The 57,671-nt window shown below is 64.0% G+C and carries 53 protein-coding genes (1 of these 53 running past the window's edge); 13 read left to right on the forward strand and 40 right to left on the reverse strand.

The genetic code is table 11. The features are described from left to right. Positions 1–107: 107 nt before the first annotated feature. The 3 genes from CXY75_RS06505 to hisD all read right to left on the reverse strand — a co-directional run bounded on the left by CXY75_RS06505 (position 108) and on the right by hisD (position 3,108). A complete protein-coding gene (locus CXY75_RS06505; RefSeq protein ID WP_104082026.1) occupies positions 108–1,142 on the reverse strand; it encodes a quinone-dependent dihydroorotate dehydrogenase in 1,035 nt (344 codons plus the stop codon). A gap of 5 nt (positions 1,143–1,147) precedes the next feature. Then, positions 1,148–1,705: a transcriptional regulator NrdR gene (gene nrdR / locus CXY75_RS06510; RefSeq protein ID WP_199182393.1), complete on the reverse strand. Its 558-nt coding sequence runs from the start codon at positions 1,703–1,705 to the stop codon at positions 1,148–1,150. 92 nt (positions 1,706–1,797) lie between these two features. Further along, positions 1,798–3,108, reverse strand: a complete 1,311-nt coding sequence (hisD, locus tag CXY75_RS06515) for a histidinol dehydrogenase (protein ID WP_104082027.1) — start codon at positions 3,106–3,108, stop codon at positions 1,798–1,800. A gap of 121 nt (positions 3,109–3,229) precedes the next feature. Here hisD and CXY75_RS06520 point away from each other — a divergent pair, with 121 nt between their 5' ends. Continuing rightward, complete coding sequence (locus CXY75_RS06520) at positions 3,230–3,784, forward strand: flavin reductase family protein (protein ID WP_104082028.1); 555 nt, start codon at positions 3,230–3,232, stop codon at positions 3,782–3,784. Between the two features lie 82 nt (positions 3,785–3,866). Here CXY75_RS06520 and CXY75_RS06525 read toward each other — a convergent pair whose 3' ends face one another. From CXY75_RS06525 to CXY75_RS06630, 22 genes are all read right to left on the reverse strand, one after another. Next, a complete protein-coding gene (locus CXY75_RS06525) occupies positions 3,867–4,664 on the reverse strand; it encodes a 1-acyl-sn-glycerol-3-phosphate acyltransferase (protein ID WP_104082029.1) in 798 nt (265 codons plus the stop codon). A 42-nt stretch (positions 4,665–4,706) separates the two neighbouring features. Continuing rightward, the gene (dnaE, locus tag CXY75_RS06530; protein ID WP_233201789.1) at positions 4,707–8,174 is read right to left on the reverse strand and encodes a DNA polymerase III subunit alpha; all 3,468 of its coding nucleotides are present in this window, start codon (positions 8,172–8,174) and stop codon (positions 4,707–4,709) included. Between the two features lie 157 nt (positions 8,175–8,331). Next, positions 8,332–9,282, reverse strand: coding sequence for an RluA family pseudouridine synthase (locus CXY75_RS06535; protein WP_233201775.1), 951 nt, complete (start codon positions 9,280–9,282; stop codon positions 8,332–8,334). Further along, entirely contained in the window at positions 9,279–9,947 is a 669-nt protein-coding gene (lspA, locus tag CXY75_RS06540; RefSeq protein ID WP_104082031.1) for a signal peptidase II, read from the reverse strand. Before lspA ends, CXY75_RS06535 begins: the two co-directional genes overlap by 4 nt. Further along, positions 9,937–10,578 carry a DivIVA domain-containing protein gene (locus CXY75_RS06545; RefSeq protein WP_104082032.1) on the reverse strand — a complete coding sequence of 214 codons (642 nt, stop codon included), beginning with the start codon at positions 10,576–10,578 and terminating at the stop codon, positions 9,937–9,939. The genes lspA and CXY75_RS06545 overlap by 11 nt, the downstream gene beginning before the upstream one ends. A gap of 143 nt (positions 10,579–10,721) precedes the next feature. Then, complete coding sequence (locus tag CXY75_RS06550) at positions 10,722–11,015, reverse strand: YggT family protein (RefSeq protein WP_233201776.1); 294 nt, start codon at positions 11,013–11,015, stop codon at positions 10,722–10,724. Positions 11,016–11,023: 8 nt separating this feature from the next. Continuing rightward, positions 11,024–11,566 carry a cell division protein SepF gene (locus tag CXY75_RS06555; protein ID WP_104082033.1) on the reverse strand — a complete coding sequence of 181 codons (543 nt, stop codon included), beginning with the start codon at positions 11,564–11,566 and terminating at the stop codon, positions 11,024–11,026. Between the two features lie 32 nt (positions 11,567–11,598). Continuing rightward, entirely contained in the window at positions 11,599–12,291 is a 693-nt protein-coding gene (locus CXY75_RS06560) for a YggS family pyridoxal phosphate-dependent enzyme (RefSeq protein WP_369826690.1), read from the reverse strand. A gap of 78 nt (positions 12,292–12,369) precedes the next feature. After that, a complete protein-coding gene (gene ftsZ / locus CXY75_RS06565; RefSeq protein ID WP_104082035.1) occupies positions 12,370–13,575 on the reverse strand; it encodes a cell division protein FtsZ in 1,206 nt (401 codons plus the stop codon). A 150-nt stretch (positions 13,576–13,725) separates the two neighbouring features. Then, the gene (locus tag CXY75_RS06570) at positions 13,726–14,952 is read right to left on the reverse strand and encodes an FtsQ-type POTRA domain-containing protein (protein WP_104082036.1); all 1,227 of its coding nucleotides are present in this window, start codon (positions 14,950–14,952) and stop codon (positions 13,726–13,728) included. A gap of 7 nt (positions 14,953–14,959) precedes the next feature. After that, positions 14,960–16,369: a UDP-N-acetylmuramate--L-alanine ligase gene (gene murC / locus CXY75_RS06575; RefSeq protein ID WP_104082037.1), complete on the reverse strand. Its 1,410-nt coding sequence runs from the start codon at positions 16,367–16,369 to the stop codon at positions 14,960–14,962. Positions 16,370–16,483: 114 nt separating this feature from the next. Beyond that, positions 16,484–17,557: a glycosyltransferase gene (locus CXY75_RS06580; RefSeq protein WP_104082038.1), complete on the reverse strand. Its 1,074-nt coding sequence runs from the start codon at positions 17,555–17,557 to the stop codon at positions 16,484–16,486. Continuing rightward, positions 17,554–18,807 carry a putative lipid II flippase FtsW gene (ftsW, locus tag CXY75_RS06585; protein ID WP_104082039.1) on the reverse strand — a complete coding sequence of 418 codons (1,254 nt, stop codon included), beginning with the start codon at positions 18,805–18,807 and terminating at the stop codon, positions 17,554–17,556. The genes CXY75_RS06580 and ftsW overlap by 4 nt, the downstream gene beginning before the upstream one ends. A 5-nt stretch (positions 18,808–18,812) precedes the next feature. Continuing rightward, complete coding sequence (murD, locus tag CXY75_RS06590) at positions 18,813–20,354, reverse strand: UDP-N-acetylmuramoyl-L-alanine--D-glutamate ligase (protein ID WP_104082040.1); 1,542 nt, start codon at positions 20,352–20,354, stop codon at positions 18,813–18,815. Further along, a complete protein-coding gene (gene mraY / locus CXY75_RS06595) occupies positions 20,354–21,445 on the reverse strand; it encodes a phospho-N-acetylmuramoyl-pentapeptide-transferase (protein WP_104082041.1) in 1,092 nt (363 codons plus the stop codon). The genes murD and mraY overlap by 1 nt, the downstream gene beginning before the upstream one ends. Then, complete coding sequence (gene murF, locus CXY75_RS06600; protein WP_104082042.1) at positions 21,442–22,866, reverse strand: UDP-N-acetylmuramoyl-tripeptide--D-alanyl-D-alanine ligase; 1,425 nt, start codon at positions 22,864–22,866, stop codon at positions 21,442–21,444. The genes mraY and murF overlap by 4 nt, the downstream gene beginning before the upstream one ends. After that, positions 22,867–24,411, reverse strand: a complete 1,545-nt coding sequence (locus tag CXY75_RS06605; protein ID WP_104082043.1) for a Mur ligase family protein — start codon at positions 24,409–24,411, stop codon at positions 22,867–22,869. Positions 24,412–24,426: 15 nt separating this feature from the next. Continuing rightward, positions 24,427–26,247 carry a penicillin-binding protein 2 gene (locus CXY75_RS06610; RefSeq protein WP_104082044.1) on the reverse strand — a complete coding sequence of 607 codons (1,821 nt, stop codon included), beginning with the start codon at positions 26,245–26,247 and terminating at the stop codon, positions 24,427–24,429. Between the two features lie 27 nt (positions 26,248–26,274). Then, the gene (locus CXY75_RS06615) at positions 26,275–26,841 is read right to left on the reverse strand and encodes a hypothetical protein (protein ID WP_104082045.1); all 567 of its coding nucleotides are present in this window, start codon (positions 26,839–26,841) and stop codon (positions 26,275–26,277) included. Further along, positions 26,838–27,809: a 16S rRNA (cytosine(1402)-N(4))-methyltransferase RsmH gene (gene rsmH, locus CXY75_RS06620; RefSeq protein ID WP_104082155.1), complete on the reverse strand. Its 972-nt coding sequence runs from the start codon at positions 27,807–27,809 to the stop codon at positions 26,838–26,840. Before rsmH ends, CXY75_RS06615 begins: the two co-directional genes overlap by 4 nt. A 99-nt stretch (positions 27,810–27,908) precedes the next feature. After that, complete coding sequence (mraZ, locus tag CXY75_RS06625) at positions 27,909–28,340, reverse strand: division/cell wall cluster transcriptional repressor MraZ (protein WP_104082046.1); 432 nt, start codon at positions 28,338–28,340, stop codon at positions 27,909–27,911. A 344-nt stretch (positions 28,341–28,684) separates the two neighbouring features. After that, positions 28,685–29,062: a DUF3040 domain-containing protein gene (locus CXY75_RS06630; protein ID WP_104082047.1), complete on the reverse strand. Its 378-nt coding sequence runs from the start codon at positions 29,060–29,062 to the stop codon at positions 28,685–28,687. 123 nt (positions 29,063–29,185) lie between these two features. Between CXY75_RS06630 and CXY75_RS06635 the strand changes: the two genes are divergently transcribed. After that, complete coding sequence (locus tag CXY75_RS06635) at positions 29,186–30,352, forward strand: polyprenyl synthetase family protein (RefSeq protein ID WP_104082048.1); 1,167 nt, start codon at positions 29,186–29,188, stop codon at positions 30,350–30,352. A gap of 62 nt (positions 30,353–30,414) precedes the next feature. Here the strand turns inward: CXY75_RS06635 and CXY75_RS06640 are convergent, their stop codons facing one another. Beyond that, a complete protein-coding gene (locus tag CXY75_RS06640; RefSeq protein WP_104082049.1) occupies positions 30,415–30,756 on the reverse strand; it encodes an Rv2175c family DNA-binding protein in 342 nt (113 codons plus the stop codon). Between the two features lie 201 nt (positions 30,757–30,957). Here CXY75_RS06640 and CXY75_RS06645 point away from each other — a divergent pair, with 201 nt between their 5' ends. Together CXY75_RS06645 and pknB are read left to right on the forward strand one after the other, a co-directional pair. Then, the gene (locus CXY75_RS06645; RefSeq protein ID WP_233201777.1) at positions 30,958–32,283 is read left to right on the forward strand and encodes a LysM peptidoglycan-binding domain-containing protein; all 1,326 of its coding nucleotides are present in this window, start codon (positions 30,958–30,960) and stop codon (positions 32,281–32,283) included. Positions 32,284–32,371: 88 nt separating this feature from the next. Further along, the gene (pknB, locus tag CXY75_RS06650; RefSeq protein ID WP_104082050.1) at positions 32,372–34,354 is read left to right on the forward strand and encodes a Stk1 family PASTA domain-containing Ser/Thr kinase; all 1,983 of its coding nucleotides are present in this window, start codon (positions 32,372–32,374) and stop codon (positions 34,352–34,354) included. A gap of 1,014 nt (positions 34,355–35,368) precedes the next feature. Here the strand turns inward: pknB and CXY75_RS06655 are convergent. From CXY75_RS06655 to CXY75_RS06665, 3 genes are all read right to left on the reverse strand, one after another. Continuing rightward, on the reverse strand, positions 35,369–36,739 hold the full coding sequence (locus CXY75_RS06655; RefSeq protein ID WP_104082051.1) for a class II 3-deoxy-7-phosphoheptulonate synthase: 1,371 nt from the start codon (positions 36,737–36,739) through the stop codon (positions 35,369–35,371). A gap of 99 nt (positions 36,740–36,838) precedes the next feature. Continuing rightward, positions 36,839–37,528, reverse strand: coding sequence for a 1-acyl-sn-glycerol-3-phosphate acyltransferase (locus CXY75_RS06660; protein WP_104082052.1), 690 nt, complete (start codon positions 37,526–37,528; stop codon positions 36,839–36,841). An 81-nt stretch (positions 37,529–37,609) separates the two neighbouring features. Continuing rightward, positions 37,610–38,554, reverse strand: coding sequence for an ROK family glucokinase (locus CXY75_RS06665; protein WP_104082053.1), 945 nt, complete (start codon positions 38,552–38,554; stop codon positions 37,610–37,612). Positions 38,555–38,725: 171 nt separating this feature from the next. Between CXY75_RS06665 and CXY75_RS06670 the strand changes: the two genes are divergently transcribed. Beyond that, positions 38,726–40,558 (forward strand): long-chain fatty acid--CoA ligase, encoded by a 1,833-nt coding sequence (locus CXY75_RS06670; RefSeq protein ID WP_104082054.1) that lies wholly within the window; start codon positions 38,726–38,728, stop codon positions 40,556–40,558. Positions 40,559–40,748: 190 nt separating this feature from the next. On the opposite strand, the gene CXY75_RS06675 is transcribed toward CXY75_RS06670, so the two are convergent. The 3 genes from CXY75_RS06675 to CXY75_RS06685 form a co-directional block, all read right to left on the reverse strand. Further along, entirely contained in the window at positions 40,749–41,240 is a 492-nt protein-coding gene (locus tag CXY75_RS06675; protein WP_104082055.1) for a peptide deformylase, read from the reverse strand. A gap of 61 nt (positions 41,241–41,301) precedes the next feature. Beyond that, complete coding sequence (locus CXY75_RS06680; protein ID WP_233201778.1) at positions 41,302–42,645, reverse strand: MinD/ParA family protein; 1,344 nt, start codon at positions 42,643–42,645, stop codon at positions 41,302–41,304. Positions 42,646–42,680: 35 nt separating this feature from the next. Further along, positions 42,681–46,085 (reverse strand): pyruvate carboxylase, encoded by a 3,405-nt coding sequence (locus CXY75_RS06685; protein WP_104082056.1) that lies wholly within the window; start codon positions 46,083–46,085, stop codon positions 42,681–42,683. A 76-nt stretch (positions 46,086–46,161) separates the two neighbouring features. On the opposite strand from CXY75_RS06685, the gene CXY75_RS06690 reads away from it, so the two are divergent. Next, positions 46,162–46,974, forward strand: a complete 813-nt coding sequence (locus CXY75_RS06690; protein ID WP_104082057.1) for a ParA family protein — start codon at positions 46,162–46,164, stop codon at positions 46,972–46,974. A gap of 245 nt (positions 46,975–47,219) precedes the next feature. On the opposite strand, the gene CXY75_RS06695 is transcribed toward CXY75_RS06690, so the two are convergent. From CXY75_RS06695 to CXY75_RS06725, 7 genes are all read right to left on the reverse strand, one after another. After that, positions 47,220–47,771, reverse strand: coding sequence for a MerR family transcriptional regulator (locus tag CXY75_RS06695; RefSeq protein ID WP_104082058.1), 552 nt, complete (start codon positions 47,769–47,771; stop codon positions 47,220–47,222). A 310-nt stretch (positions 47,772–48,081) separates the two neighbouring features. Further along, positions 48,082–48,774: a MerR family transcriptional regulator gene (locus CXY75_RS06700; RefSeq protein ID WP_104082059.1), complete on the reverse strand. Its 693-nt coding sequence runs from the start codon at positions 48,772–48,774 to the stop codon at positions 48,082–48,084. 35 nt (positions 48,775–48,809) lie between these two features. Beyond that, positions 48,810–49,244, reverse strand: coding sequence for an FHA domain-containing protein (locus tag CXY75_RS06705; RefSeq protein ID WP_104082158.1), 435 nt, complete (start codon positions 49,242–49,244; stop codon positions 48,810–48,812). 175 nt (positions 49,245–49,419) lie between these two features. Then, entirely contained in the window at positions 49,420–50,037 is a 618-nt protein-coding gene (locus CXY75_RS06710) for a CDP-alcohol phosphatidyltransferase family protein (protein WP_233201779.1), read from the reverse strand. A gap of 97 nt (positions 50,038–50,134) precedes the next feature. Beyond that, the gene (locus CXY75_RS06715) at positions 50,135–50,695 is read right to left on the reverse strand and encodes an NUDIX hydrolase (protein ID WP_104082060.1); all 561 of its coding nucleotides are present in this window, start codon (positions 50,693–50,695) and stop codon (positions 50,135–50,137) included. Between the two features lie 58 nt (positions 50,696–50,753). Continuing rightward, positions 50,754–51,308, reverse strand: a complete 555-nt coding sequence (locus CXY75_RS06720) for an adenine phosphoribosyltransferase (protein WP_104082061.1) — start codon at positions 51,306–51,308, stop codon at positions 50,754–50,756. Between the two features lie 9 nt (positions 51,309–51,317). After that, positions 51,318–51,902 carry a MarR family winged helix-turn-helix transcriptional regulator gene (locus CXY75_RS06725; protein WP_104082062.1) on the reverse strand — a complete coding sequence of 195 codons (585 nt, stop codon included), beginning with the start codon at positions 51,900–51,902 and terminating at the stop codon, positions 51,318–51,320. A 121-nt stretch (positions 51,903–52,023) separates the two neighbouring features. On the opposite strand from CXY75_RS06725, the gene CXY75_RS06730 reads away from it, so the two are divergent. The 7 genes from CXY75_RS06730 to CXY75_RS06760 all read left to right on the forward strand — a co-directional run bounded on the left by CXY75_RS06730 (position 52,024) and on the right by CXY75_RS06760 (position 57,584). Beyond that, on the forward strand, positions 52,024–53,070 hold the full coding sequence (locus CXY75_RS06730; RefSeq protein ID WP_158251143.1) for a polyprenyl synthetase family protein: 1,047 nt from the start codon (positions 52,024–52,026) through the stop codon (positions 53,068–53,070). Positions 53,071–53,084: 14 nt separating this feature from the next. Then, positions 53,085–53,993 (forward strand): phytoene/squalene synthase family protein, encoded by a 909-nt coding sequence (locus tag CXY75_RS06735; protein WP_104082161.1) that lies wholly within the window; start codon positions 53,085–53,087, stop codon positions 53,991–53,993. Continuing rightward, positions 53,990–55,615, forward strand: a complete 1,626-nt coding sequence (gene crtI, locus CXY75_RS06740) for a phytoene desaturase family protein (protein ID WP_199182394.1) — start codon at positions 53,990–53,992, stop codon at positions 55,613–55,615. The genes CXY75_RS06735 and crtI overlap by 4 nt, the downstream gene beginning before the upstream one ends. Continuing rightward, entirely contained in the window at positions 55,612–55,920 is a 309-nt protein-coding gene (locus tag CXY75_RS06745) for a lycopene cyclase domain-containing protein (RefSeq protein ID WP_199182395.1), read from the forward strand. Before crtI ends, CXY75_RS06745 begins: the two co-directional genes overlap by 4 nt. Then, positions 55,917–56,237, forward strand: a complete 321-nt coding sequence (locus tag CXY75_RS06750; RefSeq protein WP_199182396.1) for a lycopene cyclase domain-containing protein — start codon at positions 55,917–55,919, stop codon at positions 56,235–56,237. The genes CXY75_RS06745 and CXY75_RS06750 overlap by 4 nt, the downstream gene beginning before the upstream one ends. Then, positions 56,230–57,129: a prenyltransferase gene (locus CXY75_RS06755; RefSeq protein ID WP_104082065.1), complete on the forward strand. Its 900-nt coding sequence runs from the start codon at positions 56,230–56,232 to the stop codon at positions 57,127–57,129. The genes CXY75_RS06750 and CXY75_RS06755 overlap by 8 nt, the downstream gene beginning before the upstream one ends. A gap of 77 nt (positions 57,130–57,206) precedes the next feature. Continuing rightward, positions 57,207–57,584, forward strand: a complete 378-nt coding sequence (locus CXY75_RS06760; RefSeq protein WP_104082066.1) for an RNA-binding S4 domain-containing protein — start codon at positions 57,207–57,209, stop codon at positions 57,582–57,584. Positions 57,585–57,595: 11 nt separating this feature from the next. Here the strand turns inward: CXY75_RS06760 and csrA are convergent, their stop codons facing one another. Continuing rightward, positions 57,596–57,671, reverse strand: the final stretch of a protein-coding gene (gene csrA / locus CXY75_RS06765) for a carbon storage regulator CsrA (RefSeq protein WP_104082067.1). It continues 314 nt past the right edge of the window; 76 of the gene's 390 nt are visible here — the last part of the coding sequence; the start codon falls outside the window, past its right edge; it ends in the stop codon at positions 57,596–57,598.

Below are 57,671 nucleotides of genomic sequence, written 5' to 3' on the forward strand. Positions count from 1 at the left end.
AGACCCGCAGACCCGCACGCAAGGCTCGTGCACGGGCAACGCGTCACGCGTCACGCGTCACGCGTCACGCGTCACGAGCACAGCGGCCGGTTCGATCGGCGGTAGTGTCAGCGAGCAGCGAGCAAGCGGTCGAGGCCGCGGTTGATCTGGCGCGCCCAGAGCGGACCGCGGTAGAGGAACGCTGTGTAGCCCTGCACGAGCGTTGCTCCGGCCGCGAGGCGCTCGGCGACCTGCGCTGCAGTCTCCACTCCGCCGACAGAGATCACACACCACGAAGCCGGCACGACGGCGCGAATCTGATGCAAAACGGCCAGTGAGCGGGCGTGCAGTGGGGCGCCCGACAGGCCGCCGGCTCCGGCCGCGGCGATAGTGGCGGCATCCGTTTTCAGGCCGGTACGGGCGATTGTGGTGTTGGTGGCGATGATGCCGTCGAGACCGAGCTCCACGGCGAGGGTGGCGATGCGGGCGACCTCGGCGTCGTCGAGGTCGGGTGCGATCTTCACGAGCAGGGGGGTGCGGCCAGCTGCGGTTTTCACGGCGGACAACAAGGGTGCCAGCTGGTCCAGTTCTTGCAGGCCGCGCAGGCCGGGGGTGTTCGGCGAGCTCACGTTGACGACGAGGTAGTCCGCGAGGGCCGCCAGCGTGCTGGCGCTTTGCAGGTAGTCGGCGGTGGCGTTCTCAAGCTCGGTGACGCGACTCTTGCCGATATTGATGCCGAGTACTGGGCGCCCGGCAACGGCGCGCACCCGCCTCAGCCGGGCGACGGCGGCCGCGGCACCGTGATTGTTGAAGCCCATGCGGTTGATCACTGCGCGGTCGGCGACGAGCCGAAACAGTCGCGGTGTCGGGTTGCCCGGCTGCGCGATGGCGGTGAGAGTGCCGACCTCGACGTGCCCGAATCCGAGCTGGCCGAGTCCGATCACGGCCTCGCCGTCCTTGTCGAAGCCAGCTGCCACGCCAAACGGTGAGTCGAAGTGCAGGCCGAGGGTGTCGACGCCGAGGTCGGTGCGGGGACGGGTGAAGCGGTGCACGAGGCGGCCGATTCCCAGTGTCGGCAGGTGGCGAATGACGGTGAACGCCAGGTGGTGGGCGCGCTCGGGGTCGATGCGGGTGAGCACGAGTCTGAAGAAGAGCGGATACATCGTGCTTACGCCCTAGGGTTTGTCGTGGACTCCACCGGGGCCGAGGACGTGACACCCGGGGCAGCGACGCCGCCGGCAGCATCCGCTTGTTGCGCGCGCTTGCTCGCCTGCGCGGCCGTGTGCTCGGTGCGCAGCTGGGCGATGGCGCTCTCGAAGTCGTCGAGGGAATCGAAGCCCTGGTACACGCTCGCAAAGCGCAGGTAGGCGACCTCATCGAGATCGCGCAGCGGCGGCAGGATGGCCAGGCCGATGTCGTTGGCGTCGACTTGAGCAGCCCCGGTCTGCCGGATGGTCTCTTCGACCTTTTGCGCCAGCATGGCCAGGTCGGAATCGGTGACCGGCCTGCCCTGGCATGCCTTGCGCACGCCGGTGACGATCTTCTCGCGGCTGAACGGCTCAACCACGCCGCTGCGCTTGATGATGTTGAGGCTTGCCGTCTCGGTGGTGCTGAATCGCCGTCCACATTCGGGGCACTGGCGACGTCGGCGAATCGAGAGACCGTCGTCGCTCGTGCGCGAGTCGATGACTCGGGAATCAGGGTGGCGACAGAACGGGCAAAACATTATGCTTCCAGCCTAGCGGTCCCGCCTCCCCTACCGTTCCGCGAGAGCGGGTGAACGGATGCTTCGGGTGGGCTGAACCCGCTCACGGGGACTCACCGGGAAGCGAACCGTGCGGTCACGGCGTCGCCGTGCGCTGGCAGGGCCTCGGCGTTCGACAAAGCCGCAATGTGCCCGGCCACTGCCGAAAGCGCGGCGCGGTCGTACCGCACCACCTGCTGCGGCCGCAGAAACGTGTACGCACCGAGACCGGAGGAGAATCGGGACTGGCCGCCGGTGGGCAACACGTGGTTGGAACCGGCGACATAATCGCCGAGGCTCACCGGCGAATACGGGCCGAGAAAGATGGCCCCGGCGTTCTCGATCGTTTCGAGCACGGCATCGGGATCGACAGAGTGAATCTCGAGGTGTTCCGGCCCAAAGGCGTTGCTGAACGCGGCAGCGACCTGCAGGTTATCAACGAGCACAATCGCCGATTGGCGCCCACCCAGCGCTGCGGTGACCCGCTCGCTGTGGGTAGTGGATGCCGCCAGCACGGCTAGGCGGTCCGCCACGGCATCGGCGAGTTCGGGCGAGTCGGTCACGAGCACGGCCGCGGCGAGTTCGTCGTGCTCGGCTTGGCTGACCAGGTCGGCGGCGACGAGGAACGGGTCGGCGGCAGTATCCGCTATCACGAGGATATCGGTGGGTCCGGCTTCGGAATCGATGCCGGCCTGGCCTCGAATGAGGCGCTTGGCGGCGGCGACGTAGACGTTGCCGGGACCGGTGACAATCTGCACGGGTTCGAGGCCGATGTCTTCGACACCATAGGCGAGGGCGCCAATCGCACCGGCGCCGCCCATGGCGTAGATCTCATCGACGCCGAGCAGTCCGGCGGCGGCGAGAATGGTCGGGTGCACCCGGCCATCGAAGTGGCTCTGCGGCGGCGAGGCGAGGGCGATCGAGCGTACTCCGGCGACCTGCGCCGGCACCACGTTCATGACGACGCTCGAGGGGTAGACGGCTTTGCCGCCGGGAACGTAGAGGCCCACCCGGTTCACCGGCTGCCAGCGCTGCGTGATCGTGGCACCGGCTTCGATCGTGGTGGTCACGTGCGGTGGAACCTGGGCTGCGCTAGCCAGGCGTACTCGGCGAATGGTCTCGGTGATGGCCGTGCGCACGTCGGGGTCGAGGGCGGCCACCGCGTCGGCAATGTGGCTGGCTGGAACGCGCACGTGGGCAGGGCGCACCCGGTCGAGGCGCTCGGCCTGATCGAGCAGGGCCACCTCGCCGCGCGCACGCACATCGGCGATGAGCTCGGCGGCAATATCGGCAGCGACGGCGACGCTGGTGAGCGCGCGGGGTACTGCGGCGAGGAGTGCGGCCGGGGTCGGCTCGGTACCGCGAAGGTCAATAGTCTGAATCATCGTCACTCAGCCTATCTGGGAACACTGCGTGCCAACCGGCGCCGCCGCTCAGACTACCGAACAGGGCATAAGAGTCAGTGCGCGGGAATAGGCTGATGGTGAAACAGATTGTTGGTTAAGTATGCAAAACAACGTTGAACCCTCCGCGAGTACTCTCCCCGGCGGTCCGCCGCTCGCGGCCGACGTCAAGGCACCGGACGACCTGGCCGCCTTCAAACACGCGTTCCGTCGCCACGCCGCCGGTGTGGCCGCGATCACCACGCTGGCCCCCGACGGAAGCCCGGTCGGATTCACCGCGACTTCACTGGCATCGCTCTCGGCCGTGCCACCACTCGCGACGTTCAACATGGCTCGGTCGGCCAGTTCGTGGGCCGGGATTGCCGTGGCCGATCGCGTGGTCATCCACATGCTCGGTGCCCAGAATCGTGCCATCGCCGAGAAACTGGCCGGCCCACACAACGAACGGTTCGTCGGTGATCACTGGCAGCCCGGGCCGTATGGTCTTCCCGTGTTGACCGGGGTGACCAGCTGGATGATTGGCCGCATCATCGAACGGGTGTCGGTGCATAACAACGCCGTCGTGGTCGTGCAGATCGAGGGCGGCGGCATGGGCTCCGACGATGAGGCCCTGCTCTATCACGAGCGCACCTACCGGGTGCCGGGCGCGGCCGCCTAGGGCAGCCTGAGGCACAACAGGGCAGCGTCGCCCGACCATCCCGCAGCAAACGGTCGCCAGCCTCACATGGCGCCCAAACTGGTCACGCGCGGAGCTTCTTCTGGGCAGCTAGCTTCTTGGCGGCCTTGCGGCGGCGCCGTTCGGCTTCGACCACAGCCGCTTCGCCCGGCGTCGGCGCAGACCCGCCGAGATGCGCTGGCTGCCACCACTGGCCGAGACCGGGCACCGGGTACTCCGCCTGCACCGCGTCAACGAGGCTCTGCAAGGTGTCATGCAGTCGCAGAGTGGATGCCGCGCCGCCGTCAACATCGCTGCCAGCGGCATCCGCTGCCAGCGCCTGACCGAAGCGGATGCTCACCGGCACGCCGCGTCGCTCTCTGAGTGTCGCGCGATGGTTCTTGGTCATCAGCCGATGCCCACCCCACACCGCGACCGGAATGATCGGCACGTTCGCGGCCAGGGCCATGCGCACCGCGCCGGTCTTCAGTTCCCGCACCGTGAACGAGGCGTTGACGCCGCCCTCCGGGAAAACGCCGAGCAGCTCGCCGTCGCGCAGCGCGACCACGGCCTGGGCGTAGGCCTCGCCGCCGCTGTCCATATCGACGGAAATGTGATTCATGCCGCGCAGGAGGCGCCCGATCAGCGGCTGGTCGAAGGCGCCCTTCTTGGCCATGAAGCGAATGTGCCGGCGATTGTGCAGCCAGGTGACCCACTCCACTAAAGCGAAATCGAGGTAGCCAAAATGGGTGATCGCCAGCACGGCGCCGCCGGTGGCCGGCAGCCGCTCCAGCCCGGTCGTGGTCGGGCGCACCCGAAGCAGGCCGAACAGGGCACGTCCGGCGCCGATAGCGGTCGAGTAAATCGGCTCTCGCTTGTTCATGATGCCAGCCTAGGACGGCATCGTGTCAGTGCGCGACGTGGATCAGGTCAAGCAGTTTGGCCCGAGGATGCTCTTGAGCTCTCCAAACAGGTCAGCGCTCACCTTCACCCGATGCGGCAACTCGAACACGCGCGCCAGATCACCCTTGACCAGCTTGAGCCGCACCTCGGCGTCGCCGGCGTGGCGCTTCAGAATCTCACCGAGCGCACTGACGGTGTCGGTCGTCGCACGGGCCTCCCCCACCGTGATTGCGACCATGCTCTGGTCTGAACCCTGCCCGAGCTCGGGCTGGAACACGCTGAAGGCGTGCAGGTTCATACCGTCGTCGCGCAGGCTCACCCGGCCACGCACGACTACCACCGAGTCGCTGATCAGCTCCGGCGCGAACTCAAGATACGCCTTGCCCATGAACATTGCGGTGATCTCACCGCCGAAGTCTTCGACCTGGATCATGCCGTATTGGTTGCCCGACTTCTTGGCAATGCGATGCTGCACGCTCGTGATCAAGCCGGCCACGGTGACCGTGTCACCGTCCTCGGTCGACTCCGAGGCGATCAGGTCGGCGATCGAGGTGCTGGCGTGCTTGGCGAGCGGAATCTCCAACCCGGCCAGCGGATGGTCAGATACGTAGAGTCCCAGCATGTCGCGTTCGTAGGCAAGCTTCTCCTTCTTGCTCCACTCCGGCCGGTCGGGCACCTGCTCGGTATCCTGCGGCTCGTCGAACAGACTGTCGAAGTCGAACCCGATATTGCCGTTACTCTCTTCACGCTTAATCTTGACGGCCGACTCAACGGCCGACTCATGAATCTCCACCATGCCGCGCCGGGTCGCCCCCAGCGAGTCGAAGGCGCCGGCCTTGACCAGCGACTCAATCGTGCGCTTGTTAGCTACCGGCAGCGGCACCTTGCGCAGAAAATCGTGGAACGATTCGAAGCGCCCCTTCTCCTCGCGGGCGCCGCGAATGGCCTCAACCACGTTGAACCCGACGTTGCGCACAGCACCCAGACCGAAACGGATGTCGGTTCCCACCGCCGCAAAGAAACCGATCGACTCGTTCACATCCGGCGCCAGCACCTGAATGCCCATGCGGCGGCACTCGTTGAGGTACAGCGCGAGCTTGTCGCGGGAGTCGCCGACGCTGGTCAGCAGGGCCGCCATGTACTCGGCCGGGTAGACGGCCTTGAGGTACGCCGTCCAGTAGGAAAGCACGCCATACGCGGCGGAGTGCGCCTTATTGAAGGCGTAGTCGGAGAACGGCAGCAGGATATTCCAGACCGTTGTCACGGCATCCATTGAATAGCCGCGGTCCTGCATGCCCTTCGAAAAGCCCTCGAACTGTTTGTCCAGCTCGGATTTCTTCTTTTTACCCATGGCACGGCGTAGCAGGTCAGCTTCTCCGAGCGTGAAGCCGGCAAGCACCTGCGCGATCGACATGACCTGCTCCTGATACACGATCAAGCCGTAGGTGTTGCCGATCACGTCTTTCAGGGGCTCCTCGAGCTCCTTGTGAATCGGGATGATTTCCTGCTGCCCGGTTTTGCGCAGTGCATAGTTAGTGTGCGAGTTGGCACCCATGGGCCCCGGACGATACAGGGCGATGACAGCCGAGATATCTTCGAAGTTGTCGGGCTTCATCAGCCGCAGCAGGGCTCGCATCGGCCCGCCGTCGAGCTGGAACACGCCCAGGGTGTCGCCGCGGGCGAGCAGTTCGTAGGCGGCGGGGTCTTCGAGCCCGAGATCCTCGAGTACGGGGCGGTGCCCGCGGTTCACGGCAATATTGTCGAGGGTGTCATCGATGATGGTGAGGTTGCGCAGCCCCAAAAAGTCCATCTTGATCAGGCCGAGCGCTTCGGAAGCCGGGTAGTCGAATTGCGTAACGACCTGGCCATCCGCTTCACGCTTCATGATTGGAATAATGTCGATCAGGGGGTCGCTCGACATGATCACGCCGGCGGCGTGCACGCCCCACTGACGCTTGAGGTTTTCCAGACCGAGCGCGGTATCGAAAACGGTGCGGGCTTCGGGATCGCTCTCGATCACGGCGCGAAAGTCGGCAGCTTCACGGTAGCGCGGGTGGTCCTTGTCGAACATGCCCGTCAGGGGCACATCCTTGCCCATAATGGCCGGCGGCATGGCCTTGGTGAGCTTGTCACCCATTCCGAATGGAAAGCCGAGCACGCGGGAGGCGTCTTTCAGGGCCTGCTTGGCCTTGATCGTGCCGTAGGTGACGATCTGCGCTACGCGCTCCTCGCCGTACTTCTCGGTGACGTATTTGATGACCTCACCGCGGCGACGCTCGTCGAAGTCGACGTCGAAGTCGGGCATGGAGACACGATCGGGGTTCAAAAACCGTTCGAAGATGAGGCCATGCACGAGCGGGTCGAGGTCGGTGATGCCCATGGCATAGGCAACCATGGAGCCGGCGCCCGAACCACGCCCTGGACCGACGCGGATGCCGTGCTGCTTGGACCACATGATGAAGTCGGCGACGACGAGAAAGTAGCCGGGGAAGCCCATCTGCACGATGATGCCGATTTCGTAGTCTGCACGCTTGCGTACCTCGTCGGGGATGCCCTTCGGATAGCGTTTGGCCAGCCCGATCTCGTTCTCTTTAATGAACCAGCTTTCCTCGTTCTCCCCCTCCGGAGTGGGGAACCGGGGCATGTAGTTGGCTTTAGTGTTGAACTCCACCTCACAGCGTTCGGCAATGAGCAACGTGTTGTCGCAGGCTTCTGGATGGTCGCGAAACAGGTGCCGCATTTGGGCAGCAGTCTTCAGGTAGAACTCATTGGAGTCGAACTTGAACCGGTTGGGATCGTCGAGAGTGGATGCCGACTGCACACACAGCAAGGCTGCGTGCGCGGTCGCGTCGTGCGCGTGGGTATAGTGCAGGTCGTTCGTGGCGAGAAGGGGAAGGTCAAGTTCTTTGGCGAGCTTGAGCAGGTCGGTCATGGTGCGGCGTTCAATGTCGATGCCGTGGTCCATGATCTCGCAGAAGAAATTCTCCTTGCCAAAGATGTCCTGAAAATCGCCGGCGGCCTTCTTGGCTTCCTCGTATTGACCGAGGCGCAGGCGGGTCTGCACTTCGCCACCGACGCATCCGGTCGTGCCGATCAAGCCCGTGGAGAACTGGCTGAGCAACTCGCGGTCCATGCGCGGCTTAAAGTAGTAACCCTCGAGGCTGGCCTTCGAGGACAGCCGGAACAGGTTGTGCATGCCCCCGGTGTTTTCGGAGAGCAGCGTCATGTGGGTGTACGAACCGGCGCCACCGACGTCGTCACGGTTCTGCCCGCTGGTTCCCCAGCGCACCCGCGTCTTGTCCCGGCGATCGGTGCCGGGCGTGATGTACGCCTCCGTGCCGATGATGGGCTTGATGCCGGCATCGGTCGCGCTCTTCCAGAAATCGAAAGCACCGAACACGTTACCGTGGTCGGTGATCGCGACCGCCGGCATCCCCTGTTCAATGGCCGCGTTGATCAGCGGTTTCACCCGCGCCGCTCCGTCGAGCATGGAATACTCGCTGTGCACGTGCAGGTGCACGAACGAGTCGGTTGCGCTGGCCGGGTTACTCACAATTGCTCCGAGCAGTCAATGAAACACTGACGTAGATGAAACGATGGTTCGGTTGGGTAGGTCGCTGCGCCCGTTAGGGCGAGCGAACGCCCGGCTAATCCCCGCGCAGCACGCCGAGGGCGTGTGTAAGGTCGGCCGGGTAGTCGGCGTTGTAGGTGACCCATTCGTGGCTGTCCGGGTGGGTGAACGCGAGCTGCGTGGCGTGCAGCCACTGACGTTTCAAACCGAGCCGAGTGGTGATCGATGGGTCGGCGCCGTACATGGCATCGCCAACACACGGATGCCGCTGCGCCGTCATGTGGACCCGGATCTGGTGGGTACGGCCCGTCTCCAGGTGCACCTCCAGTAGCGAGGCCGATGGAAAGGCTTCGAGGGTTTCGTAGTGGGTGATCGAGTTCTTACCGTCGGCCATCACCGCGAACTTCCAGTCCGAGCGCGGATGGCGACCGATCGGGGCATCGATCGTGCCGGTCAGCGGGTCGGGGTGCCCCTGCACGACCGTGTGGTAAACCTTCTGCACCTCGCGGTCGTGGAACGCGCGCTTGAGGGCAACATAGGCCGTCTCCGATTTAGCTACGACCATGAGGCCACTAGTTCCAACGTCGAGGCGGTGCACAATACCGGCGCGTTCCGCAGCACCGGAGGTCGCGATGCGAAAGCCCGCAGCCAAGAGGGCGCCCGGCACGGTCGGCCCGGTCCAGCCGACGCTCGCGTGCGCGGCTACTCCGGCTGGCTTATTAATGACGACGATGCTCTCGTCGTCGTGCACGATCGTGAGATCAGGCACCGCGATCGGAATGACGCGCAGGGGCTGCTTGGGCTGCCAGGTGACTTCGATCCAGGCTCCGGCCCGCATGCGGTCGGACTTGCCAACAACGGTGCCGTCGAGCACGACGCCACCGGCTTCGGCGACCTCGGCGGCGAAGCTGCGGGAGAACCCGAATAGCTTGGCCAGCCCAGCGTCGACGCGAACGCCTTCCAGACCGTCGGGGAGGGGAAGGGAACGACTCTCGGAGGGGCCGGTCAGGTCGAGCGACCCGGTCACGGCAGGTCCCCCTTTGTGGGTGGCGCGGTAGTGGTCGTCGAAGGATCGGAGCCGGAAACATCCTCGGGCGCTGTTAAAACGGCGGGGCCGGCATCCGTTTGTTTCGGGGTTGGAGCGGTCTGCGTGCTCGCATCAACGGCCGTGTTTTCGTTCACTACCTTGTTACCGTCGAGGCCGATGCCACGAATGGTCAAGATCATGAAGATGGCCATGCTGGTCACGATGGACATGTCGGCGACGTTGTAGATCGCCGGAAGCATCCAGGGCGTTGAGATGAAGTCGACGACGTGTCCAAGCCCGAACCCGGGCTCGCGCAGCAGGCGATCGGTCAGGTTGCCCAGCACGCCGCCGAGCAGCAGCCCGAAGACGAGTCCCCAAGCCAACGAACGGATGCGCCGAGCGAACCAAATGATGAAAACGACGACGGCGGCGGCGATGATCGAGAAGATCCAGGTGGATCCGCTCGCGAGAGAGAAGGCCGCACCCGGGTTCCGAACGAAGTGCAGGTGAAGCACGTCGTTCAGAACCCGGATAACGTCGCCCTCGGCCATCGAGGCGACAACGAGGTACTTACTGAGTTGATCGAGCGCGTAAACGCTCAGCGCGACGAGGGCGAGAACGATAAGCGCTCGCGAACGCTTCTTCGCTCGGGCCCTAGGCTCCAAAGCCCTGGAAGCTGGGCTTCGACGCGGAGCTGGAGTCTGTCGAAGCGGAGCCGGTCGACGCTGTGTCGACCGAACTCGCGTCGAGGTCGTGCAGCTGACCCTCGATGTAGCTCTTGAGCTTCAAGCGGTACTCACGCTCAAACGTGCGCAGGCCGTCGATCTTGCCCTCGAGCGCTGTGCGCTCCAGGTCGAGCTTCTGCAGCTGAATTCGCTGCTGGGTCTCGGCCTCAGCAATGACGCGAGCGGCGGTGGCGTGACCTTCGGCGATCAGGGCGTCGCGCTTCTCGGCGCCTTCCTTGACGTGCTCCTCGTGCAGGCGGCGAGCCAGCTGCAGCAAGTTGGTCGTGCCGGCCGTTTCGTCGATCGGCGTAGCGACCGGAGCGACGACGGCGGGCACAACGGCCTGTACGGGCTCGGGCACAACGGCAACAGCGGGTGCAGCCTGAGCCTGCACCGCGGGGGCGGTATCCCCACCGGCCTGGCCGCGCAACTCTTCGTTCTCCTTGGTCAAGCGACGCAGTTCAACGACGACCTCGTCGAGGAAGTCGTCTACCTCGTCCTGGTCATATCCCTCGCGGAACTTGGTCGACTGGAACCTTTTGTTGACTACATCTTCCGGAGTTAACGCCATGGCTTTCCACCCTCAAAACTTGTATTAGTTACGAACAATTGACTGACTCGAGCTTGTGAAATGACTTGAGCAGGTGACTGGCTGCCGAGTACGCGCTCGTGGCGAACCACCATCGGACAAGGATACATGCCCCGGTGGGGCGATTACAGTAAGCCGGACAGTGACATCCCTACGATGCAGCAGAGCATCGTGAGAGTAAAGCCGAAATCCAACGCGATAGGGCCGATCCGAAGCGGCGGGACCAGTTTGCGGAAGAACCGAACTGGTGGATCAGTCAACGTGTACACGAGTTCAACGAGCACCAGCAGGAATCCCTCGGGACGCCACGAGCGGTTGACTCCGCGCACGAGATCGACGATAAACCGACCCCAGAGCACGAGAAAGTACATGAAGAAAACGAAGTAAAACAAATTTCCAATAATCGGTACGCCAGTCACACTTAATTCTAGCCTTGCGCGAAGAAGGAGGTGTCCTCGGCGCCCTCGTCGGTGGTGCTGTCGCCGGACACGACGACGTGGGACGGCGAAAGCAGAAAGACCTTGGCGGTGACGCGTTCGATCTTGCCGTAGAGGCCCTGCGAGAGACCGCTGGCAAAGTCGATCAGGCGGCGCGCGTCGCCGTCGCTCATCTGCGACAGGTTGATGATGACCGGGATGCCTTCACGGAAGGACTCGGCGATAACCTGGGCGTCCTTGTAGGCGCGGGGGTGAACGGTGAGAATTTCATTCATTTCTGACGCAGCCACATCTTGGGGGGTCGAAGTCTTTCGCAGCGGGGTGACCGGTGCCCGGCCGGCAGAGTTCTGGGCAGCAGTGGAGTGCGCGGCGTTGCCGTGGGCCGCGTTGTCGTGGCCTCGCGACGGTACAGCGGAGACATGGTTCGTGGAGCCGTTGTTGGCGGAACTCTGGGCACCGGCTGGTGCCTGGTACTCCAGCTCTTCGTCTGCCAGACCCAGGTAGACCATGGTTTTCTTGAGCGGGTTGGACATGTCGACCTCCGTGTTGGTTTGCTACTTCGAGATTAACCGAGCACCGGGCGATTGCCGGTGATTGCGGTGCCAATTCTTAGGTGTGTCGCCCCTTCGAGCACGGCCGCTGCGTAGTCCTGGCTCATGCCCATGGACAGCGCGGTAGCCGACGGGGCCTGCGTGCGAATCTGCTCGCCGAGTTCGCGCACGTGGGCGAAGGCCCGGCGTGGTTCGGTAGCGAGCGGAGCCACGGCCATCAATCCGAGCAAGCGCAGCCCGGGCGTGGCGAGAACGGTATCGACCAGAGCCGGCAGGTTCACGGGATCCACACCGCCGCGAGCAGCGTCATCCGTCAAATTGATTTGGATGAAGCAGTCAATACTCGAGTCGTCGGAGGCGAGTGCACTGGCCAGCGACGGGCGATCAACCGAGTGGATGACGGTGGCGTATGCCCGAACCTGACGCGCCTTCTTGCCCTGCACCTGACCGACGAAGTGCCACGTGAGGTCAAGGCCCGCGAGCTGGGCCGCCTTGGACTGCGCCTCTTGGTGCCGATTCTCCCCCACGTTGCGAACCCCGAGGGTGTACAACGCTTCGATCAGTGACAGGGGATGAAACTTGGTGACGACGATCGTCGTGATGCCGGCAACATCACGACCGGCCTCACGGGCGGCGTCGGTCACGCCGGCGCGTACGGTGTCGAGGCGGGTCGCCAGATCGGCCGGTGCTTTGTCGGAACGTGCCATGCTCATGCTGCTCTGTTCGTTAAGCGGTGCGTCCCGGGGCGACAACTCGCGTTCACCCCGGTCCTAGTGACCGTCGACTTATTTGAGAAAGTCGGGGATGTCGAGGTCGTCCGACTCTTCTTCGAAGGCCGGGTCGGCGACGGTGACACCGTTGGAGTCGGAGCCGCCCCAGACGGAGTTCGCGAGCTCGCCAGTGCTGTAGCTGCTTGCGCCGGTTGCTGGCGCGCCGGTCGCCGGTGCACCGCTTGCACCAGCGGATGCTGCCGTTCCAGCGCCGGCCGCAATTCCAGCCGCTACGAGGTCGGCGCGCCGCACCTCGACCGCTTTGGCTCCGGGCTCTCCACCATCGAACCCGGCGGCGATGACGGTGACCCGCACCTCGTCACCGAGGGTGTCGTCGATGACGGCACCGAAGATGATGTTGGCTTCGGGGTGCACTGCTTCTTGCACGAGGCGGGCCGCGTCGTTGATCTCGAAGATTCCGAGGTTGGATCCGCCCTGGATCGACAGGAGCACGCCGTGCGCACCATCGATCGAGGCCTCGAGCAGGGGCGAAGCCACGGCCAGTTCGGCCGCCTTGATGGCGCGGTCGGCGCCACGAGCCGAGCCAATACCCATGAGGGCCGATCCGGCACCCTGCATGACCGACTTGACGTCAGCGAAGTCGAGGTTGATCAGGCCGGGGGTGGTGATCAGGTCGGTGATGCCCTGCACGCCGGCCAGGAGCACCTGGTCGGCGGTGGCGAAGGCCTCGAGCATGCTGATGCCGCGGTCGCTGATTTCGAGCAGGCGATCGTTGGGCACGACGATGAGGGTGTCGACCTCGTTCTTGAGCGAGGCGACGCCGGTCTCGGCCTGGGCCTGGCGACGCTTGCCCTCGAAGCCGAACGGCTTGGTGACGACACCGATGGTGAGGGCGCCAATCGACTTGGCGATGCGGGCGACGACGGGCGCACCACCGGTTCCGGTGCCGCCACCCTCACCTGCGGTAACGAAGACCATGTCGGCCCCGGCGAGGGCCTCCTCGATCTCCTCGGCGTGGTCCTCGGCGGCGCGGCGACCCACCTCGGGGTCAGCGCCGGCACCGAGGCCGCGGGTGAGGTCGCGGCCCACGTCCAGCTTGACGTCGGCGTCGCTCATGAGCAGCGCCTGAGCATCCGTGTTGATGGCGATGAACTCGACACCGCGGAGGCCTAATTCGATCATGCGGTTGACGGCGTTGACGCCACCACCGCCGATGCCGACAACCTTGATGACGGCTAGATAATTTTGATTGTTTGACACGTCCGGCCTCCGGGTGGAACCCTAAACCTCTAGTCGAAGTTTAAAGTTATGCTGAGTATGCAATTCCTGATTACGAAAGTATGCGGGCGAGACGCGTCGCTGGGGAGGCGCGCCCGCGTGTCGCGAAGAACGGGCAGAATCCGCCTCGAACTAGCGCAGTACTGCGCTGTCCGGCGAGGAAACGTCGTACTCGTTCACCGTGCCGGCCGGGTGACCGACGAGGAGCGCCGCAAGTACGACGGCCTTGTACTCGGACTTCTCCGGGCTGCCCCACACCACTCGTTCGCCGCCGAGCAGGCTCAGGGTGACGTCATCCGTTGTCACCGCGGTTACCGAATCCAATTGGGTGCGGATGCTCTCCGGCAGCACAGCGAGAACGGCCGCGGCTGCCGTGAATCCGGCGCTGTCGATTCCATCTAGCGCGTCAATGATCGGGTAGCCGACGGTGCGCTCCGGCGTCGTTTCGATCACAACACCGGCAGCGTCAACCAGGTCGAAACCGGTCGCGCTGACCAGCACCCCCACCGGAACGCGTTCCACGATGCGCACCACGAGAGTTCCGGGCGGGCGACTCTCGGTGACAAAACTTTGGATGAGTGTGAACTGGGACAGCTCGGTCTTGACGACATCGCCTTGGATCAGCGGGAGCGGGGTGCCGAGCTGGTCGGCTAAGGCCGCCGACACCGCTCCGGCGGGGATGCGACTCGTTCCGACGACCTCGATCGTGCGAAGCGCCATCAGGGGCGAATAGGCGGCGCCGATGATGAGACCAAAGGCCGCAACGATCGCGCCGACGCCAACAATCCAAGCGGTACGGCGACGGCGGCTGCGGCCTGTGAATCGGCGCACCTCGGCGCGTTCAAAGCGTTTGCGGGCGCGCTGGGCGGCCCGCAGTACCGAGCGCGCCGCGCGAACTCCCGCCGCGCCGCCGGAAGCGGTGCGACCAGTAGCGGTACCAGCCGATGCAATGCCACCGGAAGCGGTGTGCGCGCCTGCCGGGAGTCGGGGCGACGACGTAGCGCTCGCGCCCGGTATCGCTGGCAGTCGTTCCGACTTCGGTGCTGCCCCGGACGGTATGCCAGCGGCCACTCCCCCGAGCACAATCGGCTCGGTCGTGGTATCAGATGCATCGAATGACTTCGACGATCGCCGCGAAGCGGCGGCGGCGCTTTGAAGCTTGTTCGGCGTCGGAGCATCCGTCGAAGCATCCGTCGGGGCATCCGTCGGCGCAGCGCCGCGCAGTGCATCGAGCTTGTGCGGCGCTGTGCCGAGCGATGATTTTGCTGCCGACGCTGGCTTGACCCGCGATGATTTCGGGGCGGGAACCGGCTCGGGGGCGTGCTTGGCCGGATGCTCGAAGCCGGCCGGCCGCCTCACCGCCGCCTCATCCGCGAACCTTTTCGAGCGAGGCCAGCAGCTGGGGCACGATGCGGTTGACGTCGCCGCAGCCGAGGGTCACGACAAAGTCGCCCTCGCGGGCGATGCTGGCCAGGTAATCCGCGGCATCCTGCCAGTCGGGCACGTAGGCGACGTGCGAGGGGTCGCGAAAGCGCTCGGAGACGAGCGCGCCGGTGACGCCGGGCTCTGGATCTTCGCGGGCGCCGTAGACGCCGAGCACGATGGTCTGGTCGGCGAAAGTCTCAAGGGTCTCGGCGAATTCCTGCGCGAACAGACGCGTGCGGCTGTACAGGTGCGGCTGGTGCACGGCAATGATGCGACCCGCGCCGACGACGGTGCGGGCGGCGGCCAGTGCGGCAGCGACCTCGGTCGGGTGATGGGCGTAGTCGTCGTAGACGCTGACCCCGCCGACGGTGCCGTGCAGTTCGAACCGGCGCTGGGTGCCGCCGAACCCGGCAATCGCGTCGAGGCTGGCTTCCGGGTCGAGGCCCAGGCCGACCAGCACGGCGAAGGCGCCGGCCGCGTTGATGGCATTGTGCTTGCCGGGGATGCGCAGGGTGGCGCGGTAATCCTGGCCCTGCCAGGCGACGGTGAAGCTGACCGGTCCGGTCGTGGTGATGGAGTGCACGCGCACGGTGGAATCGGGGTGCTCGCCAAACGTGATCACGCGAGCGATAGCATCCGCTGCGGCAAGTGCACCGGTAACGCGCACGGCACCGACGTCGTCGGACGAGATCACGACCAGTTCAGAAGCGTTGCGGCTGAATTCGACGAAGGCGGCCTCGAAGGCTTCGAGCGAGCCGTAGTGGTCGAGGTGGTCTGGATCAACGTTCGTGACCAGGGCCACGGCCGTGTGATAGAGCAAAAAAGAGCCGTCTGATTCGTCGGCTTCGACCACGAACAGGTCGTCGGCTCCGCTGGCGGAACTCACCCCAAGCGATTCGATCACGCCGCCGTTAACGAAGCTCGGGTCCTGGCCGAGACCGAGCAGCCCGGTGACGATCATGCCGGTGGAGGTGGTTTTGCCGTGCGCGCCGGCGACGGCAACGAGGCGTCGCTCGCGAATGAGCCAGGCGAGGGCCTGCGCGCGGTGCAGAACCGGCAAGCCGCGTTCAGTGGCGAGCACATACTCCGGGTTGTCCTGCCAGAGGGCACCGGTGACAACGAGGGTGTCCGCCGAGCCGATGTTCGCCGCATCGTGCCCGATGAAGACGCTCGCACCGAGCCCCCGCAACGCTGCAACGTTGGGCGAATCCTTCGCGTCGGAACCGGTGACGGTGTAGCCCTGGTTCAGGAACAGCCGTGCGATACCGCTCATGCCAGAGCCGCCGATACCCACAAAATGCACCACGCCGAGGTTCTCGGGAATGGTCAGAGTGAGGTCTGGTTTGATCACGGGTATGCACTCTTCTCAGTTGATGCTCATGGTTGAAGCTCATGGTTGAAGCTCATGGTTGAAGCTAATAAAACAGTTCGTCGCTGGCACTACGTTACGCTCGACGACCGACATTCAGGTCGTGAGCGCCTGGTGAATCAGCTCGACCATCCGCGCGGTGCCGTCCAGTGCGCCTTCGGATGCCGCAGCCAGCCCCATTGCCGCCAGCCGCGCCCGGTCACCCAACAGGTCCACCAACTCACCCCGAACCCAGGCCGGCACGAAGTCACCATCGCGCACGAGCACTCCGCCCCCGGCCGCCAGCACCGGCGCCGCATTAAAGCGTTGCTCACCGTTGCCGACCGGGTACGGCACATACACGGCCGGAATCCCGAGCGCGCAGAGCTCGCTCACCGTCGCCGACCCCGCCCGGGTGACGGCGAAATCGCACGCGGCCAGGGCGAGGTCCATGCGGTCGCAGTACGCGACCAGGTGGTAATTGGGCACCTCGGGGTCGGTGATCCCTGCCCGCACTCCGGTGATGTGCAGCACCTGCCAGCCGGCGGCGACGAGCGCTGGTGCCGAGGCGAGAATCGTGGCGTTGAGTGACCGAGCGCCGAGCGAGCCGCCGGTGACGAGTAGTACGGGCCGGTCGGGCAGCAGATTAAAAAACGCCAGCGCCTCCGCCCGTACGGAGGCCCGGTCGAGTTGCTCAATTTCGGGTCTGAGCGGCATACCGACGAAGCGGGCGTTCCGAATGGGTGTGCCGGCAAAGGCGACAGCCACGTGCCGGGTCAGTCGGGCTCCGAGTTTGTTGGCCAGGCCCGGCTTGGCGTTGGCCTCGTGAATGACGATCGGCACACCGGCGCGCCGGGCCGCGAGATACGCGGGTGTTGACACATATCCGCCGAAGCCGACGACAACATCGACCTTCCGAGACCGAATGACCGTGGCCACCCCGCGTACGGCGGCGTTGAAACGCGGAAGAAATCCGAGTGCTGCTCGGTTCAATCGGCGCGGAAACGGCACTCGGGGAACGATGATGAGTTCGTAGCCGCGGGCTGGAACCAGGCGGGATTCGAGACCTTCAGCTGTGCCGAGAACCAGCACCGTGGCATCCGCTTCAGTGGCTCGAATGCGATCGGCAACGGCGAGCAGGGGGTTGACGTGGCCGGCGGTTCCACCGCCAGCCAAAAGATAGGTGGTCATGCCTTGTTAGCCTCAATTGGCTCGCTCGAGCGGTCGCCGCGGGCAAAGGACAGCACGATGCCGATTGCGACCAGGGTGGTGAGCAACGCTGTGCCACCGGCCGAGATGAGTGGCAGTGGTACGCCCAAAACAGGGAACACTCCGAGCACAACGGCGATGTTGACCAGGGCCTGGCCGATGATCCAGACCATGGCGGCCGCGGTGGAGACTTTGGCCTGCACCGTCGTGGCGGAGCGCATGACGCGCAGAAACGCGAAGGCCAGTAGAACGAACATGGCCAGCACCACGACGCAGCCGATCAGGCCGAGCTCCTCGCCGATGACAGCAAAAATGTAGTCGTTGTCTGCAGCCGGCAGCCAGGACCATTTGGCCTTGGAGTTGCCGAGCCCAACGCCGAAAATTCCGCCGTTGGCCAGCGCCCAGGTGCCGTGCAGCGGCTGCCAGCAACTCTGCGAAATCAAGCCGCTGAACTCGGTGCAGTTCTCATCGAGAAAGCTCATAACGCGAGTCAACCGGTTGGGGCTGACGACCGCCAGCACAACCGCGCCGCCGACACCGATCAGCAACGGCACAACGAGCAGGCGCAGCTTGACACCGGCAAAGAACAGGGCGCCAAAGAGAATGCCGGCCATGATCATGGTGGTTCCGAGGTCACCGCCCATCATGACGAGCAGCAGGGCGGCGCCGCCAACGCCGAACACGGGAATGAAGACGTGCTTCCAGTCGTCGAGCTGGTTTTGCTTTTGCGAGAGGATCATTCCGAGCCAAATGACCAGAGCCACCTTGATGCCCTCGGAGGGCTGAAACTGAATTCCAAAGATGTTCAGCCAGTTGGTGTTGCCGCCGGTTCCGACACCGAGCCCGGTCGCCACGACGAGAAATTGAAAGAAGCAGGTGATCAGCATCGCGGGCCAGGCCACTCGCCGCCAAAACGCGAGCGGCAACCGACTCACGACGAGCATGAGCGGAATTCCGATCACCGCGAACATGCCCTGACGAAGCAGCCCGCCGAAGAACCCCTGGTCGGCCAGGAATGAGTCCACCGACGACGACGACAGCACCATGACGAGACCGAAGATAACCAGAAACAGGGTCGTGCCGAGCAGCAAAAAGTAGTTTCTGCCCTCGGCTTTGAACACCCGGCCGAGGTGGATATGAACGGATGCCCCGCCCGGGGGACCCGGCCGGGGGTCGTGCTCTGGCGGGGCCGAAAAAGCCCGAGGGGCGGGGTTACGCGGCACCTGTACCATCCGCGTCACCTGCCCAAGAAGTCGTGTACTGCCTGATTGAATAGCCGGCCGCGTTCGGCGTAGCTGGCGAATTGATCCATCGATGCGGCTGCCGGTGCGAGCAAAACGGTGTCGCCGGCCTGCGCGAGTTCGGCGGCCAGCCGAACCGCCGCCGTCATCACTTGTTCGGTGCCGGTGGCTTCGCTCCCGTTGAATACAGTGTCGTTCGCGTCGATCTCAAACACGGTCAGGAGGGGGGCGTGTCGCGCGAATACCTCCCGTAATGCCAGCCGGTCGACGCCGATGATGATGGCGCCGCGCAGCCGACCGACGTGTTTCTGCACCAGCTGCTCAATGTCAACACCCTTGAGTAGCCCGCCGACTATCCAGACCACCGATTCGTAGGCGGCCAGGGAGGCGTCGGCGGCGTGCGGGTTAGTGGCCTTGGAATCGTCGATCCACTCCACGCCGTCGGCGATGGCGACCGTTTCGATGCGGTGCGCGTCGAGGTGAAAGGTCGCGAGCGCTGTGTGGATGGTGGCTGGCAGTACGCCGAAGGAGCGGGCCAGGGCGCTCGCGGCGAGCACGTCCAGGATCACGTGCGGTGCGCCGAGCCCGGCAGCGACCAGGTCCGGAACGGTGGTCAGTTCCAGGGCCCGCTCGAAGCGGTCCTCGAGAAAGGCTCGATCGCAGACTATGCCGTCGACGATGCCGAGGTCGCTCGGGCCAGGCACGCCGAGGCCGATGCCGATGGCACGGGCGCCTTCCTGTACCTCGGCGTCTTGCACCATCGCGAGGGTCGCGGCATCCGCTCTGTTATAGACGCAGGCGCCGGCGGTGTTCAGATAGACCTTAGCTTTGGCGGCGCGGTAGGCCTCGGCTGAGCCGTGCCAGTCCAGGTGGTCGTCGGCGACGTTGAGGCAGAGACTCGCCCAGGGGCGCAGGGCACCGGGGCCATTTTCTGGCAGGTGGTGCAGCTGATAGCTGGAGAGTTCGACGACGAGCACGTCCCAGCCGGCGGGATCGCGAATGGCGTCGAGGACTGGCACCCCGATATTTCCGCAGGGGGCGACGCGGCTGCCGTGGGCGGCGAGCATGGTGGCAGCCAGCTGCACCGTCGTGGTTTTGCCGTTGGTGCCGGTGACGAGCATCCACTCGGCCGGTGGGCCGACCTTATCGCGCAGTCGCCAGGCCAGCTCGATATCGCCCCAGACCGGCACGCCGCACTTGGCTGCCCAGAGCAACAGCGGGTGGTCCGGATGAAATCCAGGCGACACGATGATCAATTCCGGATGCTGCGCCTCAAGTTCAGCGGGAACCGTGCGCAGGTCTCCCTGCACGAAGGGCACACCGAGAACCGTGAGCAGATCGAAGCGTTCGTCGGCGCCCGGAGATGCCAGCACCAACACGTCGGCGCCGAGTTCGGCGAGCGTGTCAGCGGCCGAGAAACCGGTCACGCCGAGCCCAAGCACGGCAACGCGCAGGTTCCGCCAGTCGGAGTGCCAGCTAGTCAGTCCATGCAGGCGATCGGCAGCGTGCCGGCCCCGCGGGGAGGTCGCTTCGGCCATTAGCGGCTCAACCATTCGAGGTAGAACGAGCCAACGCCAGCGGCGACGAGCAGGCCGCCGATGATCCAAAACCGCACGACGACGGTGACCTCGGCCCAGCCCTTGAGCTCAAAATGGTGGTGCACCGGACTCATCAGGAAGATGCGTTTGCCGTGGGTGATCTTGAAGTAGACGCGCTGCACGATCACCGATCCTGCCTCCATCACGAAGAGGCCGCCAATGAGCACAAGAAGCAGTTCGGTGCGGCTGAGGATGGCCAGGGCGGCCAGTGCCCCGCCAAGGGCGAGCGAGCCGGTATCGCCGAGAAAGATCTTGGCCGGTGAGGTGTTCCACCAGAGAAACCCGATTAGGCCGCCGACGATCGTCGCGGCGACGATGGCGAGGTCGAAGGAGTCGGGGCCGAGGTAACACTTGTACTGGTCTGCGGCATCCGCTCCCCCGAAACAACTCTGGTTGGACTGCCAGAACCCGATCACGACGAAGGAACCAATGGCAAAAATGGATGCCCCGGTGGCGAGGCCATCGAGACCGTCGGCCACGTTGACACCGTTTGAGGTCGCGGCGACAATCAGGCAGATCCAGAGCAGGAACACGACGATGCCGATGACGGTGCCGAGCTTCATGAAGTCAATGGGGAGGTCACGAATGAACGAGATACTGGTCGAAGCCGGCGTCTGCCCGTTGCGGTCGACGAATTGCAGCGACAGAATGCCGAAGGCCCCGGCGACAATAACCTGCCCGAGCACCTTCGACCAGCCGCCGAGGCCGAGGCTGCGCTGATGCCGGGTTTTCAAAAAGTCGTCAAGAAACCCGACCAGCCCGAGCCCGACCATCATGAACAACACCAGAAGGGGTGACGGTGTGAACGGCCGTTGTTCGATCAGCATGGCGGTGAAATAGCTGATCAGCACGCCCAGAATGATGATGATGCCACCCATGGTTGCGGTGCCACGCTTGGCGTGGTGGCTCTTGGGACCATCGTCGCGAATGAACTGACCCCAGCCGAATTTCTTGAACAACCGAATGAACAGGGGCGTCAAAAAGAGGGTGAAGGCGAGCGAAAACGCGCCGGACATCAAAAGGACTCTCACGAGAACAAGTCTCCCAAACGATCGCCGAGAAACCGTAGACCCGCCGAGTTCGATGACTTCACGAGCACGGTGTCTCCCGGGCTCACGGTGCTGCGCACCAGGTCGAAGGCTTCCTCCGGTGTGTCGACATAAGCCGATTCGCCGTCCCAGGATCCTTCGTTGATGGTGCTGATATGCATGCGGCGGGCGCGGGGGCCGACCACGATCATCTGCGAGATATTCAGGCGCACCGCCAGCAGCCCGATGCGATCGTGCTCCTCACCGGCCAGTTCGCCGAGCTCGGCCATTTCGCCGAGCACGGCAATGGTGCGCCTGCCGGGGGTTCCAATCTGGGCGAGCGTTTTGAGGGCCGCTGACATCGAGTCGGGGCTGGCGTTGTAGGCATCATTGATGACGGTGACGTCGTCCTTGCCGCCGAGTACTTCCATGCGCCAGCGTTCGGCTCTGGTGGTCGATTCCAGGGCTGTGACGATGTCGGTCAGTGACACCCCGAGCACGTCGGCGGCAGCGGCGGCGGCGAGGGCATTCATGACGTGGTGTTCACCGAGCACCCGGAAGACGACGGGGGCGCTCTGGCCGTTGGCTAGATGCAGCGTGAAGGTGGTTCCGGTGCGGCTTCCGTGCAGGTCGCTCGCGCGCACGTCGATCTGGCCGCCAGAAACAGGACCGTACTGGCCGAAGCGCACGATGCGGGCCGGGGTGAGCGCGGCCATCTGCGCGACGCGCGGATCGTCGGCGTTAAGCACCGCGACATCCGTTTCGAGAAGATCGGTGACCATCTCGGATTTGGCGCGCACGGTCGCGTCGAGGTCGCCAAACTCACCGGCATGAGCGAGTCCTACGGTGAGCACGATGCCAACGTCTGGGCGAGCCAGGCTCACGAGATGCGCGATGGCGCCCTCGCTGCTGGCGCCCATTTCAATGACCAAAAAACGCGTGTCGGCGGTCACCTCGAGCATCGTCATCGGTGCGCCGACCTGGTTGTTAAACGAGCCGCGTGGGGCCACGGTGGGGCCGACCCGTTCCAGCATGCTGTGGAGCAAATTCTTGGTCGTGGTTTTACCGTTCGAACCGGTCACGGCAACAACTTTCAGCTGCCCGGCTGCGCGTACGCGGGCGACCACGGCGTGAGCCAGGGCGCCGAGAGCGGCTACGGCGTCATCGACGACGATCTGGGTCACCGGCAGGTCAAGGGTGCGCTCGACGAGCAGCAGGGCGGCACCACGCTCCGCAGCAACGGGCGCAAACAGGTGACCGTCGGTTTGGGCGCCAGGCTTGGCGACGAAGATGGAGCCGGGTTCGATCAGACGCGAGTCGGTCTGCACCGATCCGCTGATTTGGTCGGCGGCGCTGGCCGGGCCGGCCAGATGCAGCACACCGTCGACGGCCTGGCTAATCTCGGCCAGAGACAGAGCGATCATTTACAGCCACCCAGCCGCGCGGAGCGCTTCGCGAGCGTCATCCCGAGCCGAGTATGGCTGTTTGACGCCGCGCACTTCGTGGTAATCCTCGTGACCTGGACCGGCATACAAAATGGTGTCTCCTTCGTGGGCCAATGACAACGCTGTGCGAAAGGCCGCACGCGGGTTGGCCACCTCGTAGAACTCGCCGTCTGGCACGGCCTCGCGGGCAGCTTTCAGCAGAACCGCACGGATACTGGCTGCGTCTTCGAAACGTGGGTGAAAGTCGGTCACGACCACGATATCGCTGCCGCGGGCGGCTATAGCCCCCATATCGACGCGTTTCGTGGTGTCGCGGTCCCCATCGGCACCAAACAGCATGATCAGTTTGCCGGGGGTGAATTTACGAAGCGCGTCGAGGGTGTTCAGAAACGCATCGGGACTGTGACCATAGTCGATATAGACCAGCGGACCGCGATCGCCGGAAATGCGCTCGGCGCGCCCGGGGATATACGCGACGATGCCGCCGTCCCGTTCCAGGGTGTGCGCGATGGCGTGCAGGTCAAAGCCCGATTCCACCAGCATGACGATGGCCAAGGCGGCGTTGGCGGCCATGTACCAGCCGAGCAGGGGCACGCGGGTCGCCAACCGGCGGCCATCCGGGCCGTCGAGCACGAAGTCGGTATGGGTTGCAGTTTCACCAACCACGCTCATGCGCCAGTCGGCGTCAACATCGGCCCGGTTGGTAATAGTGGTCACGGGAATGCGGCACTCGTCGGCGACGCGGCGGCCCCACTCGGTGTCAACGGTGACAACGCCGCGGTGCGAGCGGTCGGGCTGGAACAGCTCGAGTTTCGCCTGAAAATAGTCGTCCATCGCGGCGTAGTCGTCGAGGTGGTCGTGGCTGAGGTTGGTGAATCCGGCGACGTCGAAGACCAGGCCGTCTACCCGGTAGCGGCTGAGCGCCTGCGCGGATACCTCGATGCCAACGGCGCGCACCTCGGCTTCGTTCATGCGGGCGAGCAGAGCGTGCAATTCGCTCGCCTCCGGGGTGGTGAGCGCGCTGATGACGGCGACGTCACCGATGCGGCGTTCGGCGGTGGAGGTGAGGCCGGAGACCACGCCGAGCTGGTTCAAGATGCCAAACAGCAGGTACACGACGCTGGTCTTGCCGTTCGTGCCGGTGACGGCGAACAGCGTGGCTGGATTGTCGGCGGTGCGGTAGATCCAGGCGGAGACGGCACCGAGCGCGGCACGGGCATCCGGTGTGACGAGTACCGGCAAGCCGCTGGCCGTGGCGAGCAGTGCGCCAGCCTCATCGGTGAGAATCGCGATGGCGCCGGCCTCCGCTGCGGCAGCGGCGAAGGCCGCGCCGTGCAGGTGCGCTCCGGGAACACCAACATAGAGATCGCCCGGTTCCACCGTGCGGGAACTCAGGCTCACCCCGGTGACTTCGAGACCGTCAATGTCTCCACGTAGTTCTAGATCAAATTCGGCAACCAATCCCGACAACGACCGCGGAACGGGATGCTCGGGACGCAGGGCCGACGGCGCCAATTCAGACACGCAGGGCTCGCTTTCTTACCAGGTGGAAGGGAGGTCAGGCGCACTCGCGCCCGAGGGAACCGCCCGGTACTTTTTCAACACCTGACTCATGACCTCTTGAAAGACCGGAGCCGGTGCGGCAGACGTGTTCAGTTTAACAGGGTCGGCAATGCTGACCGAGACGACATACTGCGGATCGTCGGCCGGAGCGAACCCAGAGACCGACACTAGATACCCGTTGGAGTATCCGCCATGACCGTCGGGCATCTGCGCCGTACCGGTCTTCGCTGCGACCCGGTAGCCCGGAATGTTCCATTTGCTCGACACCCAGCTCTTTTGGTACACCATCTCGAGTACGTCGCTGGTCTCGTTCGCGGCCTGTTCCGACAACACCTGGGAGCCCACCGTTGCCGGCACGTTGGTCATCGTGCCGTCGGCCTGACGGCACCCTTCAACCAGCGTCACCGGCATCCGCACGCCGTCGTTCGCGATGGTCTGGTAAATGCTCGCGACCTGCAGCGCGCTCGTGGTCAGGCCCTGGCCAAACATGGTGGCGTAGCTGGTCTGGTTGTCCCATTCATCGACCGGGTGCAAAATGCCGCCGTCCTCTCGAGGAAAACCAGTCTCCGTGGCCGTGCCAACGCCGAAGGCCTTCATATAGTCGTAGCGCTGCTGGTCGGTGAGCATTTCGCCGAAAATGGACATGCCGGTGTTGCTCGAATCGATCAGTACCCCGGTGAGGGTCATGTTTTGGTCGGGGTGCGAGTGACTGTCGTTGATGTTGGCGCCATTGGACGGCAGATAGCGAAAGGGAGCCACGATCCCCGTGTCGAGCGTGGCGACGCCAGCATCGAGAACGGATGCCGCGGTGAGCGCTTTAAAGGTCGAGCCGGGCTCGAAGGACTGGGTGAAGGCGCGTGAGCCGCGGTCGTCGGGGTTCTTGGTAGCGCCCACATCGTTGGGGTCAACCGACGGGTAGTCAGCCACGGCAAGGAGCTTGCCGGTCTTGGCGTCCTGCACAACCGCGTTGGCCCACGCGGCCCCGGTCTCCTGCGCCCGAGCGGCGAGGGTCTGCTGCACGAACCACTGCAGGTCGTAGTTGATGGTGGTGACAACGTCACCACCATCAACGGCCTCGGTCTTTGTGACGCTGCTGCCGGGGATGCGCACGCCGTCGGCACCCTTTTCGTAGGTTTCCTTACCGTTGGTGGAGGCCAGGCAGGCATCCTGCCCGGATTCAAGGCCCGCCTGCGGCACACCCTCCCCCGACAGAAAGCCCAGTATGTTGCCGGCGACGGCTCCGTTTGGATAGACCCGGCTCGGGCTGTTCTCGGAGTAGGTCCACGGAATGTGCAAATCTTGCACGGCCCGCAGCACATCCACGTCGACCTTCTGGGCGATATAGGCGAAGTTGGCCTCGGCGTTGGCTTCGAGGGCGTTCGAAATAGTCAGCAGAATGGCGTCACCGGTCTGCCCGGTGACGGCGCCAATTTCGGCGGCGGCGTCGGCCACGCTCACGTCAACCCTTTTACCGTCAACGGTGCGTTTAAAAACCTTCGCGTTCGTCGGCGACATGGTGATGTTGTAGCGCATGACCGTTCCGGCCAACACGACCCCGTTTTCGTCGACGATCTCACCGCGAGAACCGTACACAACCTGACCCACCGAGCGGTTTCCCACGGAGTCTTTGGTGAGGGAATCGGCCTGCACCACCTGAATGTCGACCAGGCGCACCAGGAAAACCGCGATAACGGCAAACAGCACCAGAATCGTCACGACGGTGCGCCGACGGCCGGGCCTCGACGTGGTCGAGTGGGTTGGCGCTCCATCTTGGGCACTACTGGTTCGCACGCTCATCTGCCCATCTTGGTCGACACACACAAACTATCGGGTAGTGGGCGCCGCGAGTCCTGCAGGAACTACGGGCGCACTCGTGATGGCGACGGTTCCTGCCGACTTGGCTGCGGCATCCGACGACAGCTGCGACAACACAGGACTACCCGCCAGCAGGGCGTTCGGCACGAGGCTGGCCGCGCCGGCCTGCGAACCGGATGCCGAAGCCGGAGCGCCCAGAACGGCACCGTCAGACAGGCGCAGGTAGACCGGGTTGGAGTTGGTGACCAGGCCAAGCCCCTCGGCGTTCGCGGCGAGGCTCTGGGGCGACGACACCTTCGCGAGGTCTTCTGTAACGCTGGCTGCGGTGCGAGCGAGGGTGGACTGGCTCGACTGCAGGCCCGCAATCTCGTAGGCACCCTGAGAAATTCCGACGCTCAGCAGCAGCTGAGCGACGATGATGGCCGCCATGCCCGCCACGGCCGTGAGGGCATAAAAGATGCGGGGGCGGGTGCGGCGACTCGGTGCGGACGAGACGATGCGAAACGGGCGATATACCGACGTCTCGACCTGTGTGGGTTCGGCCTCAAACGATACGCGTGCCAGGTTGTCGCTCATGCGGCGGCCCTTCTCAGTCGAACAGCCGCGCGCAGCCGGACTGGCGTAGCACGGGGATTGAGTGCCTTTTCTTCGTCGGAGGCCAGTTCGGCGCCGCGGAGCAGAAGGGTGAACAGTGGTTTGTGTTCGGGAAGTTCTACTGGGAGCCCGGCGGGAGCCGTCGAACCGGATGCCGCGGCGAGAGCGCGCTTCACGATGCGGTCCTCGAGCGACTGATAGGCCATGACGACGATGCGGCCGCCAATCTGCACGCGGTCGAGCGCGGCCGGAATGGCCCGTTCGAGCACGGAGAGTTCTTGATTAACCTCGATGCGCAGCGCCTGGAAGACCCGTTTGGCCGGGTGGCCCTGGCGTTGAATGGCGACCGGGGTGGCCTTGGTGATCACGTCGACGAGCTGCGCTGACCGCACGAAGGGAGCCGTTTCGCGGGCTTCGATGATGGCCTTGGCATAGCGGGCGGATAATTTCTCTTCGCCGTAGTCCTGAAAAATGCGCTTGAGATCGCGCTCGCTGTAATCGGCCAGGATGCTTTCGGCGGTGAGGCCGGCTGTGCCGTCCATGCGCATATCGAGCGGGGCATCCTTGGAGTAGGAGAATCCGCGTTCGACGCGGTCGATCTGCAGACTGGACACGCCCAGGTCGAAGAGCACGCCGGCGACCTCGCTGATACCGAGACCGTGAAGGGCCTCTCCGATGCCGTCGTAGACGGTGTGCACGAGGTGTACCCGATCGCCGAAACGCGCCAGGCGTTCCCCGGCGATGGCGAGGGCCTCGGTGTCGCGGTCGAGGCCGACCAGGGTCAGTTCGGGAAAACGCAACAGGAATGCCTCGGCGTGACCGCCCATTCCCAGCGTTGCGTCGACGAGCACGGCGCCGGGCTGTTCGAGCGCGGGAGCGAGCAGCTCGACGCAGCGTTCGAGCAATACCGGGGTGTGGATCTTGTTACTGGGGATATCGTTGCTGGCCATAATGCCGGGAAAGTCCATGAGGCCTGATTCCCCTCCATTTCGTCCTGGCACCGGGGAAGTGCGTCAGGGCAAAAACGGCGAGGAGTCAGGCGCCAGGGGCTAGAAGAGTCCCGGAATCACCTCCTCCGTCGTGTTGGCGTACGAGGTTTCCTGCTCGGCGAGGTATGTGGCCCACGCTTCGCTGTCCCAAATCTCGACTCGGCTGCCAGCGCCGATGACGGTCAGTTCCCGGTCAAGCCCCGCGTAGGCGCGAAGGTTGCCGGGGATGGTGACGCGGTTTTGTTTATCCGGCGTTTCGGAGCTGGCGCCAGACAAGAACACCCGAAGGTAGTCGCGAGCTTGCTTGCTCGTGACCGGTGCCTGGCGGATCTTCTCGTGCAGCGTCTCGAATTCGCGGTTACTGAACACGTAGATGCAGTGTTCTTGCCCCCTTGTCATCACGACGCCGGTGGAGAGCTCCTCCCGAAACTTCGCGGGAAGGATAATGCGACCTTTTTCGTCGAGCCGGGGGGCGTAGGTGCCAAGAAACACGCGAACCCCTTTCTTCCGGCCAGACTCAGGTGTGGCTCCACTTTACTCCACCATGCACCACGAATCTATGAAATCTTGGTAAATTCTCGACATTGTCGCCAAAGTACGGCTCGTTTACTGGAATCTATTGGTGGAGGGAAATGGAGTAGTTTTCGTCGAAACGGATGCCATTGGCTGACTTGTGGACACAAAAAAGGACCGATCGGATGATCGGCCCTTCGATGTATCAATCTATTGAGTTATGGGGGCCCAGTGGAGGGACGTGGTACACGCAGGCGTTGGGTGTACCACTGCTGGCGCTATTGCTTTGCGCTACTGACCATCCGCCTTACTGACCATCCGCCTTACTGACCATCTTGGCGACGGTCCCAACGATCGTTCAGCCGGTCCATCAAACCCTGGTTGGACTTGGCCTGCGTAGGGCGATGCCCCGGTGACGACGGTCCGGAGACGGAACCCATGGCTTTTCCGGGTGACACGGCGATGAGAACGCCGCCAAACATCACGATGAAGCCGAGAATGCCGAGCCAGAGTTGCGCCAGGGCAACGCCCAAAATGAGGGCGACAATGCCCGCGACGGCGAGCAGTACGCCAATCGCGATAGAGCGATAGTTCGGGCGAAGTCGCGACACTCCAGCGCTGGCGACGAAGTCGGCATCGTTGTGATAGAGGCTGCGCTCCATCTCTTCAAGGAGTCGCTGCTCTTGTTCCGAAAGCGGCATCTCATTCCCTCCAGTTACGGGATCGAGCGGGTGGATTATTCTAGTTAAACTGCAAAAATCGTTCGAAACTACACGGTTCGAATGACCTAATTCTAACCCCGCCATGATGACTAGGCTATACGGGTGACTGAAAGCAAACGTCTGGTCGACCTGGTTCAATCTCGCATCGACGAGTTCCTCTTGTCCCGCGATCCAATTCTGACCCTGATCAGCTCCGATCTCACTCCCCTGATCGACTTCTCACGGCAGTTTCTCAGCGGTGGAAAACGCTTCAGAGCACAGTTCTGTTACTGGGGTGCTCAGTGCGTACTGGCCGCGGATTCAGGCGCTGACCCGGGCGATAACCAGCGGATCGAAGCCGCAGACGCCGGCGGCGCATCCGCTACCCGGTCACTTGCTGCCGCCAGCCTTTCTACGATCGTGGCGACGGCCGGCGCGCTGGAGATTTTTCACGCCGCTGCGCTCGTGCACGACGATATCATCGACAATTCCGACACCCGTCGCGGCGCCCCAAGCGCGCACAGACTGTTCGAAAGTTTGCATGACAGGGAGGGGTGGGCCGGCAGGCCCGAGTCGTTCGGGCGGGCGTCGGCGATCTTGCTGGGCGACCTGCTGTTGGGGTGGAGCGATGAGCTGTTGGACGAGGGCCTCGACGCACTCACCGACCGCGCCTCTGCACGGCGCGCCCGACTCGAGTTCAACCACATGCGCACCGAGGTCACGGCCGGTCAATACCTCGACATTCTCGAAGAACGTGCCTGGCTCGCTCATCCCGAATCCGAGCTGCTCGACCGGGCGCTGCGCGTCATCGTCTATAAATCAGCCAAGTACAGCGTTCAGGCGCCTCTCATGATCGGAGCTGCACTAGCGGGGGCCTCGGCGGCCCAACTGGAGTCGCTGCGAGCCTTTGGCCTGCCGCTCGGCATGGCCTACCAACTTCGCGACGACCTACTGGGTGTGTTCGGCGACGCCGCCGTGACCGGCAAACCCAGCGGCGACGACCTGACAGAGGGTAAGCGCACGGTGTTGATCGCACTGGCCCGCGAACGCCTGGACGACGCATCTCGACGATCCCTAGACGCGCAACTCGGCGACCCGACACTCGACGCGGCCCAGATTCGCACCCTGCAAGACCTCATCACGGGCAGCGGCGCGGTCGAGCGGGTCGAGGCCCTGATCATCGCGCAGGTTACCGCGGCGTTGGGCGCACTCGACGCTGCGCCGATCAGCACGGCCGCGCAGAAGAAACTGCGGGCACTGACCACTCAGGTGACGCGCCGAGCGTACTAGCCGCAACGCCGTTCCGCGGCGACCGAGCGCTAAGGCGAGCTTCAGCGAGTCACGTGAAGCGGTTAAGCGAGCGCCTGGGCGACGCGCCGCACTTCGGCCTTGCGACCGGCGCGGAGCGCTTCAATGGGCGCGACTCCGAGGCTGTCGTCGACCTCGAGCAGCCAGGTCATCGCCTGCATGTCGGTGAACCCGTCATCGGCCAGCACAAACAGCGTGCCGCGCAGTTCGGCAACGGGTGCGCCGTCACGCAGAAACAGGGAAGGCACCGATACGACGTTGTCCCGCCGAATGGCCAGCAGGTACTTATCGTCGATCAAGTGCCGCACGCGGCTCTGGCTCATTCCGAGCAGGTTAACAAGGGCAGGAATAGTAAGCCACTCGGGCTCAGAAGACACATCACTCACCCTTTAACCTTCCCATGATTTGGTGCCGCCACATAACATCCGGCCCGTTTTTATCATGATCAGTGCCAATTCGTCGTGCGGGCTCAATTGACTCCCCCTCATATTTGTGGAAACCTCAGGGTGGGGGATTGCTGCACAGAAGACGTTGCTGCGAACTTGATGCACCCATCGAGCGTGATGCACACAATGAAATGGAGCACCATGTTGACCAAGGTGAGAATAAAAAAAACAACGGATGCCGCTGCGCCCGTCGCTTCCGCCGCTGTGCAACCGGCCGTCACCGATTTTGTCGGTGCTGAGCTGCCCGGTGCTGCTGTCGCCACGAAACGTCGGATGAAGAAGCTCGGTGACGCCAAGGCTCGCCCTGCCCTGCTCACGGTGCCGATTGTGCTGGTCAGTACGCTCGCCATCAGCCTCAACCTGGCCGTGCCAGCCCACGCGCAGGCCCTCGTGAAGAAGCCGCTCAAAGCCAAGCTTGCCGAGTCTGCCCCGATTCTCGCCTCCGTTGCTTCGTCAGTCGCCGCGAACGTGCAGGTGGCGCCGGCTGAATACTCCGTCGTGGACGGCGACACGGTCAGCGGCATCGCGGCACGCTTCGGCCTGTCGACGCCGGCCGTGCTCGCGCAAAACGGTCTCGATTCCCGCTCCCTGATCTTTCCGGGTCAGGTTTTGACCCTGGTCCCGGCAGCCGTCGTAGTGGCGGCGCCGACAGCATCCGCCTCGTCGTATACCGTGCAGAGTGGCGACACCATCAGCGGCATCGCCGCCGCGCACGGGCTCACGACCACCGACGTTCTCGGTGCCAACGGGTTGAATGGAAGCAGCGTCATCTACCCCGGCCAGGTCGTGCTGCTCGGCGCGGCACCAGTGCTGCAATCAGCCGCGTATGTGGTGCCACTACCCACAGCGGCCGTTGCCGTCACCCACACGATTACCGCCGGTGAGACTATTACAGCGGTCGCCGACGCCGCTGGCGTGACCGTGCAGGCCCTACTCGACGCCAACGGCCTCGGCTGGTCCAGCATCATTTACCCGGGACAGGTACTGACGCTGCCCGTTGTCTCTGTTTCCACTCCGACGGCAACCCCCCTCACGCGGGCAACTGCCGGGGTTGTCACGCCAATGACCGAGGAAATGCGTCAGAACGCGCGCACCATCGTGGCCACCGGGCGCGGATCGGGCGTGACCACTGCCGGTCTGGTCATCGCGCTGGCGGCAGCAGCCCAGGAGTCGGGGCTGCGCAATGTTGACTACGGCGACCGGGATTCGCTCGGCCTGTTTCAGCAGCGTCCGAGCGCCGGCTGGGGCACACCGGAGCAGGTGATGGATCCGGTGCGGGCTAGCCTGGCTTTCTTTGGCGGGGCGGCTAATCCAAACCCCGGCATCACCCGTGGCCTGCTCGACATTATCGGGTGGGAGTCGATGACGCTCACCCAGGCGGCTCAAGCCGTGCAGATTTCGGCCTACCCGGACTATTACGCAAAGTGGGAAACGTCAGCGCAAGCCTGGCTCGTTGACATTGGGTGAACCCTATGGGTCCGGCGACCGCGCGCAGACCGAGCCACCCCTGCGCGCCGCGCGCGGGTGCCGTCACCGTATTACCTAGAATCAAGGAGTGAGCGTTCCCTCGACCGACCCGATGATTGGCCGTCTTATTGACGGTCGGTATGAAGTGCGCTCGCGCATCGCCCGCGGGGGCATGGCAACGGTCTATCTCGCCACCGATCTGCGCCTGGAACGCCGGGTCGCGATCAAGATCATGCACGGGCACCTCGCCGACGACAGCTCGTTCAAGATCCGCTTCATTCAGGAAGCCAGGTCAGCCGCCCGGCTCGCGCACCCCAACGTCGTGAACGTGTTCGACCAGGGCCAGGACGCCGACATGGCCTACCTGGTCATGGAATACCTGCCAGGAATCACCCTGCGGGATCTGCTCAAGGACTACGGCCGGCTGACCGCCGAGCAAACCCTGGATATTCTCGAGGCGGTGCTCAGTGGGCTCGCTGCCGCGCACAAGGCCGGCATCGTGCACCGCGACGTCAAGCCGGAGAACGTGCTTTTGGCCGACGATGGCCGCATCAAGATCAGCGACTTCGGTCTGGCGCGTGCGGTCAATAATAATACGGCGACCGGGCAGGCCCTGCTCGGCACCATCGCCTATCTCTCCCCCGAACTCGTCACCCGCGGCATCGCCGATGCCCGCAGCGACATCTACGCCCTCGGCATTATGACCTTCGAGATGCTCACCGGCGAGCAGCCGTACGTCGGCGAGGCGCCGATGCAGATCGCCTACCAGCACGCCAATGACACCGTTCCGATGCCAAGCAGCAAGGAGCCTTCCGTTCCACGTGAGCTCGACGAGCTGGTGCTCTGGGCTACCGCGCGCGACCCCGAAGAGCGTCCGCGTGACGCCAAGGTCATGCTCGACCAGCTGCACGACGTGAGCGCACTCGTGCGTGGCGGCACCCAGGAACTGGCTCTGCAGTCGACCATGCTGCTGCCAGCGAGTCTGCGTACCGGCGCGAACGCCCTGACGGATGCCCTGACGGATGCCGAAACCCAGGTTCTCGGCGCTAAGCTCGCTCCCACCAAACCTCCCGCCGCTACGATGCTGGGTCTTCACCCGGTCGGTACCGGACCGGTCGGCCCGCCAGACAGCGGCGCTCTGCTCAGCAACACGGCCGACAAGCGTAAACGCCGTGGATTCTGGCTGTTCACCCTTGTCATCCTCATCGCTGCAGCTCTCAGCGGCACCGGTTGGTACTTCGGCTCCGGCCCTGGCTCCGACGTTCAAGTCCCCGACTTCGCAGCGGCATCCTTCGACACCGCATCAGCCCACTTAACCGAACTCGGCCTGAAACCCGAGCTGGGAGAGGCCTTCAGCGCCACCATCGCCGCCGGGCTTGTCATCGGCACCGATCCGGATGCCGGCAGCCGCGTGCCCAAGGACAGCCCGGTCACCGTCATCGTCTCCCAGGGTTTGCAACCCATCACGCTGCCCGAACTGGCGGGATTGACGCAGGAGGCGGCATCCGCTGCTGTCATCGGACTGAAGGCGGTGGTCGGCAGTGTCGACCCGGTCTTCAATGGGGATGTTGCCGAAGGCGCTGTTATCTCAGCGAGCAAGGAAACCGACGGTGCCGATCTATCGGCCGGTGGCGAGTACTTCGAGAGCCTGACCGTCAACCTCGTCGTGTCGCTCGGGGCCATTCCGAACGTTGATGGCAAGACCTTCGCCGAAGCGACCGACATTCTGGTCGGCAAGAACCTGCTCGTCGTCTCCGGTGAGGAAACCTACAACGACACGGTGAAGGAGGGCGAGGTCATCACCGCGCAGGTGCCGGAGGGCACCATTCGCGCCGGTGCGACGCTCACGCTCGTCATCTCTCGCGGTCCCGTGCCGGTCATCGTTCCCAACATCGTTGGATTCTCCTGGAGCGACGGCAAGGATACCTTGACCGAGCTCGGCTTCAGGCTCACGTACAACCCGGGCGCAGATCTCGTGCCGTCAGCACTGCTCAAGGTAGCCGCTACCGACCCCGTTGCCGGAACCTCGCTGCCCAAGGGCAGCACGATCGCCCTCACGCCCCAGTTCTAGTCCGCGCCGGGCACAGCCGGGCCCACCTTGCGGCTGCGGGCCCATGGTCGATCATGGGCCCACTGACCGGGCCTGGGCCGGCCGCGTTTATCTATTGCGATCTCGGCCAGCTCGATCAGCGCATACCGGGGTCCGCAGACACGTGCACGCTGGTTGTCGCCTAGCCCCACGGCGAAATACGAGAAACATATGGCCCGGGCCGGAGAGCGAACTCCTTGGCGGGGACGCGGGGAGGGTCGCTGGCTGCGGCATCCGCTCACCAAGCAGTGGGTTTCGGGCGCCGAATCGTGAGTTTCAGCACGTTTGCCACTACGTTGAGATGTTCAAAACTCACGGCTCACCGATGTGGTGAGTACGAATGGTGATGTTTTCGAGGCTGCGTCGCACTCTGCATTCTCGATCAACGGATGCCAGCAGCCGCAGATTCGGTCGGCTTGATCGTCGGCTGGGCCCAGTGTGAAAAGCGGCCGAATGCTACGGTGGCCGACATCAGTCCCCCCGCGATTCCGCGGTCGTCGTCAGGGGTGCGGGTGCCCCCCTTGGCAGCCGTCTCACGCCCCCTCGGCAGCCGTCTCACGCCCCGCGGGAGCTGCGCCGCTGCGCGGGACGCCCAACTCCCGCGCAGCGGCGCAAGTCCCGCGCGGCCAGTTTCGCGGTACTTCCGGCCTGTCGATAGGTCCCGCGTACTGGCGCAGCTCCCGCGTAATGCACCCGGCCGACACCGCCCGGGCGTCACAGCTCCCGCGCACCGGCGCAGCCCCCGCGCAGCACAATTCGACTGAGCGGACGCCCGATATCGCAGCTCCCGCACACCGGCGCAGCTCCCGCGCACCGGCGTAGCACGGCCCGAACGAGCGGATGCCTGCGGTATCCGCTCCCCTCACCCCCTCTTGGACAGGACGGGGCGGAAAAGAACCCACAACAACACGCCGCACACCGGGCCCACCTTGTAGCCCGGGGCCCAGTCAATAAACTGGGCCCCCGGACGGGGCCCGGGCCCCGTCCAGAGGAGCACTAGCGGACGGCCAGCTCCTCGGCTACCAGGAAGGCGAGTTCGAGGGACTGCATGTGGTTGAGGCGCGGGTCGCAGAGCGACTCGTAGCGGGTCGCCAGGGCGGCCTCGTCGATGTGCTCCGAACCACCGAGGCACTCGGTGACGTCGTCGCCGGTGAGCTCAACGTGGATTCCACCGGGATGTGTTCCCACGGCGCGGTGTGCCTCGAAGAAACCCTTGACCTCGTCAACGACATCGTCGAACCGACGGGTCTTGTAGCCGGTCGGCGTGGTGACGCCGTTGCCGTGCATCGGGTCGGTGACCCAGAGCGGTGTCGCGTCGCTCGTCTTGATCGCCTCGAGCAGCGGCGGGAGGGCATCGCGCACCTTACCGGCGCCCATGCGGGTGATGAAGGTCAGGCGGCCCGGTTCGCGGTTCGGGTCGAGCTTGTCGACCAGGCGCAGCATGTCGTCGGCCGAGGTGGTCGGGCCGAGCTTGACACCGATTGGGTTGCGTACCCTCGACAGGAAATCGACGTGCGCGCCGTCGAGATCGCGCGTGCGCTCACCGATCCAGATGAAATGGGCCGAGGTGTTGTACGGCGTGCCGGTGCGGGAGTCGATGCGCGTCATCGGACGCTCGTAGTCCATCAGCAGGCCTTCGTGGCTGGTGTAGAACTCGGTGCGGCGCATGGCCTCGAAGTCTGCGCCGCAGGCGATCATGAACTTGATCGCCCGATCGATATCCTTGGCCAGGCCTTCGTAACGCTGGTTAGCCGGGTTCTTAGCGAAGCCCTGGTTCCAGCTGTGCACCTGCCGCAGGTCGGCAAAGCCACCCTGGGTGAAGGCGCGAATGAGATTGAGAGTCGATGCTGCGGTGTGGTACGCCTTAACCAGCCGATCGGGGTCCGCTTCACGTGACTCGGCCGTGAACGGGTATCCGTTAACGATGTCACCGCGGTACGCGGGCAAGGTCACGTCGCCGCGGGTTTCGAAGTCGCTCGAGCGCGGCTTAGCGAACTGGCCAGCCATGCGCCCCATCTTGATCACGGGCATCGACGCACCGTAGGTGAGCACGACGGCCATCTGCAGCACGGTCTTGACCCGGTTGCGAATCTGGTCGGCGGTGGCGCCGCTGAACGTTTCGGCGCAGTCGCCACCCTGCAGCAGAAAGCCTTGCCCGCCGGCGGCCTGGGCGAGTCGGTCGCGCAAAATGTCCACCTCGCCGGCGAAAACCAGCGGCGGTTGCGTCGCTAATTCAGCGGATGCCGCAGCCACCTTGGCGGCGTCTGGCCAGGTCGGCTGCTGCTTGATCGGCAAGGTGCGCCAGTGGTCCAGACCCGTGATGACAGACGCTTCTGCGGCAACAATGGGCTCAGTGCGGTCTACCACGGGATAATTCCTGTTTTCTCTGCTGGACCGGACAACGCACGCCGGCCCGAAATGGATGAGGTGCTGCCGCGTTCACGCGTAAACAGCACTTCTGGCAGCTTATCGCGAAAGGCTGGCTCGCTTTTCCTTGATGGAGGAGGCGTAGACGTCGACGTACTCCTGCGTACTCAGCTGCCGCAGTTCATACATCAACTCGTCGGTGACACTTCGCAGCACGAACCGGTCGCCCTCCATACCCTCGAACCGGGAAAAATTGAGCGGTTTGCCGATGACGATTCCGATCCGACGCACGCGGGGAATGCGCGTTCCGGTCGGCATCGCCTTCTCGGTGTCAATCATGGCGACGGGAATGACGCTCACGCCCGATTCGAGCACCATGCGGGCCACGCCGGTGCGACCGCGATAGAGGCGCGCGTCTGGGCTGCGGGTGCCCTCGGGATAAATGCCGAGAATGCGACCCTCACCGAGTACCCGCAGGCCGGTGTTGAGCGAGTCCTCAGAGGCTTTGCCGCCGGAACGGTCGATCGGCAGTTGCCCGGCCGCGGTGAGAAACTGGCGGGTTGCCCAGCCCTTGACACCGGTGCCGGTGAAATAGTCGCTCTTGGCCAGAAAAGCCACGCGGCGAGGCACAACGAGCGGCAGAAAAACCGAGTCGATGAATGACAAGTGATTACTGGCCAAAATCACTGGGCCGGTCTTCGGAATATTCTCCAGACCGATGATCCACGGGCGAAACAGTGAGAGAAGCGGCGGGCCGATGACGATGTTCTTCATGATCCAGTAGAACATTCGCACTCCTTTATAATCCTGTAAAAGCTTAGTCCGCCGGTGCAATCCAAGCGGATGCCGCGCGCGGTTTCCACGGACTATTCAACGCACCGCGTGCAGCCGGGCCAGGTCTGCCGCGCCGACCACGCCGGCGTCGTTGACGAGCTGGGCGATGGCGAACTCGGCCTCGGGATGGTAGCCACGCGCCGGCAAGTGCTCGAGGTAGGCGTCACGAATCGGCTCGAGCAGCAGATCACCGGCAGCGGCGACTCCCCCGCCAAAGACGAAGACCTGCGGATCGAGCACCGCGCCGAGGCTAGCGCACCCCTGCCCGAGCGCGCCGCCGAGCTGGTGCAGCGCCGCGAGGGCTCCGCGGTCGCCGTCTTGAATCAGTCGGCCGATCTCCTTGCCGGTGAGTTTGCCGCGCCGTTCGCGCGCGGCGGCCAGGCCTAGGCCGACGCCGCCGGCATCCGCTAACTCGTTGGCAATGCGCACCAGCGCACGACCGGAACCGTACTGCTCGAGGCAACCGTGGGCGCCGCAGCCGCACGGCAGCCCGTCTGGCACGACGCGCAGGTGGCCAAGTTCCGCGCCGGCACCGAATCCGCCGCGAAATAGTGCGTTGTTGGTCACGATTGCGCCGCCAACGCCGGTGCCAATCGTGAGGGTAACCATGTCAGTGAACGTGCGGCCGGCACCATAGCGAAACTCGGCCCAGCCGGCCGCGTTGGCATCGTTTTCGATGATGATGGGCAAGTCGAGGCGGATCTCGAGCTTGTCGCGGAACGGTTCGTTGCGCCAGTTAATGTTTGGCGCGTAGTACACCGTTGACTGGGCTGAGTCGATGAATCCGGCCGCGGCAACGCCGGCGGCGACGACGTTCTCGCCCTCGGACAGGTTCTCAATCATCACAACGACCGCGTCTTCAATTTCGCGCGGGTTGCCAGGGGTGGTCGGCGTCCGCGCGGAACGGATGATCGTGCCCGCTTCGTCAACGAGCGCCCCGGCAATTTTGGTGCCCCCAATATCGATACCTATGGCGTGCACGGGGCACCTTTCACTTGAAGCGATCAAAAAGCCATGTCGCGACACCGGATCCCCGGGCGCGACACCCTCTAGAGTGTAGTTGACCAGTTTGCCGCTGGACGAAACACCCGCTCACCGCAGAATTCCGGCGATGCGCAGTTGGCACGTTCGGCCGGTACCAAAGGAGTTGCCGTGAAACAGTTTGATATGCCAGCCGTCGTCCCCGCCGATCCTGGCGCCAACATCACCGATCTTCTGATGGATCGCCTCGCGGCGACTCCCGACCTCGTTTTGTTCTCCCTGCCGCGAAATGGACAGTGGCTTCCCGTCACCACAAAGGAGTTCTACACCCAGGTTGTAGCGTTGGCCAAGGGCTTTGTGGCTGCCGGCATCGAGCCGGGCGACAAGATCGGGCTGATCTGCAAAACTCGCTATGAGTGGACCCTGATCGACTTCGCGGTCTGGTTCGCCGGTGCAATTTTGGTGCCGGTCTACGAAACCAGCTCCCCGGGCCAGGTGCAGTGGAACCTGAGCGATTCCGGCGCCATGGCCGTCATTGTTGAAACGGCCGACCATTTTGCCCGGTTCGACGAGGTGCACCCGGAACTGAGCGACATCCGTTCGGTCTGGCAGATCGATCTCGGCGACCTCGACAAACTCGTCGCCAGTGGTGTCGACGTGACCGACGCCGAAATCGAACACCGACGAACGCTTGCGGTCGGCGACGACATGGCCACGCTGATATATACGTCCGGCTCGACCGGAAAGCCCAAGGGCTGCGTGCTCACCCACGCCAACTTTCTCGAGACCAGCCGTAATGCAGCGGTCGCGCTCAAGGAAGTTCTGGTGCACCCCGACGGCGCCTCAACGCTGTTGTTCATCACGACCGCCCACGTCTTCGCCCGCTTCATCTCGGTGCTGTGCGTGCACGCTGGCGTGCGGGTCGGACACCAGGCCGATACCAAAACCCTCCTGGCGGCACTGGGCAGCTTTCAACCGACCTTTCTGCTCGCCGTGCCGCGGGTGTTTGAAAAGGTCTACAACTCGGCCCAGCAGAAGGCCATCTCTGGTGGCAAGGGCAAGATCTTTGATGCCGCGACCCATGTCGCAGTCGAGCATTCCAAGCTCGTGCAGGCCGGAACGTCGATTCCGCTCGGAATGAAAATCAAGTTTGCCCTGTTCGACAAGCTCGTCTACAGCAAGCTCCGCGCCGCCATGGGCGGTAAGGTGGTCTGGGCCGTCTCTGGTTCTGCGCCGCTCGGTGCCCACCTCGGACACTTTTTCAAGAGCCTCGGCATCGTCATTCTCGAGGGCTACGGCCTGACCGAGACGACAGCCCCCGCCAATGTCGGATTGGCAACGCGGGCAAGAATCGGCACGGTCGGTCCGCCACTACCGGGCGTGTCCGTTCGCGTCATGGACGACGGCGAGATTGAGGTCAAGGGCGTCAACGTCTTCAAGGAATATTGGAAGAACCCGCAGGCCACCGCGGACACCTTCAACGACGGTTGGCTGAAAACGGGCGACATTGGCGACTTCGATGCTGACGGTTTTCTCACCATCACCGGGCGCAAGAAGGAGATCATCGTCACGGCCGGCGGCAAGAATGTGGCCCCGGCCGCCCTCGAGGACCCGATCCGTGCGAATCCGCTCATCGGCCAGGTTGTGGTCGTTGGCGACCAGAAGCCGTTCATCAGCGCGCTCATCACCCTCGACCCGGACATGCTGCCGGTCTGGTTGAACAACAACCACGAGGACGCCGGCATGTCGCTGGCGCAGGCATCCGTCAATAAGACCGTGCTCGCGGAAATTCAGCGCGCGGTCGACCACGCCAATGAGGCGGTGTCGCGAGCGGAGTCGATTCGTAAGTTCACGCTTCTGGCGGTCGAATTCACCGAAGACAGCGGACACCTCACGCCAAAGATGAGCACCAAGCGCAACATTATTCTGCGCGACTTCGCCGGCGAGATCGATGCCATGTACTCGGGCGCGCCGATCACCGAGGGAATCTCGCTGCGGGAGTAGTCACAGCGCGACGCCAGACCCGCCCCTTCCGCCGGTCGAAGAACGAGCGGTCGAGACCCGCCGACTCCAGGATCTCGATCGCTCGTAAACTCGCGCCTCGATCAACGACCGGCTTCCGGCTTTCGTTCGGTGCGAAATTTTCCGTCAGTCTCTATGGCGCACTTAACCATCGAACTTCAGACGCAAGACATTAGAACCAGATGGATTCGCGGATTTCTTTCATCGCGGCACGACGGTTTTCTTTGTCAAGGCGGTCGATGTAGAGAAAGCCGTCGAGGTGATCGGTTTCGTGCTGCAGGGCCTGCGCCATGATGCCGCTGCCGGAGAGTTCGACCGGGTCACCATCGAGGTCGATGCCGGTGACGCGGGCGAAGGGGTAGCGCTTGGTGGGATACCAGAGGCCGGGAACAGAGAGGCAACCCTCGTCGACGAGGTCGGGTTCGCCAGAGAGTTCAACGACGGTGGGGTTGAGGATATAGCCGATGACACCATCGACGTTGTAGCTGAACGCGCGCAGGTTGACGCCGATCTGCGACGCCGCGACACCGGCCCGGCCGGGCAGGCGCACACTGTCAAGCAGGTCGCGCACGAGGCCGCGCACCCGGTCGTCGATTCCGTCGATAGGGTCGGAGACGGTCTTCAGCACCGGATCTCCGAAGAGACGAATCTGGCGTTCGGGCACGGGGAGACTCCTCGGTAGGCGGGTGGTGTGAGAAAGCGAACGAGTAGGCGCTGCAGGCGCGTTACAGGTTGCGGTCGGCGGGCAGGCCTTCGACGACCAGCTCGGCGAGAGTGCGTGCGGCAAGCCGGGTAATCGGCTTGAGGTCTTTGTACGACACGACGCTGCCGGCGGCGAGCTGCGGGTCGTACGGAATGCGCACGATCTCGCGCACCCGGGAGCGGAAGTGCGACTCGATCTCCTCGAGTCGAACCAGGTTGGTGCCCTGGGTGGCCGTGTTGATAGCGACGATGGCGTTGCGCACGAGGTCGCCGTAGCCGTTCGCCTCGAGCCAGGTCAACGTCTCGGAGGCGAGACGGGCCTCGTCAACACTGCCGCCGGACACGATGACGATCGAGTCGGCACGCTGCAGGGTGGCGCGCATGACCGAGTGCACGATGCCAGTGCCGCAGTCGGTCAGGGCGATGGAGTAGTACCGCGCGGCCAGGTCGGCCACGACGTTGTAGTCGTTCTCGTCGAAGGCCTCGGAGAGCAGCGGGTCGGTGTCGGAGGCGAGAATATCCAGTCGGGTTTCATCACGCGAGACCAGCGTGGAGAAGTCGGTGAAGTTGCCGATCGACGCTGCCCTTGAGACGACGTCGCGCACGGTCGAGCGGGTCTGCTTGCTGACCCGTTCGGAGAGCGTCCCGCGGTCAGGGTTGGCGTCGATGGCGATGATGCGGTCGTCGCGTGCATCAGCGAGGGCCATGCCGAGCAGGGCAGTGACGGTGGTCTTGCCGACGCCGCCCTTGCGGGTGAGAATCGGCACGAATCGGGTGCCGCCCTCGAACTTGCGCCGAATGCGCTCGTCCATTTCCTGGTGGGCACGCACCTTGGCCGAGTCGCCCAGGTTCACCAGGTGCAGGGTGATCGCGTAGACGAATCGGGGCCAGGTGCCCTGCGGCGCTTTACGGGTCTTACGGTTGACGGCGAGCAGACGGTCGGGGGTCAGCATGGCTGCCGACTCCGGGGCGCTCGCGTTGTCTGAGCGGATGCGGTCGCGCAGCACGGGAGAGCCGGCATCCGTTTTCGAGAGAGACTCGATTGCCGAGCTGGCGCCGGCCGCCCGAGCTGGTGCTGGGGTGCTGATTTCTACGGTGTGGGTGGCCGGCATCACCCCGCCGCGGGTCGTATCGACACCGGAACGCAGGCCGGAACCGGCGCTCGGGCGACCCGACGAGGCAACCGCACGCCGCGGAGCCGCTGCCGGCACCTCAATCGGAACGCTCAGGCTCTCCGGCAGCGCAGCGGCGAGGTTGTCGATGGTGTGCGGCGGCAGTTCACTGTGGTATTCGTCAGCCGCTCGAACGGCGGCGGCAGACACCGGGCGCGCTGGCGCGCTCTGGTCGTCAGTACGTTTGTCTGGCACGGTTCATCCTCAACTCATCGATAACGGCCCTAATCTTAGCGCGGACGCACCGTTACGAGCAGATCGCCGGCATCGACCTGCTGAGTGCGCGGGATGGCGACGCGTTCAATCGTGCCCGAAATTGACGTCGTGATGGCGGCTTCCATTTTCATGGCTTCGATCGAGGCGACGCTTTGGCCGGCTTCGACCTGGGCGCCTTCTTCGACCTGCAGGGTGACAACGCCGGAGAAGGGCGCTGCGATTTGGCCGGGCTGGTTGGCATCCGCTTTCTCGGCAATTTTGGTCTGCACGGTGATGCTGGTGTCGCGCACGAACACGGGGCGCAGCTGGCCGTTGAGGATGGTCATGACGGTGCGCATGCCCTTTTCGTCGGCTTCACCGATGGCCTCGAGGCCCATGTAGAGGCGCACGCCCTTGGCGATTTCGACGGCGTGTTCGTGGCCCTGCTGCAGGCCGTAGAGGTAGTCATGGGTGTCGACGACGGACAGGTCGCCGTAGGTGTCCTTGACCTGTTCGAATTGGCGAGTCGGCGCGGGGAAGAGCAGCTGGTTGAGCATGGAGCGGCGCTCGACGCTTCCGGCGTCGAGGGCGGCGCGTTCCGCGTCGGTGATTTCGGTGACGCCGATGCGCACGTCGCGTCCGGCGAGGACCTTGCTGCGGAAGGGTTCTGGCCAGCCGCCGGGTAGGTTGCCGAGTTCGCCGGCCATGAATCCGATGACGGAGTCTGGCACGTCGTAGTTGCCCGGGTTTTGCTCAAAGTCGACCGGGTCGGCCTTGACAGCGGCGAGGTAGAGGGCGAGGTCGCCGACCACCTTCGACGACGGCGTGACCTTGGGCACTCGGCCGAGGATGGTATTCGCGGCGGCATACATGTCTTCGATCAGTTCGAAGTGATCGGCCAAACCCAGCGCAACGGCCTGGGTGCGCAGGTTGGACAGCTGCCCGCCGGGAATTTCGTGAGAATAGACCCGGCCGGTTGGGGCGGAGAGGCCGGATTCGAACGGAGCGTAGAGGGTGCGCACGGCCTCCCAGTACGGTTCGAGGTCGGTCGTCGCCTTGAGTGAAATGCCCGTGTCGCGTTCGGTGTGGGCAAGCGCTGCGACGAGAGAGGATGCCGACGGCTGGCTGGTCGTGCCCGCCATCGGAGCGGAGGCCACGTCCACGGCGTCCGCGCCGGCCCGAGCCGCGGCAAGCAGCGTCGCGAGCTGACCACCCGGGGTGTCGTGGGTATGCACGTGCACCGGCAGGTCGAATCGTTCACGTAGCGCGGCCACGAGCTTCTCGGCGGCGCTTGGGCGCAGCAACCCGGCCATGTCCTTGATACCGATGACGTGGGCACCGCTGTCAACGATCTGCTCGGCCAGACGCAGGTAGTAGTCGAGGGTGTAAAGATTCTCGGCCGGGTCGAGCAGGTCGCCGGTGTAGCAGAGCGCTACCTCGGCCAGGGCTGTGCCGGTGTTCAGCACCGCGTCGATGGCGGGACGCATCTGCGACACATCGTTCAGCGCGTCGAAGATGCGAAAGATGTCCACGCCGGTGTCGGTGGCCTCACGCACGAACGCGTCGGTCACCTCCGTCGGATACGGGGTGTAGCCGACCGTGTTTCGGCCGCGCAGCAGCATCTGCACGTTGATGTTCGGCAACGCTTCACGCAGCGCAGCCAGGCGCTCCCACGGGTCTTCGCCAAGGAAACGCAGCGCAACGTCATAGGTCGCCCCGCCCCACGCCTCGACCGAGAGCAGCTGCGGCGTCAACCGTGCCACATAGGGAGCAACGGCGACCAGGTCCTTGGTGCGCACTCGGGTCGCGAGCAGCGACTGGTGCGCATCCCTAAACGTGGTGTCGGTGACAGCTAGTGCGGTCTGAGCGCGCAGGTCAGCGGCAAACGCGGTCGGGCCAAGCAACTGCAGCTTCTGGCGCGAGCCGTCCGGCGCCGGCTGGGTCAGGTCGAGCTGCGGCAGTTTGTCGCGCGGGTGCACCGATGTCGGCGCCAGCCCGTTGGGCTGATTGACGGTGACCTCGGCGAGCCACGTGAGAATCTTCGTGCCGCGGTCCTTGGACTCGCGCCCGCGCAACAATTCCGGGCGCTCGTCGATGAACGACGTGCTCAGATCGCCGGCGGCGAAGTCGGGGTCGTCGAGCACGGCCTGCAAGAACGAAATGTTGGTAGACACGCCGCGAATACGAAACTCAGCCAGTGCACGCTTCGACCGCACAACGGCGGCGGCGTAGTCGCGGCCGCGGCAGGTGAGCTTGGCGAGCATCGAGTCAAAGTGCGGGCTGATCTGCGCGCCCGGGTTGATCGTGCCACCATCCAAACGGATGCCGGCCCCACCCGGAGACCGATAGGTCGTGATCTTGCCCGTGTCCGGGCGGAACCCGGCCGCGGGGTCTTCGGTCGTGATACGGCACTGCAGGGCTGCTCCGCGCAAGCGGATCTCCCCCTGGGTCAGTCCGATCTCGGCCAGGGTTTCCCCCGCGGCGATACGAATCTGCGCCTGCACCAGGTCGACATCGGTGACCTCCTCGGTCACGGTGTGCTCCACCTGGATGCGCGGGTTCATCTCGATGAACACGTGCTGACCAGCGCGTTCGCCGACGGTGTCGAGCAGGAACTCGACCGTACCGGCGTTGACATACCCGATCGACCGGGCGAACTTGATGGCGTCGGCGTAGAGCTGCACCCGAATCTCATCGCTCAGGTTCGGCGCTGGAGCAATCTCGATGACCTTCTGGTGTCGGCGCTGCACCGAGCAGTCACGTTCGAACAAATGCACCGTCTCGCCGGCAGCATCTGCCAAAATCTGCACCTCAATGTGCCGCGGGCGAAGTACAGCAGCCTCCAGGAACATCGTCGAGTCACCGAAGGCACTGTTGGCCTCACGCATGGCCTCTTCCAGTGCCCCACGCAGCTCGCTCTTTTTCGCAACCCGGCGCATGCCGCGCCCGCCACCACCGGCAACGGCCTTGGCAAAAATGGGAAAACCGATCTCATCGGCCTGGCTGATCAGCAGTTCCACATCGGTCGACGGCTGCGTCGACTTCAAAACGGGAACACCGGCAGCGATGGCGTGTTCCTTGGCGGTGACCTTGTTGCCGGCCATTTCCAGCACGTTCGCGCCCGGGCCAATGAAGGTGATGCCGGCAGCGGCAGCGGCATCGGCGAGCTCCGGGTTCTCAGACAGAAAACCGTAACCGGGATAGATGGCGTCAGCGCCGCACTCTTTAGCGACGCGAATAATTTCGCTCACATCGAGATACGCGCGAACCGGATGCCCGACCTCACCGATCTGATATGCCTCGTCCGCCTTCAGACGGTGTAGCGAGTTGCGATCCTCGAACGGAAACACCGCAACGGTGTTGGCGCCGAGCTCGTAAGCCGCGCGCATGGCACGGATCGCGATCTCTCCGCGGTTGGCAACCAAAATTTTCTTGAACATGCAGACCTTTCAAGCACGGCGGGCACACAGCTGACGGTTAGGTTCTCTAACACTAGTGAAGGTAACGTTGCTACTCATGCACGTACTCAGCATTAGCTCCCTCAAGGGAGGCGTAGGAAAGACCACGGTGACCCTTGGTCTGGCTTCAGCAGCCTTCGCCCGTGGCGTGCGAACGCTGGTCGTTGATCTTGATCCGCAGTCTGATGTGTCCACCGGTATGGACATTCAAGTAACCGGTCATCTCAATGTTGCCGATGTTTTGGCTTCGCCGAAAGAAAAGACGGTTCGTGCCGCGATTGCGCCGAGCGGTTGGACCAGGAATCGTCCCGGCACCATCGACGTCATGATTGGCAGCCCCTCCGCGATCAATTTTGATGGGCCGCACCCCAGCATCCGCGATATTTGGAAGCTCGAAGAGGCCCTCTCGACCATCGAGAAGGACTACGAGCTCGTACTCATCGACTGCGCGCCGTCACTCAACGCCCTCACGCGCACCGCATGGGCCGCCAGCGACCGAGTCGCGGTCGTTACAGAGCCCGGTCTGTTCTCGGTCGCCGCGGCCGACCGTGCCCTGCGAGCGATCGAAGAGATTCGGCGCGGACTCAGCCCACGTCTGCAACCGCTCGGCATCATCGTGAACCGCGCCCGCACCGCCTCGCTGGAGCACCAGTTTCGCATCAAAGAGCTGCGCGACATGTTTGGCCCTCTCGTACTCAGTCCGCAACTACCGGAGCGCACGTCGCTGCAGCAGGCTCAGGGCGCTGCGAAGCCCCTGCATATCTGGCCGGGTGACAGCGCTCTCGAAATGGCCGGATACTTCGACCAGCTACTCGACCGCGTGCTGCGTACGGCTCGCATCGGCGAGTACGCCGAGGCTCCCGCGGTCTAGTTCGGTCTTCGATCTCTACGCGTGTTCATGCGTTTCGCAGATGCGGTGACGGCAACGGGACTGCGGTCTCGGCAAGCTCGACCAACGGATAATGGCTTGTCTGTGCGGCGGCCCGAGGTTCCAGGTGCAACGGCCAGGGCCGTGTCCGCGGTCGCCCCCACCCGTTGATCGAGCCTACCGAGATCACCATCGACCTACCGGACCATGTGTGCGGTCATGGGGCAGGGCTAGGGCTAGGGCTAGGGCTAGGAGATTTTGCGGGTGGTGCGACGGGCGGCTAGCTCGTCGGCGGGGTCGATGGGTTGCATGTCGAGTTCAACCAGGCTGGTCTCCACCTCGCGCAGTACCTTGCCGACGGCAATGCCGAAGACACCCTGGCCACGGCTGACCAGATCGATGACCTCGTCGTTGGAGGTGCAAAGGTAGACACTCGCGCCATCGCTCATGAGCGTGGTCTGCGCGAGGTCACTGATGCCCGATTCGCGCAGCTGATTGACTGCGGTGCGAATCTGTTGCAGGGAGATCCCCGTGTCGAGTAGACGCTTCACCAGCTTGAGCACGAGTATGTCCCGAAAGCCATAGAGGCGCTGCGAGCCGGAGCCGGCAGCACCGCGCACCGTGGGTTCGACGAGGCCGGTGCGGGCCCAATAGTCCAGCTGACGATAGCTAATGCCGGCGGCACGCGCGGCAACAGCGCCACGGTAGCCGGAGTTCTCGTCAAGCTCTGGCATGCCGTCGGTGAACAAGAGTCCCAGGGAGTAGCGCGAAGCGTCAGCGTCAGGCTTGAGCTCACTCATATGGGTTGCCTTTCGGGGGGGGTTACTTGGTGCGATGAATCAGTTCGGCCAGTCAACGCGATAAATCTCGGCTCCGCTAAAATCAACGATGCTGAAACATACTTGCAGTCACCGCCCGCGTAACAGACGGTGAAACCACTGATGCGAAACCGTCTTGCTGTGGTTCTCTGTCTACGGTACCGAGGCGGGGTGCCTCCATGCCTGACATTCGTCCGACTGGTTTGGCGTGTCGGATGACGCAGCGACCGGTGACGCTGGCTGCGTCAGCACCGCACGTCGATGTCGATTTACGCCTGCACCAGTCTACGACCTACTTCGTCAGACGACCCAGTGCGGAGCGAATCAGGCTGCCACGAATGATTTCGAGCTGCCCAGCGATTTCGACGGCCATTTCAGCGGCCTTGGCCCGGCTCGACGCGTCTTTGCGCCGTGCCAGTGGCACGAGGGCGCTCTCAATAAGGCCGAGCTCGCGTTCAGCGGCACCGCGAAAGCCGCGCAGGTGGCGTGGTTCAATTCCACTGCGCTGAAGCTCAACGAGGGCGCGCAGCACGCTCAGCACGCCGTCACCGTAATAATCGGCGGGAAGAATAATGGAGGCGGAGACGGCATCATGCAACAATGTCGCCGAAGCGCCTGCCTCCTTCAGCAGCTCGTCCCTGGTCAATCGACGCACGGTACCGAGCATCGACGGCCCTGGCGCGGCTCCCCCGGGCAGCACCGGAGACAGACCTGCATCCAGGTCGTCGAGATAAGAGCGGATGACCTTCAACGGCAGGTAGTGATCGCGCTGCATGGACAGAATTAATCGCAGCCGATCCACGTCACCCGTGGCGAACTTGCGGTAGCCAGAGTCCGTACGGGCCGGCGAGACGAGGCCCTGCTCTTCAAGAAAACGCAGCTTCGAGGGTGTCAGTTCGACAAATTCCGGGGTGAGCCGCGCGAGTACCTGCCCGATGCTCAGCAGCGGTGCTGAACTGGACGAGTGCGCTTTCGCCGCCGGCACAGACGCTGACCGAGCCTGGGCTGAGCTTGCCGCCACTATTCGCTTGCCGCGCGGGCGAGATCGAGGCGGGAAGCGTAGAAGGTGAGACGGAACTTGCCAACCTGCACCTCGGCGCCGTCGGACAAGACGGCGGTCTCGATGCGCTCACCATTGAAGTAGGTTCCATTGAGCGAGCCCAGATCTTTTACCGTGAACGCCGTTCCAATGCGCAAAAAATCGGCATGACGACGCGATACGGTGACATCGTCAAGAAAGATGTCGGCGTTGGGGTGTCGACCGACGCTCGTGTGATTGGCATCGAGCAAAAATCGGGCACCGGCGTTGGGGCCGCGACGAACAACCATGAGAGCGGAGCCTGACGGCAGCGCCGCAATGGATTCCTGCTCTTCTGCGGTCACGTTGGAGTCGATGGACGCGATTTGAGCGGCGAATTCTTGGCTGAAGTTCATCGTCGTGTCGGTACTGGACATATCATTCACCGTCGTCGATACTTCTCGCGTTGGTACTTCCGGTCGTGCTTGACTGGGCGTTGATTCGTCGCGCATCTCGTCGCCTGTCGTCGGATTATCGGGTAGGTCTGCGTGCACGGGCTCGTTCGGCTCCTCGGAATTGTTCGTGCCGGATAGATCGGCCATCATGCACCTCCTACCGTTCCAGCGTATCGGAAGATACACCCTCCGCCACCCGCGGTAGGCGAATCACACGCATCGTTTCACTGGCGTAGATAATGCCGGCCCACCAGTACAGAAACGCTCCCCAGAGGCCGAAGGCCCAACCCACCGGCTGAGACCACCATTCCAGCTGCGGAAAGGCCTGTCCGAGCATGATCATTGGCAGGGCGTAGAACAGGCAGAATGTGGCGACCTTACCTAGATGGTGCACGGGCAGCGGGCCAAAGCCGAAGTTGGCCAGGATGATTCCGAGCGCGAGCAGAAAAACATCGCGCCCGACCACGACGAACACGATCCACCAGGGCACGAGGTCTCGCCAGGCCAAGCCGATCAGCGCGGCAAAGATATAGAGCCGATCGGCGGCCGGATCGAGGAGTTGACCCAGCCGCGTGATCTGGTTCCAGCGCCGGGCCAGGAAGCCATCGAGCCAGTCCGTGAAGCTGGAGACGCTGAGAATAACCAGCGCCCAGGCATCCTCTCCCTGAGCAAGGACTACCAGAAAAACCGGCACGAGCAGCAGGCGCAGAAGACTGAGCACGTTGGGCAGGGTCAGCACCCGATCGCTGACTGCCCCGTTCGCTACCGCCGCCACGCTTGGAGTCTATCGAGAGCAGCCAGTTACCCCGCCATTCGAATGAATTCTCGATCGAGAATACTTTCGGTTCGCGCCCAGTGCGGGCACAGACGAGTCACGCGAGGCGCAGGCGCAAGGCTGGCCAGCTCGCCGCGAAACCGGGGTGTAACGCGAGCGCTTCCACCTCGCCGATCGGCACCCACCGCAAGGCAATGCTCTCGAGGTCGCTGATGACCGGCTCAAATCGCTCTGTCGCCTCGACGACGACCGTGGTGTACGACCAGATTCCCAGGTCGACCACCGAGGTGAAATTCAGTCGGACCAGGTGGGCCGGCACACCGGCCTCTTCCCGAGCTTCGCGCAGGGCAGCATCGATGGCGCTTTCGTGCTCGTGGCGAGCACCCCCTGGCAGGCCCCAGGTGTCACCGAAGTGGCTCCACACCGCGCGATGCTGCAGGAGAATGCCCAATTCGAGGTGATGAACCAGCAGTCCGGCCGCACCGAATCGGCCCCAAAACCGGCGACCATCAGGGCTGAACACCCACGCGTCGCCGCTGTCCCGCGGCAGCTCGTTCCGCGCAACCCCGTTCCCTGGCTCGCCGACACCCGCCGGACGCAGCGCAGTCCTGCGGGGGTCATCGAGGTTGGTCCCGTCGGAACCGGCCGGTTCAGTCATGCCCTAAGCATGCACGTCGGCGGCGAGAAAATGAAAACGGATGCGCGTGCTCGGCTCCTTAGATGGACTTGATAGCGTGCACAGCGGATGCGCCGAGGCGTTCGCGCCCACGCAGCTCCGTGAGCTCGAGCACAACGCCGACACCGGTCAGCGTATAGCCGGCCCGTTCGATCAGACGGGTCGTTGCCGCAATGGTGCCTCCCGTGGCCAACACGTCGTCCAGGATGAGAACCCGAGTTCCGGCCGGCAGTTGCCCGACTTCCAACTCGAGCCGAGCCGAGCCGTACTCGAGATCGTATTCCTCGGTGAGTACCGTACCGGGCAGCTTGCCGCCCTTGCGCACGGCCAGCACGGCCGCTTGGGCCGCGTAACCCACGGCAGCGGCGAGCAGAAAGCCTCGAGCCTCGATGCCGGCGACGGCGTCGAACTGGCCGCGGTGCTGATCGGCCAGGTCATCGACGATCGCACGGAAAGCGACCGCGTCGGCGAAGACCGGATTGAGATCGCGAAATAGAATGCCCGGTTGCGGAAAATCGGGATACGAGGCCAGCAGCGCCTCGACGTGGGCGGCGGCGGGCGAAGGCTGAGGTACAGGCGGGGAGAGTTGAGTCACTGATTCATCTTAAACCGCTCGGCTGGGCGGCGCGACAGCCTCGGGGTGAGCGAGATCGGCGCCCTTCGACAACGCGGATGCTTCCCCGTCGAGCGGTACGACCGCGATCGCGCTCATGGCGTCGAGAAAATGTACAACGGCGCCCTGTTGGTCGCGAGTCAGGTCGAGGGCCACCGCAATCATCTCCTCATGCGTGTTGCCGAGCGTGCGCCGCATCTCCTCGTGCGATTCCGTGGTGGCGAACAAGAATTGGCCGCGCCCGTCGCGCGGGTTTACCTCACGCCGAATGTGACCGGATGCCTCGAGTCGAGACAACAGTTTCGCCGTGGCGGCCGAACTGATGTTCAAAAACTCGCTGATGTCCCTGGGGCTGGCGACGTTCTGACTCCGCTCGCAGGCGATCAGGTGCCGAATGGCCATCAAATCCGTTTCATTGATGCGCATGAGGGCCTGAGCTCGTCGCCGCATGATGGCGTCGGCCACCCGAAAACGGCGGACGGCAAGCAGAACGTCCCGTGCTGCCGATTGTTCGGCGTTCTGCTGGTCGTACCAATACGCCCCTGCGGTCGGGAAAATACTCTCATCGTCGGACATAGCTCCATGCTAACCTGAGCGCTAGCTAGCCTGGTTAGTTATTTGCACCATGAAGCCAGGCTTTATTAGGGAGCAATCGTGCAGACCACTGACGCACTCCGCGATCTACGTAAGAATGTTCGTGCTTGACACGGTTCCGGCCGGCATCGAGATCGAGCTGGCCCGTTATTTTGCTACCGCCCGGTTGCGGGCCACGGATTATGGCGACCACTTCGTGGCGCTGTGGGACTCGCTCGAGCTGGCCAGCAGCGGGGGCAAGCGAGTGCGTCCAGCGCTGGTACTGGCCGCCTACTCCGGTTTCGGTGGACGCGACCAGACCCTCGCCGCGCCGGTAGCTGTCAGTTTTGAGCTGCTGCACACGGCGTTTCTCATTCACGACGATGTCATTGACCGCGATGTGGCCCGGCGCGGTGTGGCCAACATCGCCGGTCGGTTCACCGATCGTGCGCTGGCCACTGGAGCGGCAGCGGACCAAGCGGGAGTGTGGGCCGTCGCCGCCGCAATCCTGGCCGGCGACCTCGCCCTCAGCCAAGCCCACCGGGTACTTGCCACACTGCCCGTCGACGATGACACCCGCGTCAGGCTGCTCGATCTGCTCGACCGAGCGGTTTTTGTCTCGGCGGCCGGGGAACTGGCCGACGTCACGAACAGCTCGTCCCGGCATCCGCTCACTGTCGCCAAAATTTTGTCAACTCTGGAAAACAAGACCGCTGTGTATTCCTTTGAGGCGCCATTGCAGGCCGGAGCGACGCTGGCTGGGGCATCATCGGCGGCGCTTGGCAGTCTCGGCCGGTTCGGACGCCTTGTTGGAGTAGCGTTTCAACTCATCGACGACATACTCGGAGTGTTCGGCGATCCAGCCCAGACCGGCAAAAGCATCACGGCCGATCTGCGCGAGGGCAAGCAGACAACCCTGATTGCCCACGCCGGAAGCACTCCGACGTGGTCGTTGATCGCACCGTACCTTGGAAAGAGTGACCTGAGCGAAGAGGAAGCTGGGCGAGCGCGTGATCACCTCCGTGCCTGTGGCGCGAAAACCGCCACCGAGGAGCTCGCCAGAGACCATGCTGAGCGTGCGGTACAGGCGCTCGATCCGCAGACCATTCCGGCCGAGCTGCGCGCCAGCCTGACCGAACTGGCCGGTGCCGCCGTGAACCGTTCGCACTAATGATGAGGGCACTCATGAGCGCATCACGCACCATCTCACACACCATCGATAGTCGTAGCAATATTCAGCTCTACGGCCGGGCCGCACTGGCCAGTTCCACGACGATTATCGGGCATTACTCTACCTCGTTCGGTCTCGCCGCCCGACTGCTGGAAGCGCGCGTGCGCACACCGGTGCGCACGATCTACGCTCTCGTTCGCATCGCCGACGAGATCGTCGACGGTGCCGCTACCGAAGCCGGCCTGTCTGTGGACGAACAGCGTGAACTGCTCGACGGCCTCGAACGGGAAACCGAGCTAGCGATCGTGCGCGGCTACAGCACCAACCTCGTCGTGCACGCCTTTGCCGGCACCGCCCGGCAAGCGGGCATCGATTCCACCCTCACCCGGCCCTTCTTTGCCGCCATGCGTCGCGACCTCGACCCGGCCCCCTTCAGTGCGCAGGGCGTCGCCGAGTACATCTACGGCTCGGCCGAAGTGATTGGCCTGATGTGTCTGCGCTGTTTCGTGCAGCAGCGACCACCGAACGCTGGGCAGCTCATCGTGCTCGAAAACGGTGCCCGCCACCTCGGCGCGGCCTTTCAAAAGATCAACTTTCTGCGTGACCTGTCCGCTGATAGCGAGGTGCTCGGTCGCAACTATTTTCCCGGGATCGATCCACTCACACTCACGCAGGCCCAGCAACACGAGATTCTCGATGACATTGATACCGACCTCGCGATTGCCAGAGCCGTGCTGCCGCTCTTACCGCCCGGCTGCCGCCGCGCGGTCGCCGCAGCCCAGGGCCTGTTCACCCGACTCTCGACCCGACTACGGTCGACCCAGACAGATCAGTTACTGCACGCCCGAGTTCGGGTGCCGAATGGAGAGAAACTCGTGATTGCCTTTACCGCGACATTCGGGCCAGGCGCGTGGAAGCGTTGACATCCCCCGCACAGGCCACGCGCACCATCGTGATCGGTGGGGGGATCGCCGGCCTCGCCAGCGCAGCCCTGCTCGCGCGGGAGGGTCACGATGTCACACTGCTGGAATCTCGCGCCGAACTCGGCGGGCGCGCCGGTGTCTGGACGAGCAACGGCTTTCGCTTCGACACCGGACCGTCCTGGTATCTCATGCCAGCGGTGTTCGAGCACTTCTACAAGTTATTTGGAACCAGCGCAGCCGAACAACTAGATCTGGTGACGTTAGATCCGGGCTACCGCGTGCATTTTCAAGGTGACCCGCGACCGGTGGATATCCGCGCCGACCGGGCCGCGAACATCCGCTTGTTTGAGCGGTTGCAACCCGGAGCCGGAGCGGCGCTGAGCCGGTACCTCGACTCGGCCACCGAAACCTACAACCTGGCCGTGCAACGATTTCTGTACTCGAGCTATGAATCGTTTCGTCCGTTTCTGGTCGGGGATGTGCTGCGTCGACTCGGGCGGCTGGCTCGGCTACTGGTGCAGCCGCTGGACAAGTTCATCGCCGGGTATGTGCGCGACCCGCGACTGCGCCAGATTCTCGGCTACCCGGCCGTCTTTCTCGGGTCAGCACCGAACTTGACGCCGTCGATGTACCACCTGATGAGCCATCTCGATCTGGCCGACGGGGTGCTCTACCCGCAAGGCGGATTTTCGACGCTCATCGACAGTATCGCCGCGATCGCTCGCGCCGAGGGGGTACGCGTGATCACACACGCGACGGTCACGGCCATTCGGGTGACCGATCGACAGGCCATTGCCGGCGTCAGCTACGTCGACGAGGTGGGAGAGACGATTCAAGTGGATGCCGACCAGGTCGTGTCATCGGCGGACCTGCATCACACCGAAACCGTGCTCGTGCCCGCCGCACTGCAGACCTACCCGCAAGCGTGGTGGGACAAACGGGTCTCGGGGCCTGGCGCCGTGCTGGTCATGCTCGGCGTCAGGGGCACAATCCCCCAGCTGCAGCACCACTCCCTGTTTTTCACGACCGACTGGGGAAAAAACTTCGGGCAGATCTTCGGCAAACGCCCCTCCGTACCGTCACCGGCGTCGCTCTATGTTTGCATGCCGAGCGCTACCGACTCGTCGGTGGCGCCGCCCGGCATGAGCAATCTGTTCGTGCTGGTTCCGGTTCCGCCCGCTGTGGAGCTCGGCAACGGCGGTATCGATGGGGCCGGTGACACCATGATCGAGCGGATAGCGGATGCCGCCATCGCCCAGGTTGCAGAGTGGGCCGGCATCCCCGATTTGGCCGAGCGGGTAAGCGTGCGTCGAACGGTGGGCCCGGCCGACTTCGCCGACGACCTCAACTCCTGGAAGGGCGGCGCTCTCGGCCCCGCACACACGTTGCGGCAAAGCGCGTTTCTGCGCGGATCGAACATGTCGCAGAAGATCGCCGGGCTCTTCTACGCCGGCGGTACAACCATTCCCGGAATCGGTTTGCCGATGTGCCTGATCAGCGCCGAAATTCTACTCAAACGCATGCGCCATGATACGACGACCGGACCGCTCGCCACGCCGCTTCCTGCCCGGCCGAGCCGGCCAACCAGTGACCAGGTACGGTCAGCGACATCGCCTTCGTGAGCTACTGGTACCTGCTCACGCTGCTGATCGCGCTCTCAGGCATGGTGCTGCTCGATTGGCGCTTGCGCTTGTTCTTCTGGCGCTCTGCCCGACGGGCAACCCTCGTGCTCGGCCTCGGGGTGGTGTTCTTTCTCGGCTGGGATCTGCTCGGCATCGGTCTCGGCATTTTTTACCGGGGGGATACGGCCCTGATGACCGGGGTGCAGCTGGCACCGGAACTACCGCTTGAGGAGCCGTTCTTTCTTATTTTTCTCTGCTACCTCACCATGAATCTGGTGCAGCTGGCCCGGCGGGCCCTGGCATGACCTACCTTCTGGTGAACGCCGTCTTTCTGACGATAGCCGCGTTGGTCGCCGTCGCAGCCGGTGTCCGCGGGCAGATTTCCCGGCGTTGTGTCCCCGCCGTCGCGCTTGCCCTCGCGCTGACCCTACTTCTGACGGCAGTATTCGATAACCTGATGATTGCGGCTGGCCTGTTCAGCTACGACCCACAGCATATTTCCGGCCTATTCGTTGGTCTTGCTCCGATCGAAGATTTTGCCTACCCGGTCGCCGCGGCCGTGCTGTTACCGGCATTGTGGGTGATTTTAGGCGATACCAAGTTAGGACGAACGGATGACTGAGCAGCTCGGCACGGCGTCGTGGAAGGCGCGGCAGGTTGCACTGTCGTCGCGACCGCTCAGCTGGATCAACACCGCGTTCCCCTTTGCCGCAGCTTACGTCGTGACCACCGACCGAGTGGATGCGTTGCTCATCGTTGGAACGCTGTTCTTTCTGATTCCGTACAACCTGCTCATGTACGGCGTGAACGAAGTCTTCGATTACGAGTCCGATTTGCGCAATCCTCGGAAGGGCGGCGCGGAGGGTGCTTTACTGCACCCCGCACTGCACCGAACGGTGATAGCCGCAGGGGTTCTAAGCGTGGGAATTGTGGGAGGGGTGATGGTGTACGTGGCTGGGGCGAAGCATCCACTCTCCTGGCTCGTTCTCGCGCTGAGCCTATTCGCCGTTGTCGCCTACTCCGTGCGCGGCCTGCGGTTCAAGGAACGCCCTATTCTGGACTCGATCACGTCGAGCACGCACTTCGTCAGCCCGGCCGTCTATGGACTCGTCGTCGCCGGCGCCACGATCACTCCCGGGCTGCTCGCCCTGCTCGCGGCATTTTTTCTGTGGGGCATGGCCAGCCACGCCTTCGGCGCAGTGCAAGACGTTGAGCCCGATCGCCAGGCCGGTATTGCCTCGATTGCGACAGCGCTCGGTGCCTGGCCGACGGTGCGACTGGCGATTACGTTCTGGGCCGTCGCCGGCCTACTCATGCTGTTCACGCCCTGGCCAGGGCCACCGGCTGCCGTGCTCGTCGTGCCGTATATTCTCGCTACGTGGCCGTTTTGGTCAATCAGCGATGCCGATTCTGCCGACGCAAACCGCGGCTGGAAGCGCTTTCTCCGGCTCAATTTTCTGACCGGATTTCTCGTGACCATGCTGCTGATCTATTCGGTCAGTCTCGCGGCCTGAGGCCGGCCGAGACCCGATAGAGCCGTAGCCGGATAGAGCCGTAGCCGGATAGAGACGTAGCCGGATAGAGTCGTGGGATGGACCTTACTTCCGCCCGCGTCGATAGCTGGAGCTGGGGCGTACGCCTGTTCAAGACACGTTCGATGGCGACGACGGCCTGCCGAGCCGGGCATGTGAAGGTCAACGGCGACAAGGCCAAGGCCGCGCAGGTACTACACATCGGCGATGAGGTGCGTGTGCGCACGGCCGGTTTCGATCGGGTGCTGATCGTATCGCGTCTCGTGGTCAAACGCGTGGGTGCAGTCGTCGCGGCCGAGTGCTACGTCGACCACACTCCGCCGCCGCCGCCGCGCGAAGAGGTTGCCCTCGTGCCGATGCGCGACCGGGGCGCCGGACGCCCGACCAAACGGGAGCGCCGGGAAATTGACGAGTTGCGCGGGCACCTCACCGAGTGACCCGCGCAGCGCTACGGCTGGACCGGCGGCTGCGACACGAGCGGCTTGGGCACCGATAGCTGAGGCACCGACGGCTGTGCCGCGGCG

The organism is Cryobacterium sp. Y11 (assembly GCF_002929535.1).
GTDB lineage: Bacteria > Actinomycetota > Actinomycetes > Actinomycetales > Microbacteriaceae > Cryobacterium.

Excerpts from the sequence above, each read along its gene's own strand:
- CXY75_RS06580 (WP_104082038.1), bottom strand. The coding sequence starts at position 17,557 with ATGACCACCTATCTTTTGGCTGGCGGTGGAACCGCCGGCCACGTCAAC.
- CXY75_RS06525 (WP_104082029.1), bottom strand. The coding sequence starts at position 4,664 with ATGAACAAGCGAGAGCCGATTTACTCGACCGCTATCGGCGCCGGACGT.
- CXY75_RS06690 (WP_104082057.1), top strand. The coding sequence starts at position 46,162 with ATGCACGTACTCAGCATTAGCTCCCTCAAGGGAGGCGTAGGAAAGACC.
- CXY75_RS06545 (WP_104082032.1), bottom strand. The coding sequence starts at position 10,578 with ATGGCGTTAACTCCGGAAGATGTAGTCAACAAAAGGTTCCAGTCGACC.
- CXY75_RS06695 (WP_104082058.1), bottom strand. The coding sequence starts at position 47,771 with ATGAGTGAGCTCAAGCCTGACGCTGACGCTTCGCGCTACTCCCTGGGA.
- CXY75_RS06725 (WP_104082062.1), bottom strand. The coding sequence starts at position 51,902 with ATGTCCGACGATGAGAGTATTTTCCCGACCGCAGGGGCGTATTGGTAC.
- CXY75_RS06615 (WP_104082045.1), bottom strand. The coding sequence starts at position 26,841 with ATGAGCGACAACCTGGCACGCGTATCGTTTGAGGCCGAACCCACACAG.
- CXY75_RS06685 (WP_104082056.1), bottom strand. The coding sequence starts at position 46,085 with ATGTTCAAGAAAATTTTGGTTGCCAACCGCGGAGAGATCGCGATCCGT.
- nrdR (WP_199182393.1), bottom strand. The coding sequence starts at position 1,705 with ATGTTTTGCCCGTTCTGTCGCCACCCTGATTCCCGAGTCATCGACTCG.
- CXY75_RS06505 (WP_104082026.1), bottom strand. The coding sequence starts at position 1,142 with ATGTATCCGCTCTTCTTCAGACTCGTGCTCACCCGCATCGACCCCGAG.
- CXY75_RS06610 (WP_104082044.1), bottom strand. The coding sequence starts at position 26,247 with ATGAGCGTGCGAACCAGTAGTGCCCAAGATGGAGCGCCAACCCACTCG.
- CXY75_RS06755 (WP_104082065.1), top strand. The coding sequence starts at position 56,230 with ATGACTGAGCAGCTCGGCACGGCGTCGTGGAAGGCGCGGCAGGTTGCA.
- CXY75_RS06750 (WP_199182396.1), top strand. The coding sequence starts at position 55,917 with ATGACCTACCTTCTGGTGAACGCCGTCTTTCTGACGATAGCCGCGTTG.
- ftsW (WP_104082039.1), bottom strand. The coding sequence starts at position 18,807 with ATGGTACAGGTGCCGCGTAACCCCGCCCCTCGGGCTTTTTCGGCCCCG.
- dnaE (WP_233201789.1), bottom strand. The coding sequence starts at position 8,174 with ATGCTCGACGGAGCGGCGCGGGTGAAACCGCTGATCAACGCGGCCATT.
- CXY75_RS06735 (WP_104082161.1), top strand. The coding sequence starts at position 53,085 with ATGAGCGCATCACGCACCATCTCACACACCATCGATAGTCGTAGCAAT.
- CXY75_RS06630 (WP_104082047.1), bottom strand. The coding sequence starts at position 29,062 with ATGCCGCTTTCGGAACAAGAGCAGCGACTCCTTGAAGAGATGGAGCGC.
- CXY75_RS06560 (WP_369826690.1), bottom strand. The coding sequence starts at position 12,291 with ATGGCACGTTCCGACAAAGCACCGGCCGATCTGGCGACCCGCCTCGAC.
- CXY75_RS06760 (WP_104082066.1), top strand. The coding sequence starts at position 57,207 with ATGGACCTTACTTCCGCCCGCGTCGATAGCTGGAGCTGGGGCGTACGC.
- CXY75_RS06520 (WP_104082028.1), top strand. The coding sequence starts at position 3,230 with ATGCAAAACAACGTTGAACCCTCCGCGAGTACTCTCCCCGGCGGTCCG.
- CXY75_RS06555 (WP_104082033.1), bottom strand. The coding sequence starts at position 11,566 with ATGTCCAACCCGCTCAAGAAAACCATGGTCTACCTGGGTCTGGCAGAC.
- CXY75_RS06705 (WP_104082158.1), bottom strand. The coding sequence starts at position 49,244 with ATGTCCAGTACCGACACGACGATGAACTTCAGCCAAGAATTCGCCGCT.
- CXY75_RS06660 (WP_104082052.1), bottom strand. The coding sequence starts at position 37,528 with ATGTTCTACTGGATCATGAAGAACATCGTCATCGGCCCGCCGCTTCTC.
- murD (WP_104082040.1), bottom strand. The coding sequence starts at position 20,354 with ATGGCCGAAGCGACCTCCCCGCGGGGCCGGCACGCTGCCGATCGCCTG.
- rsmH (WP_104082155.1), bottom strand. The coding sequence starts at position 27,809 with ATGGCCAGCAACGATATCCCCAGTAACAAGATCCACACCCCGGTATTG.
- hisD (WP_104082027.1), bottom strand. The coding sequence starts at position 3,108 with ATGATTCAGACTATTGACCTTCGCGGTACCGAGCCGACCCCGGCCGCA.
- CXY75_RS06715 (WP_104082060.1), bottom strand. The coding sequence starts at position 50,695 with ATGACTGAACCGGCCGGTTCCGACGGGACCAACCTCGATGACCCCCGC.
- CXY75_RS06645 (WP_233201777.1), top strand. The coding sequence starts at position 30,958 with ATGTTGACCAAGGTGAGAATAAAAAAAACAACGGATGCCGCTGCGCCC.
- murF (WP_104082042.1), bottom strand. The coding sequence starts at position 22,866 with ATGATCGCTCTGTCTCTGGCCGAGATTAGCCAGGCCGTCGACGGTGTG.